This is a genomic window from Pseudomonas sp. A214 (genome assembly GCF_900156295.1).
GTDB classification, from domain to species: Bacteria; Pseudomonadota; Gammaproteobacteria; order Pseudomonadales; family Pseudomonadaceae; genus Aquipseudomonas; species Aquipseudomonas rhizophila.
Map to the genome: position 1 here is coordinate 2,577,737 of NZ_LT707062.1, position 55,917 is coordinate 2,633,653.

Sequence of the window (55,917 nt, forward strand, 5' to 3'; positions counted from 1 at the left end):
CCGACTACCTGATCGGCAAAGACCCACGCAACATCGAAGACATCTGGACCGTACTCTATCGCGGCGGCTTCTACCGCGGCGGGGCGATTCATATGAGCGCCCTGGCCGGTATCGACCAGGCGTTGTGGGACATCAAGGGCAAGGCCCTGGGCGTGTCAGTCAGCGATTTGCTTGGCGGGCAGGTACGCGACAAGATCCGCGTGTATTCGTGGATCGGCGGCGACCGCCCGGCGGACACCGCCCGAGCGGCGAAAGAAGCCGTGGCGCGGGGTTTCACGGCGGTGAAGATGAACGGCACCGAAGAACTGCAGTTTCTCGACACCTTTGAAAAGGTCGACCTGGCCCTGGCCAATGTCGCGGCGGTACGGGATGCAGTCGGGCCGAACGTCGGCATTGGCGTGGACTTCCACGGTCGGGTGCACAAGCCGATGGCCAAGGTGCTGATGAAGGAGCTCGATCCGTACAAGCTGATGTTCATCGAAGAACCGGTGCTCAGTGAGAACTACGAAGCCCTGAAGGAATTGGCGCCGCTGACCAGCACCCCGATTGCCCTGGGCGAGCGGTTGTTCTCGCGCTGGGATTTCAAACGGGTGCTCAGCGAAGGCTACGTGGACATCATCCAGCCGGATGCGTCCCACGCCGGTGGCATCACCGAAACCCGCAAGATCGCCAACATGGCCGAGGCCTACGACGTGGCGCTGGCACTGCACTGCCCGCTGGGCCCGATCGCCCTGGCGGCGTGCCTGCAACTGGATGCGGTCTGCTACAACGCGTTCATCCAGGAGCAGAGCCTGGGCATCCATTACAACGAGAGCAACGACCTGCTGGATTACATCAAGGATCCGCGGGTGTTCGACTATGACAAGGGTTTCGTGAAAATCCCTAACGGTCCAGGCCTGGGCATCGAGATCAATGAGGAGTACGTCATCGAACGCGCCGCCATCGGCCACCGCTGGCGCAACCCGATCTGGCGCCATGCCGATGGCAGTTTTGCTGAGTGGTGAGTGGGTTCTGATTTCACCCGATCCCCTTGTGGGAGCGAGCCTGCTCGCGATGGCGATTTGTCCGCTGCACATGAGTCAACTGACACACCGTCATCGCGAGCAGGCTCGCTCCCACATTTGATCTCCCATGCTGGGAGATCCGCTCAACGTCCCCGATTCCTCAATAAACATAAAAAGAGGCACCTCACATGCAAGCGCACACCCTGAGCGCGCAAGCGTCGTTGGTGACGCCCAGCCGCAAGCGTTTTTTCATCATGGTCCTGCTGTTTATCACCGTGGTGATCAACTACCTGGACCGCAGCAACCTTTCGATCGCCGCCCCCGCGCTGACCAGTGAGCTGGGCATCGATCCGATCCACGTCGGGCTGATTTTCTCGGCGTTCGGCTGGACCTACGCCGCCATGCAGATCCCCGGCGGCTGGCTGGTGGATCGGGTGCCCCCGCGTATTCTGTATAGCGTTGCACTATTGCTGTGGTCGGTGGCCACGGTGATGCTCGGTTTTGCCGCCAGCTTCATCGCGTTGTTCGTCCTGCGCATGGCGGTTGGCGCCCTGGAGGCACCGGCCTACCCGATCAATAGCCGCGTGGTGACCACCTGGTTTCCTGAGCGCGAACGGGCCACGGCCATTGGTTTCTACACCTCGGGGCAGTTCGTCGGGCTGGCCTTCCTGACGCCGGTATTGGCGTGGCTGCAACACGCCTTCGGTTGGCACATGGTATTTGTCGCCACGGGCGCGGTGGGCATCATCTGGGCGGTGATCTGGTACGCGGTGTATCGCGAACCGCGGGATTTCAAAGGGGTCAACGCCGCCGAGATCGAACTGATCCGCGAAGGCGGCGGGTTGGTGGATATCCAGGCCGATACAGCCAAGGCCAAGGCCAAGTTCAGTTGGGCGGACCTGGGTATCGTCCTGACCCAGCGCAAGCTGTGGGGCATTTACCTGGGCCAGTTCTGCCTGAATTCCACACTGTGGTTTTTTCTGACCTGGTTCCCGACCTACCTGGTGAAATATCGCGGCATGGACTTCATCAAGTCCGGCCTGTTGGCGTCATTGCCGTTCCTCGCCGCGTTTGTCGGTGTGTTGTGTTCCGGGTTCTTCTCCGACTGGTTGATCCGTCGCGGTTCCACGGTGGGGTTCGCCCGCAAACTGCCGATCATCGGCGGGCTGCTGATCTCTACGGCGATCATCGGCGCCAACTTCGTTGAGTCGACACCGCTGGTGATCGCTTTCCTGGCCCTGGCGTTTTTCGGCAATGGCCTGGCGTCGATCACCTGGTCGCTGGTCTCGACCCTGGCGCCCGCGCGGTTGCTTGGCTTGACGGGCGGGGTGTTCAATTTCATCGGTAACCTGGCGGCCATCGCCACGCCCATCGTCATCGGTTTCCTCGCCAGCGGCGATTCGTTTGCCCCAGCCATCACCTATATCGCCGTGCTGGCGTTGATTGGCGCGCTGTCCTACATCCTGCTGGTAGGGAAGGTCGAGCGCATCGAGTTGTAGTCCGACGGGGCGGGCGACCATAATGCCGCCCGTTCCCCGCTCACTGTTGAAGGCCGGATATGCAGCAAGACGATCCAAAAATCACCAAGGACGCGGCGCCCACAGGCACCCAGACACTGCTGCGTGGTCTGGGTGTGGTCCAGGCGGTCGCCAGCGGCGCCCGTGACCTGAAGGAAATCGCCCGGTTGATCGGCACCACTCGCAGCACCACCCATCGTTTGGCCAGTTGCCTGGTGGATGAGCGCTACCTGCGGGTGGTGCCGCAAGTGGGTTATCTGTTGGGGCCGAAGCTGATCGAGCTGGGTTTTCAGGCCCGGGAAGAGTTGCCGCTGGTGAGCCTGGCGGGGCCGTACCTGGACGAGTTGTCGGCGCTCACCGGTGACACTGTTCACCTGGCGATTCGCGAGGGCGACGAGGTGTTGTACCTGCTGAAAAATCCAGGGCGCAATGGCCCGGAAATGCGTTCGCGCGTGGGCCATCGCATGCCGCTGGCGCGTACCGGGATCGGTAAGGCGCTGATGCTCGATGATTCTCAGGAACAATGGAAAAGGCTGTATGAAATCAGCTTGCCGGCGGGAGGGAAGAATCAGTTCTGGCCCCAGCATCAGGAGCAATCCTGGGAGCAGTTCCAGCAGCGGATGGTGGAGTATGTAGCGGGTGGTTATGCCTTCGATCTGGAAGACAACGAGCCGTCGATTCGTTGCGTGGCGGCGCCGATCCGAGACGCCGGCAAGCGCATCGTCGCCGGTATCAGCATCGCCAGCACCGTACCGTATATGCCGCTGGAAAAAATGGCCGAGCTGATTCCCCTGGTCAAAGGGGTCACAGCCCGGCTGTCGGCGGAACTAGGCGCGAAGGTCTGACGAACGTCAGGCTTTGAGCGTCGCCATGTCGATGACGAAGCGGTACTTCACGTCGCCTGCGATCATGCGGCTGTAGGCCTCGTTGATCTGGCGGATGTCGAGCATTTCAATGTCGCAGCTGATGTTGTGTTCGGCGCAGAAATCCAGCACTTCCTGGGTTTCTGCGATACCGCCGATCAGCGAGCCGGCCAGGACCCGACGGCCCATGATCAGTTTGGCCGCGTGTACCGGCGGATCGATCGGCTCGACCAGACCCACCAGGATATGCACGCCGTCGAAACGCAAGGTGTCGAGGTAGGGATTGAGGTCGTGCTGCACCGGAATGGTGTCCAGCAGGAAGTTGAAATGTCCGGCGGCAGCGGCCATCTGTTCTGCGTCGGTAGACACGATCACGTGGTCGGCGCCCTGGCGTCGGGCTTCCTCAGCCTTGCTCGCCGAGCGGGTGAACAGCGTCACTTCCGCGCCCATGGCCTTGGCGAACTTGATGCCCATGTGGCCGAGGCCGCCCATGCCCAGCACGCCGACCTTGTCACCGGCTTTCACGCCATAGTGCTTGAGGGGCGAGTAAGTGGTGATGCCGGCACAGAGAATCGGTGCGGCGCCGGCCGGGTCGAGGGTTTCCGGGATGCGCAGCACAAAGTGTTCGCTGACCACGATGCTGTTGGAGTACCCGCCCATGGTGTGGCCGCCGCTGATACGGTCCGGGCTGGCGTAGGTCTGCGTCATGCCTTGGTAGCAGTATTGTTCCAGGTCCGCGCGACAGGCTTCGCACTCGCGGCAGGAGTCGACCATGCAGCCAACGCCCACCAGATCGCCAATCTTATAGCGGGTGACATTCGCACCGACGGCGGTGACTTTTCCGACGATCTCATGGCCGGGCATCAACGGATAAACGGCAATGCCCCATTCATTGCGGGCCTGGTGGATGTCGGAATGGCATACGCCACAGTAGAGAATGTCGATCGCCACATCGTCGGCTCGCGGGCTGCGGCGTTCGAACTTCATTGGGGCGAGGGGAGTGGTGGCCGATTGGGCGGCATATCCGATAGCAGTGTACATAATGGACCTCGCTAAGCAGTGAACGGTGAGGTGGACCATTGTGGGAGTCATGTCGCTTCGCGGCGATGGCGATTCCTACGCGTGTCGTGCCTATTCCTCCGACATTGACTATGGTTTGATCCTACGAAACATTAGACCTGCGATGATGCTTTCATCCCTTTTTTCGTGAAGTTTTTCCCATGTTGTTGACCCGTCATCTTGATGCCAATGCCCCTTTGGTCTCGCTGATTGAACCCCTGGCGACCCGCGACGGATTCGTGCCCACGCAGTTGCCGGGCGTACAGGTGCTCAGGGCCAGCCAGGACGTTGCCCGTGGTCCACAGCTCTACGAGCCGAGTCTGGTGATCATTGTCCAGGGCAGCAAACTGGCGTTCCTGGGGCCACGCACGCTGGAGTACGGTGCGGGGCATTATTTGATCCAGGCGCTGCCGGTGCCGTTCGAATGCGAAACCTACGCCATGCCCAATGCTCCGTTGCTGGGGGTTTCCGTGGCAATCGATCGGGCGATACTGGGGGAGCTGGTGCTGGCCATGGGACTGGTGCCGGGGCGCAGCCTTGCGCCGCAGACCCCGGAGTCGATGACGTGTGCGGTGCTCGATGACGCCATGCGTGGATGTGTCGAGCGCTTGTTGCACTGCCTGCACGATCCGTTGGAATGCCAGGTCATGGGTCAGGCGCGGTTGCGGGAGTTGCTGTTTGTTGCCTTGCGCGGGCCCCAGGCCGACGTGCTGCGCGCGCTGGTGGAGCAGCAGGGCCAGTTTGCCCGGATTGCCGCTGCCCTGAGCCATCTGCACGCGCATTTCACCGAGCCGTTGAACGTCGAGACGCTGGCCAGCTGCGCGAACATGAGTGCTTCGACCTTCCATGAACATTTCAAACGCAGCACGCTGTTGTCGCCGGTGCAGTACCTCAAACGACTGCGTCTGCTCAAGGCTCAGCGGTTGCTGCTGATCGAGGGCATGGGCGTGGCCCAGGTTGCGCACCAGGTGGGGTATCAGAGTTCGTCGCAGTTCAGCCGGGAGTACAAGCGTTACTTCGAGCGCAGTCCCGGGGAAGAGCGCGTCGCTTGATCACTCAGGATTCCTTGTGGGAGCGAGCCTGCTCGCGATAGCGCCTTGTCATTCAAGATGAATGTCGACTGACGCGCCGCTATCGCGAGCAGGCTCGCTCCCACATGGGTTCGGTGTGGTTGACAGAATCGCAGGCAACAAAAAGGCCCCCATGTCGGGAGCCTTGATGTTCAGCGAATCGGCTTACATATTCGGGTAAGTCGGCCCGCCGGCGCCTTCCGGCGAAACCCAGGTGATGTTCTGTGCAGGGTCCTTGATGTCGCAGGTCTTGCAGTGAACGCAGTTCTGGGCGTTGATCTGGAAGCGCTTCTCGCCGTCTTCCTGGGTCACCACTTCGTACACCCCGGCCGGGCAATAGCGTTGGGCCGGTTCGTCATACAGCGGCAGGTTCTTGCTGATCGGGATGCTCGGATCGGTCAGCTTCAGGTGGCAGGGCTGTTCTTCTTCATGGTTGGTACCGGAGATGAACACCGAGCTGAGTTTGTCGAAGCTGATCTTGCCGTCCGGTTTCGGGTAGTCGATCTTCTTGCAGTCAGCCGCCAGTTTCAGGCAGGCGTAGTCCGGTTTGGTGTCATGCAGGGTGAACGGCATCTTGCCGGCGAAGATGTTCTGGTCGAGCCAGTTGAAGCCGCCGCCGATGATAGCGCCGTACTTGTGAATCGCTGGGCCGAAGTTACGACTGGCGAACAGCTCTTCGTACAGCCAGCTGTTCTTGAAACTGTCGACGTAGGCGGTCAGTTCATCGCCGCCTTCGGATTCGGCGAACAGGCGATCGGCCACCGCTTCGGCGGCGAGCATGCCGGACTTCATGGCGGTGTGGCTGCCTTTGATCTTGGCGAAGTTCAGGGTGCCGAGGTCGCAACCGATCAGCGCGCCGCCCTTGAAGACCATTTTCGGCAGCGAATTCAGGCCGCCCTTGCAGATGGCACGCGCACCGTAGCTGACGCGCTTGCCGCCTTCCAGGTACTGCTTGAGCACCGGGTGATGCTTGAGGCGCTGGAACTCGTCGAATGGCGACAGGAAAGTGTTGCTGTAGGACAGATCGACGATCAGGCCGACGACCACCTGGTTGTTTTCCAGGTGATAAAGGAAAGAGCCCCCGGTATTTTCGGTGCCCATGATGTCCAGCGGCCAGCCGGCGGTGTGCACCACCAGGCCCGGTTGATGCTTGGCCGGGTCGATTTCCCAGATTTCCTTCAGGCCGATGCCGTAGTGCTGGGCGTCGGCGTCGCTGTCCAGGTTGAAGCGCTTGATCAGTTGCTTGCCGATATGACCACGGCAGCCTTCGGCGAACAGCGTGTATTTGCCACGCAGTTCCATGCCAGGGGTGTAGAGGCCTTCTTTCGGCTTGCCTTCACGGTCGACACCGAGGTCGCCGGTAATGATCCCGCGTACGACGCCGTTCTCGTCGAACAGCGCTTCCTGGGCGGCGAAGCCCGGGTAGATTTCCACGCCCAGGTTCTCGGCCTGCTGGGCCAGCCAGCGGCACAGGTTGCCCAGGGAAATAATATAGTTGCCTTCGTTGTGCATGGTCTTGGGCACAAAGAAGTCAGGGATTTTGCTCGCGGTCTCGGCGTTTCTCAGGACAAAAATGTCATCGCGCACGACGGGCGTGTTCAACGGTGCGCCGAGTTCTTTCCAGTCCGGGAACAATTCGTTCAGGGCGCGGGGTTCGAATACCGCACCGGAGAGAATGTGCGCACCGACTTCGGAGCCTTTTTCGACCACGCAGACGCTGATTTCCTTACCGGCTTCGGCGGCCTTCTGTTTCAGTCGGCAAGCGGCAGACAGGCCAGCGGGGCCGGCACCGACGATGACCACGTCGAATTCCATGTATTCGCGTTCCACAGGCTATCTCCTACTCAAGGCTCAACAGTTTTTTCTAATTGGAGGTTTGGCGTTGCATCCACGATCTGCTTCGCGAAATCGACGAAAGCGGCAATGAATGACCCGCGGTTCTCTCTTAAGCGGCGCATTATATCTACACCACTCTCAGGGTCCAATACAAACGTTTGTTTGAAATAGCCGCAGGCCAGATAAATCACTGACGTACGGCTTATGACTGACCATTTTGCCGTATTGACCGGAATGGGCGTTCCGGTCAATATACGGGCGGTTTTGCGCTCGCCGTAGGCTGACTGTTGGTTCCAAGAGCACCTCTAAAGACAGGGCGAAGGCAGCACAAAGTGACGTATTGCGTGGTTCGGACGCGCAGTTTACACGCCGCGATAATGAATGACTCGTCGGTCATCACTGACGAACGGTCTTCACTCCCGTGAGCAAGGTCATGTGTGGTTCATGCCGGCGTTTTTAGAGGTGCCCTTGCGCCCATGAGCATCAACCGCCAGGTTCGCCTAGGCGACTTTCTTTTCACCGGAGAGTAACGAGGAATCCATGAAGGTTCTTGTAGCTGTCAAACGAGTGGTCGACTATAACGTCAAGGTTCGCGTCAAGGCGGACAACTCCGGCGTCGACCTCGCCAACGTCAAGATGTCGATGAACCCTTTCTGCGAAATCGCCGTAGAAGAAGCCGTACGCCTGAAAGAAAAAGGCGTGGCGACTGAGATCGTCGTCGTCTCCATCGGCCCGACCACTGCCCAGGAGCAACTGCGTACCGCGCTGGCGCTGGGTGCTGATCGCGCCATCCTCGTCGAATCCGCCGAAGACCTGACTTCCCTGGCCGTGGCCAAGCTGCTCAAGGCCGTTGTCGACAAGGAACAGCCACAGCTGGTGATCCTCGGCAAGCAGGCCATCGACAGCGACAACAACCAGACCGGCCAGATGCTCGCGGCATTGAGCGGCTACGGTCAGGGCACGTTCGCGTCCAAAGTTGAAGTGTCCGGCGACAGCGTTGCCGTGACTCGCGAAATCGACGGCGGCGCGCAGACTGTTTCCCTGAAACTGCCGGCCATCGTCACCACCGACCTGCGTTTGAACGAGCCGCGTTATGCGTCCCTGCCAAACATCATGAAAGCCAAGAAGAAGCCGCTTGAAGTGCTGACTCCGGACGCTTTGGGCGTTTCCACCGCCTCCACCAACAAGACCCTGAAAGTCGAAGCGCCGGCTGCACGCAGCGCGGGTATCAAGGTCAAGTCGGTGGCTGAACTGGTCGAGAAACTGAAAAACGAAGCGAAGGTAATCTGACATGACTATCTTGGTAATCGCCGAACACGATAACAAGGCGTTGGCTCCGGCCACGCTGAACACCGTTGCTGCCGCTGCGAAAATCGGTGGTGATGTCCACGTTCTGGTGGCCGGTCAAGGCGTTGGCGCCGTGGCTGAAGCCGCTGCGAAAATCGCGGGTGTGGCAAAAGTGTTGTCGGCCGACAACGCTGTCTATGCGCACCAGTTGCCGGAAAACGTTGCACCGCTGGTGGCCGAGCTGGGCAAGGGCTACAGCCACATCCTGGCTGCCGCCACGTCCAACGGCAAAAACATCCTGCCGCGCGTTGCCGCTGCGCTGGACGTCGACCAGATCTCCGAGATCATCTCGGTGGAAAGTGCCGACACCTTCAAGCGCCCGATCTATGCCGGTAACGCCATTGCTACCGTGCAGTCCAATGCTGCGGTCAAGGTCATCACCGTACGTGCTACCGGTTTCGACCCGGTTGCTGCCGAAGGTGGCTCCGCTGCTGTTGAAGCGGTGGCTGCTGCTCACGACGCCGGTATCTCCAGCTTCGTCAACGAAGAACTGGCCAAGTCCGATCGTCCGGAACTGACCGCTGCCAAGATCGTCGTTTCCGGCGGGCGTGGCATGCAGAACGGTGACAACTTCAAGCACCTGTACGCCCTGGCCGACAAGCTGGGCGCCGCCGTCGGTGCTTCCCGCGCCGCGGTCGACGCAGGTTTTGTACCTAACGACATGCAGGTCGGCCAGACCGGCAAGATCGTTGCGCCACAGCTGTACATCGCCGTCGGTATCTCCGGCGCGATCCAGCATCTGGCCGGCATGAAAGACTCCAAGGTGATCGTCGCGATCAACAAGGACGAAGAAGCGCCGATCTTCCAGGTGGCTGACTATGGCCTGGTAGCGGACTTGTTCGAAGCCATCCCTGAGCTGGAGAAGCTGGTCTAATCCGGCGTCTTCACTTATAAAGAGCCCGGCCCTTTGGCCGGGTTTTTTATTATCTGCACGTTGTTGTCACTGCAAGGGGAGCATATCGCCATGGATCTTCGCCGTTTGGCTGGCGTGTCGTTGCTGTGGGCGCTGGCCGTCGTGCCAGGTCTGTCTGTCGCCGCCGGCAAGTGTGAACGTCTGATCGCCACCGGTAGCCCGGATGCGCCGCCCTACCTGTGGCAAGACCCCCAGGATCCCAAACACCTGATCGGCGCCAGCGCCGACCTGCTGGCGCAAGTGGCGACGGAGCTGGGGATCAAGATCGAATTGCTCTATGCCGGCAAGCGTGCTCAGGCCCTGGACGAAGTGCGCAGCGGACGCATGGACCTGCTCGTCGACGCCGCGCTGACCATCAGCGAGCTTGAAACCCTGGACTATGTTCATCCGCCCTTGCTGAATAACGATTACCTGGTGTGGACCCGCAAGGATTCGACATTGGTGATCGCTCAGCCCGAGGACCTTCATGGTCATCCCGGGGCATTGTCGCAAAAGGCGCGAATGACCCAGGCATTTGGCGTATTTGCCGAGCAGCAATTGTCCCTGACCCGTACCCCCAACCTGACTGAAGCCTTTCAGAAACTGCTGCTGGGGGAGGTGGAGTATGTCCTGGCAGGGCGTTACTCGGGCCTGGCGATGGCCCAGACATTGGGCATGGCCAATGACCTGCAGGCCGCGCCGCAACCAGTGGATACCCCGGGGCTGTTCCTCGCGGTTTCCCATAACTCCGCCTGCAATGACCCATGGTTGCGCGGACAGCTGGCGCAAAAGATGACAGAATTGGCCGCGTCCGGCCTGACGGAGGCTGTGTTGCAGCGCAATATCGAGCGTTGGAAAACACAGTTGCAGCCACCTGTTGGTGCCCCAAAACAGTAGGGAACATTAGTGACTATTCGACCTCTTTTCGCTGCCCTGGCCGTACTGGCTCTGGCGGGTTGCGCAGCCGATCCGGCGCCGAATGAACAGATTCGCCTGACTGAACAGGCGCTGGAGCAAGCCCGCGCCGTGGGCGCCACCTCCGAAGAAGTGCCCGAGTTGAAACTCGCCGAAGAAAAGTTCGCCCGCGCCCAGTCCAACATGGCCGACGAGTCGTTCAAGAAGGCCCGCATGCGCGCTGAGCAAGCCGAACTGGATGCACGCCTGGCCGAAGCGAAGGTGCTGACCCTCAAGGGCGAGGAACACCTGAACGTGCTTAACACCCGCATCGAGCGCTTGCGCAAACAGTTGAGAGATGATGCCCAATGAAGCAGTCCCAAGTATTTGGCGGCCTGATTCTCGCGGGCCTGGCCAGCTTGTACGGTTGCGCGGGTCAGCGCAGCGAAGTGGCGCTGGAAAAGGCAGGTGCCGACTTCCAGAAGGTCAAGGAAGACTCCAACGTATTGCGAGCCGCGCCCAAGGACGTCATCCGCGCCGGCGAATCCCTGGCCCGGGCCGATCGCTTGTCCAGCTACTGGGGCAGCAGCGAAGATGTGCTGCATTACGCCTACCTGAGCCAGCGCTACAGTGAGATTGCCCGTGAGCACAGCAATCAGGTGCTCAATGAAGAGCGCGCGGCGAAGCTCGAGCTGGAGCGCCAGCGCCTGCAATTGGCCCTGCGCGAGTCCAAGTTGCTGAGTGTCCAGCAACAGGGCAAGTGGCTGGAAGAGCAGATCATGGCAATGGCCACCACCCAGACCGATCGCGGCCTGGTGATGACGCTCGGTGACGTGCTGTTCGACACCGGCCAGGCGCAGTTGAAGAACTCGGCAAACCGGGTGGTGCTCAAGATCGTGCAATTCTTGCAGCTCAACCCCAAGCGTGTGGTGCGTATCGAAGGTTACACCGACAGCACCGGCGGCAAGCAGGAAAACCTCAAGCTGTCCCGTAACCGGGCCCAGGCGGTGGCGGACGTGCTGGTGGACCTGGGGATCGACGAAAAGCGCATTCAGGTCGAAGGCTACGGTGATGAGTTCCCGGTCGACGTCAACGCTTCCGAGCGTGGTCGGGCACAGAACCGTCGGGTTGAAATTGTGTTCTCCGACGAGAAAGGCCAGCTCGGCGCCGCCCGCTAAGGGCTGCGTTGCTGGAAAACCCGGCCCCTTCAGAGGCGCCGGGTTTTTTTGGGCCTGCGACTCAGTGATTCATGAGTACAGTTGGGGGCTGTCACTGCCCTCTAGGGTCGGGTAATCTGGCAACTGTCCCAGTACACTTCTAAACTGTTCCGGTACTATCTCTCACAAAAATAAAATGCCCGTGAAATCGAGTGCTGCGTCATGACCAACCTCTTGCTCTATCAACGTATTGCCCAACAACTGGCTGAAGACATCCGGCGCGGTGTGTATCAGCCCGGCGAACGTGTGCCTTCGGTGCGCAAGATGAGCTCGCAGCTCAACGTCAGCCATGCGACGGTGCTGCAGGCCTACGCCAACCTTGAAGATCAGGGGCTGATCCGTGCGCGGCCGCAGTCCGGTTACTACGTGCATCAAACCCCGGCCCTGACGGCGCCGACGCCGGACATCGCGCGGGTCGAGCGTCCGGGGCTGGTCACGCGCAGCAGCATCATCCAGCAGGTGTTGGTTGAGTCGCGCCGCGAAGGGGTATTTCCCCTGGGCGCGGCGGTGCCGAGCGTCGACTACCTGCCTGTACGAGCGCTGCACCAGCAACTGGCCAAGGTCACGCGCTTCCACAGCCCGCGGGCGTTCAGCTACATGTTCAGCCCGGGCTTCGAACCCTTGCGCCGCCAAGTGGCGATTCGCATGCGCGATGCCGGGGTCGTGGTGGATCCCTCCGAGGTGGTGATCACTCACGGTTGCGTGGATGCGCTGCAAATGTCCTTGCGGGTGCTGACCCGGCCAGGAGACCTGATCGCCGCCGAGTCGCCGACCTACTACGGCTTGCTGCAACTGGCGGATCTGCTGGGCCTCAAGGTCATCGAGATCCCCAGCGACCCGGTCACCGGCATGAGCCTGGAAGCCCTGCAACTGGCGGCCAATCAGTGGTCGATCAAGGCGCTGGTGCTGACCACGCGCTTGAGCAATCCCCTCGGTGGGACGATGCCCGAGGAGCGGCAAAAGCAACTGTTGCGCCTGGCCTCGGATTTCGACATCCAGATCGTTGAAGACGATATTTATGGCGAGTTGATGTTCGAGCAGGGACGCACCAAGGCGCTCAAGGCCTATGACCGGTTGGACCGAGTCATTTACTGTTCGAGTTTTTCCAAGACGTTGTCACCGGGCGTGCGCATTGGTTGGATGATTGCCGGTAAATTCCAGCAGGAAATCCAACGGCTCCAGACCTTCAGCACGCATTCGGCATGCAGCGTCACGCAGATGGGCATCGCGGCGTACCTGGAAAATGGCGGCTATGATCGGCACTTGCGTTATATCCGCCAGGAGTACCGCAAAAACCTCAGTGCCTTTCAGTTGGCAGTGCAGCAATACTTTCCCGAAGGTACGCAAATGAGCCGGCCTAATGGAGGCTTCATTCTGTGGGTCAGTCTGCCGGGGCGGGTCAACACCCAGGAGTTGCATGTACGGGCGTTGCAGCAAGGTATCAGCATTGCACCAGGGCTGATTTTCAGTAACACCGAACAGTTCAACCATTGCATCCGCCTCAATTGCGGTACGCCTTGGAACCGCGAAGCTGAACGGGCCTTGATGACGCTAGGCCTGCTGGCCACCCAACTGTGCCAGGAGACCGCCAGCGGTTTTTGATAGAAACTGGCGGCTCCTGCCTGATGTGCTTGTCAGCGGCTGAGTAACAGGCGAGCATGGGGATCTCTGCCGTAAGTGCCGTAGTGTCTATGAAAGCCATTGCTCCTGCCGCCTGGGTTTTGATCGGCCTGTTGACTGCCTTCCATTCGGAAGGTGTCGTGGCTGCGTCGGCGCAGGAGAAACCGGCCGCCAGTGCGACTAAAAGCGCCTCGAAGAAAAAACCGGCAGTTGTTAAAAAAGCGCCGGCTAAAAAAGCTGCGGTAGCGAAGAAAAAACGGGCCCCTGTCGCCTCCAAGAGTCAATCTGCCCGCGAGGTCGCCAAAACCCGGTTACCGCCGGCCAAGCTGGATTTGAGCCTGCCTCAAGACATGGTCGAGGATCTGCAGCCTCCGGGTGCGGTGCCGTTACCCAAGCATGAGCCTTTGCTGCCCTCCATGTTTGGGGAAAAGCCGGGCCCGTTCCAACTCAATGGCCGTTTGTTGAGCAATGAAATGCAGCTGCCGTTGCGCAATCAAGAGCGCAATGAAGTCGAAGGCGCGGCGCTGGATTTCGAATTCAAGCAGTAATCCTTCCTCTCGTCGCTGACTGTAGGGTCATCCTGGCGTACAAGAAAAAACACACGGACGGTAATTTAAAACGAGTGTTTTAGCCGTTACTCTGTGTTCTGTTACCAATCATTACTTGTCGTGAGGATGTTGTCGTCATGAAATGCCGCGAAGGCTGTGGCGCCTGCTGCATCGCCCCTTCCATCAGTTCGCCGATTCCTGGCATGCCCGACGGCAAGCCGGCGGGCGAACGTTGTGTGCAGCTGTCAGTCGATAACCTGTGCCAGATATTCGGCCAGCCGGAGCGACCGAGGGTGTGCTCGGCGTTCGAGGCCGACATCGAGGTCTGCGGCAACAGCTCTGAAGACGCCATCCGGCTGATCGGTTGGTGGGAGCAAATCACGGCAGCGTAATGGGCCAGTTCGGAACTTCGATAACAAGGAAAAAACTATGGGTTCGCTGCATCGTATGGCTGTGTTGTGTGGTTTGACCGTGCTGCTGGCAACGGCTACCGCCCAGGCAGAAGACTGGAAAGTCGCCAAGGAAGAGGATGGCATCAAGGTTTCCCTCAGTGAAGTGGCCGGTTCCAAGTACAAGGCCTACCAAGGCGTGACCGTCATGAAAACCACCATGGCCAAGCTGCAAGCGCTTCAGGAAGACGTTTCGGCTGCCTGTGCCTGGATTCACGAATGCAAGAGCCAGGAGCTGCTCAAGCATGAAGGGGACCAGAGCTGGACCTACACCCAGTTCAACACGCCCTGGCCGGTTACCCCGCGGGACTCGGTGTTGCAAGTGACCACCGTCAAAGGTGCCGATGGCAGCCTGACCCGCAACCTCAAGGGCGTGCCAACCTACCGGCCTGAAAAAAAGGGTTTTGTGCGGGTCACTCAAGTTGAAGGCTTCTGGAAATTCACGCCAAAGGACGCCGGTCAGGTCGAAGTGATCTATCAGGTCCACACCGAACCAGGTGGCGATGTTCCTTCCTGGCTGGCCAACAAGTTCGTGGTGGATGCGCCGTTCAATACGTTGAAAGCCTTGAAAGCACGTGCCGAGAAATAATCGCCGACGCTGCATGAAAAACCGCCCGTGAGGCGGTTTTTTTTATGGCAGCCGTCCAACGACTGAGCGGAACGATTGTTCAGCCCTGAATGTCGAGATAGAGGTAAGCCAGGCCCTGAATTGATCGAGGAGACACCGATGCAAAAGTGGGAAATCACTTTCGTTGATGATCACGGCGAAGCCATCGCCGAGCGGTTCGACTATGAACAGGAGCCCACAATGGAGCAGGCTGCGCAGTTGATTCGCCAAAAGCTGCTCCCCGTACCCGCCAAGCTTGATCTCAATGACCTGGAGGGCCGCACCGCAGACCCTACGGTCAAGAATCTCAAATCCCAGCACAGTATCGAAATCATCAGCATTACACCGATTTCATGAAGTCACTGCCTGGCCCCGCTTGGCAGTGACCACTACTTGCAGCTACTCTGCAATTGAGATCAGCGAAAGGATCGCTTAGGTCCGGTCTTGTCAGCTACATGCTTGTGTCCCGACGGTAATTTGATGCCGTATCGCTGCAACCCAAGGGTTGCCAGCACGGGAAGACGGAAAGTCTATCCATCGGTTTGAGGAGGACGTTTCATGAGCACAGCCTATCAAGAAGACATCAGCACCAGCGTGCTTCGCCGCATGAAAGAAGGCGGTTTCGATTTCTCACAATTCCATCCCATCGAGTTCTACGCCATTTTCCCGGATGAGGAGCGGGCGCGCAGGGCGGCAGGTCAATTTCGGGGTGAGTCATTGAATGCACAGATCAGCGCACGGGATGACGGCGCCTGGTCATTGGAGTTGAGCCGGGTGATGTACGCCACCTACGATGACATTGGAGACTTCGAACAAAACTTCGAGGCGGTGGTGGAGCCTTTGGGTGGCATCATCGAGGGTTGGGGTGTCAAACAGGAAATACGGCGCCTGCACGCCTGACCGTTCATTCACGCAACCCGAGCAACGGCTGACCCATGTGTCGGCCGTTTTCATAGGTGTGCTCCCACCAGATTACTTCAGGCACAAAACCGACTTCATGGGGCCAACGGCTGTTTACGCCCCGCCATGTGCTTGAGATACCCCACCAGCAGATCCAGCTCCGCATCCGGCAGCACCGTGGCCGAGAACCCCGGCATCTTCCCTTGGGGCCAGCGACGCAGGCTTTGTGGGTCGCGGATATAGCGCTTGAGGAAATCCCCGGAAAAGTACTCGGTAGGATTGAAGGGGATGTTCAGGTCCGGGCCAAACTGCGCGTCGCCTGCGCCGTTGAGCCGATGGCAAGCCAGGCAGTTTTTCTGGAACAGTTCAAAGCCCTTATAGACCGGGTCAGCCTGAGTCACCGTGGGCGCTGGCAGCAGGGCAGGGAAGCGCTCGGCTACCGCTGACAGGCGCTTGATCGTCGCCACCGCGTAAGGCCATTGTTCGGGGCTGATGTGGCCTGCCTGGGGGTTGGTCCAGACCAGATAGAAGGGCCCGGCGCTGCCCTTGCCTTCACCCAGTGGAGGCCAGGGGTGGGCCGGGTCTTCGATCGCCAGCCAGGCTCGCGCGCCGTTTGTGTTGAGTAACGGTGCCGCGGGCAATTCGGCGGCAAATCCGTCCAGCGCCACGGCCTGGAGATGGTCGTCGGGCTCGACGCCAGTCAACAGCGCTGTCAGCGGCACGGCGCGATAATTCATCGGCTTTTTGTAGGAAACGTCTTCAGCGATCTGGATCGTTCGGGCTTCAGGATGCTGGAGCAGTTCTTCGGTCTGCCAGGTGCGGGCAGTCGTGCCCAGCTCCAGCACCAGCTGCGCGGCAAACAAGGGCGTGCTGAGCAGCAGCGCGCCGAACACAATGAGAACTTTCACGAGGGTCGTCTTCCATGTCGAGGGAGTGCCGCAAAGGTTGGCACAGCCACCGCGACTCGAACAACGAACTCGTCACATTTTTTGATGATACAAGCGCTACCGCTTGCCGATGGTACAGGCACCCGCGCGCCGGATTCAGCCGATCACCTTGGTGATATTCGGCACAATCAACAGCAGCGTCGTGGCGAAGAGAATGAGTCCGGCTTGGCGAACTTTCGAATGTTTGAACATGGCTGACCCGCCTTTTTTGTTATTTCCTGAGGCCAGCCTGCATATCTCCTGACGGCTGGCGTTGCACTTCCTGTCTGACAAGCGCCTCGGCAAAACCCGACGACTATCTTGTACAAGGATTACATTAGGGGCCGCAGCCGCCTTGGCTTAGATCCAATTCGTATTAGTTTGCTGCCGTCCGCTCTTAAAGTGATATGAGGCCTAGTGCCACCTTCGTGAAGGCCCTTTTGCTAGACACTTTGCTCACCTGAATCGGTTAACCCGATAGCATGCTACCGTTCGTCTGAGCGTGGCCGTCAACGTGGTTGAGCACTGCGGTCATTGAATCTCGGGCCGCTGGGCTTATGGTTGGAGCCATTGCATTGTCCCAGTGGTTTGAGGATGTCATGACCGAAGCTTTGATTTTTGACGCATTACGCACCCCCCGTGGCAAGGGCAAGGCCGATGGCGCTTTGCACAGCGTCAAGCCGGTGAACCTGGTGGGCGGCCTGCTCGCCGCCCTGCAGCAGCGCATGGGCCTGGACACCAGTCAGGTTGACGATATCGTGCTCGGTTGCGTGACGCCGATAGGTGATCAGGGCGCCGACATCGCCAAGACCGCCGCGCTGATCGCCGATTGGGATGTCAGCGTGGCAGGCGTGCAGCTCAACCGGTTCTGCGCCTCGGGCCTGGAAGCGGTAAACCTGGCGGCGATGAAAGTGCGCTCCGGGTTCGAGGATCTGGTGGTGGCCGGAGGTGTCGAATCCATGTCTCGCGTGCCCATGGGCAGCGACGGCGGCGCTTGGGCGCTGGATCCTCAATCCAATCTGCAGGGCCACTTCACACCTCAGGGCATCGGTGCTGACCTGATCGCAACCCTGGAGGGCTTCAGCCGCGAGGACGTCGATGCTTTCGCGCTGCACTCCCAGCAAAAGGCGGCCCGGGCCCGGGCCGACGGTTCGTTCAACAAATCCCTGGTGGCGGTGCGGGACCAGAATGGCATCGTGCTGCTGGATCACGACGAATTCATCCGTGCGGACTCGACTCTGGAGGGCCTGGGCAAGCTCAAGCCGAGTTTCGAAGCCATGGGCCAGATGGGCTTCGACGCTACGGCGCTGCGGGTCTACAGCCATGTGGAACGGATCAATCATGTCCACACGCCGGGCAACAGTTCCGGCATCGTCGATGGGGCGGCGCTGATGCTGATCGGTTCCGAAGCCAAGGGGCAGGCGCTGGGGCTGCAACCGCGGGCGCGGATCGTCGCCACGGCTGTCACCAGCACCGATCCGACCATCATGCTCACCGGCCCGGCGCCGGCTACCCGCAAGGCTCTGGTCAAGGCTGGGCTGCGGGTGGAGGACATCGACCTGTTCGAAGTCAACGAAGCGTTCGCCTCAGTGGTGCTCAAGTTCATCAAGGACATGGCCATCGACCCCGCCAAGGTCAACGTCAACGGCGGCTCCATCGCCATGGGGCATCCCTTGGGGGCTACAGGCTGCGCAATTCTCGGCACCTTGCTCGATGAGTTAGAGGCGCGTCACCTGCGCTATGGCCTGGCGACGCTGTGTGTCGGCGGCGGCATGGGCATTGCCACCGTTATCGAACGTCTCTGAGCCCCGACTTCAAGGAATACTTTTCATGAGCGATGCCATCCGTTACGAAACCGGCCAGGACCGGATCGTCGTCCTGACCCTGGACATGCCAGGCCAGAGCGCCAACACCATAAATGCGACGTACCGCGAGGCCATGGCTGCCTGCGTCGCTCGGTTGACCGCCGAAAAAGACTCGATTGCCGGGGTGATCATTACCTCGGCCAAGAAGACCTTCTTCGCTGGCGGCGACCTCAACGAACTGGTCAAGGTCGGTAAACCCCAAGCCAAGGCATTCTATGAAATGGTGCTCGGGCTCAAGGCGCAACTGCGTGCCCTGGAAACCCTGGGAAAACCGGTGGTGGCGGCCATCAATGGCGCGGCCCTGGGCGGCGGCTGGGAAATCTGCCTGGCTTGCCATCATCGTGTGGCGCTGGATCACCCGTCGGTGCAGATTGGCTTGCCGGAAGTCACCCTGGGCCTGTTGCCAGGTGGCGGCGGGGTGGTGCGGATGGTGCGGTTGCTTGGCTTGGAGAAAGCCTTGCCGTATTTGCTCGAGGGCAAGAAGGTGCGCCCGCAACAGGCACTGCAGGCCGGTCTGATCGATGAGCTGGCGGTGGATCGCGAGGACCTGCTGAGCAAGTCCAGGGCCTGGATTCTCGCCAACCCCAGCGTGGTCCAACCTTGGGATGCGAAAGGCTATCAGATCCCGGGTGGCACGCCGTCTCACCCGAAAGTCGCGCAAATGCTGGCGATAGCACCTTCCATCCTGCGCAACAAAACCCAGGGTTGCCTGCCCGCGCCGGAGAAAATTCTCTGCGCGGCAGTGGAAGGTGCCCAGGTGGATTTCGACACCGCCCACGTGATCGAAACCCGCTACTTCACTGAGCTGACCACTGGCCAGGTGGCCAAGAACCTGATCGGCACTTTCTGGTTCCAGCTCAACGAAATCAAGGCCGGCGGTTCGCGCCCGCAGGGCTTTGCACCTTATCTGACCCAACAAGTCGGAGTACTCGGTGCCGGCATGATGGGGGCAGGTATCGCCTACGTCAGCGCCATGGCCGGGATTGCGGTGGTGCTCAAGGACGTCAGCCTTGCCGCCGCCGAGAAAGGCAAGGCCCGCACGGCGGCGCTGCTGGATAAGAAGATCGCCCGCGGGCAGCTTACCGTCGAGCAGCGCGAAGCCACGCTGGCGCGGATTCAAACCACTGACAGCGACGCGGACCTTGCCGGTTGCGATCTGGTCATTGAGGCGGTGTTTGAGGATCGCGCCCTGAAAGCCAGCGTCACAGCCGCTGCCCAAGCGGTTGTTGGGGCGGACGCGGTGCTCGCCTCCAACACCTCGACCCTGCCCATCACCGGCCTGGCGACGGCTGTACCGGATCAGACGAAGTTCGTCGGCCTGCATTTCTTCAGCCCGGTGGAGAAAATGCCTCTGGTGGAAATCATCAGGGGCGCCCGCACCAGCGACGAGACCCTGGCACGAGCTTTCGATTTCGTTCTGCAAATCAACAAGACGCCGATCGTGGTCAACGACAGTCGTGGTTTCTTCACCTCCCGGGTATTCGGCACCTTTACCAACGAAGGCATCGCCATGCTGGGTGAGGGCGTGAGCGCGCCAATGATCGAGACTGAGGCGCGCAAGGCCGGGATGCCGGTGGGGCCTCTGGCGATCTCTGACGAAGTTTCCCTCAGCCTGATGAGCCATATCCGCGCGCAAACCGCCAAAGACCTGCAAGCGGAAGGGAAAACACCGATCGAGCACCCGGCGTTCGCCGTGATTGACCTGCTGCTCAACGAATACAAGCGGCCAGGCAAAGCCGCCGGGGCCGGTTTCTACGAGTATCCGGCCGACGGGCAGAAACACCTGTGGCCGGAGCTCAAGCATCGTTTCGAGAAAGCCGACGGGCAGATCTCGCCACAGGACATCCGCGATCGCCTGCTGTTCATCCAGGCTCTGGAAACCGTGCGCTGCGTAGAGGAGGGCGTGCTCACCTCCACGGCGGACGCCAACGTCGGCTCGATTTTCGGTATCGGTTTCGCCGCCTGGACCGGCGGTGCGTTGCAGTTCATCAACCAGTACGGCCTGCGGGATTTTGTCGCCCGCGCTCAATATCTGGCCGAGCAGTATGGCGAGCGATTTTCACCACCGGCCTTGTTGCTGGAGAAAGCCGCCAGGCAAGAACTGTTCTGACTGACAGGGGAAGGGGCTTGCCTTGGGACGGTATTTCAAGGCACGCTCAGGGGGTGTGCAATATTCCCATCATCGTGTCAGGTATTTTTTATGTCGCTGCGCATCTGCATTTTGGAAACCGATACCCTGCGTCCGGAACTGATCGACCAATATCAGGGTTACGGGCAAATGTTCCAGCGCCTGTTTTCACAACAGCCCGTCGCGGCTGAGTTCATTGTGTACAACGTGATGCAGGGGCAATACCCCAACGATGATGAGTCTTTCGACGCTTACCTGGTAACCGGCAGCAAAGCCGACTCCTTCGGCACCGACCCCTGGATTCAAACCCTCAAGACCTTCTTGCTGGATCGCTACCAGCGAGGCGACAAGTTGCTGGGCGTGTGCTTCGGTCATCAACTGCTGGCGCTGTTGCTGGGCGGCAAGGCCGAGCGCGCCACTCAAGGCTGGGGCGTGGGCACCCACCGCTACAAGCTCGCGGCCAAGGCGCCATGGATGAGCCCGGTGATGGAAGAGCTGACCCTGCTGATCAGTCACCAGGACCAGGTCACCGAGCTGCCGGAAAACGCCACGGTGATCGCGTCCAGCGATTTTTGCCCGTTCGCCGCCTACCACATCAACGATCAGGTGCTGTGCTTCCAGGGCCACCCGGAATTCATCCACGATTATTCCCGGGCGCTGCTGGAGATCCGCCAGCAACACCTTGGCGAGCAGATCTACCGCCAAGGCATGGCCAGTCTTGAACAGGCGCATCACGGCACCACGGTGGCTGAATGGATGATGCGTTTCGTCGCGCACAAGCCTGAAACCGCAGCGGCCCAAGACTAAAACACCATCGCCCCCACACTTGATAGACAGGTAATCAAGTGTGGGAGCGAGCCTGCTCGCGATGAATGTCACGCCAGCCTCAACTGCCTACAAGCGCGCTTACAACCACCCCGAGCGCTTGAAGCTCCCCCACAACGCGGTACAGCCCACCGCGATAAACCCCAGCACCAGAAAGTACCCGTAGTGCCAGGTCAACTCCGGCATGTTCTCGAAGTTCATCCCATAGATTCCGGCTACCGCCGTGGGGAACGCCAGGATCGCCGCCCACGCCGCGAACTTGCGCTGCACCACGCTCTGGCGCGACGCTTCGAGCAGCACGCCGACTTCAATGGTCTGGCTGGCGATGTCCGCCAGAGTCGCCAGGTCTTCCATCTGCCGCGTGACGTGAATCTGCACATCGCGGAAGTACGGGCTCATGTTTTTGTCGATGAAGGGAAAGTCCAGTCTTTGCAGTTCTTCGCTGATTTCCACCATCGGTGCTGCATAACGGCGCAGGCGTAATACGTCACGGCGCAAGCTGTGCAAGTTCTGAATATCCCGCTCGTTCAGGGAGCTGCACAGTACGTTGCGCTCCAGTTCATCGATCTCGGCGTGAATGGCTTCACCCACCGGCTGGTAATTTTCAATGACGAAATCCAGGATGGCATAGAGAACGAAATCTTCCCCGTGCTCCAGCAGAATAGGCCGCGCCTCACAGCGTTGTCGCACGTGGGCGTAGGACGCCGAGTGGCCATTGCGGGCGGTGATGATGTAGCCGTTGCCGGCGAAGATATGAGTCTCGATGAACTGTAGCTTGCCGTCCTTGCGCACCGGCGAATACGTGACGATAAACAGTGCATCGCCAAAGGTCTCCAACTTGGGGCGACTGTGCTTCTCCATCGCGTCTTCAATCGCCAATTCATGCAGGTTGAATTGACGTTGCAGGTTGGTCAGTTCCTGGGCACTGGGCTCTTCCAGGCCGATCCATACAAAGTGGCCCGGTTTGGCTGCCCAGGCGCTGCCTTCGTCGAGGGTGATGTTGGTGACTTTCTTACCGGCGCTGTAAACCGCAGCAGCAACGACTCTACCCATGATGGTGGTTCACTTCTTCTTGGAAAATGGCAGTGGCAGGCAATCTGTAGCTTAGTGTGCCCTGCTGCTTGAGAGTCAGCAAAATCCACCGAGTTCGCCGGTAGAGTCAAATGCCCTACAGGTGGAATCAGAATCGTGCGGGTTTTTGTGGTGAGGGGATAAACCCCCTCGCCACAGGGTTATGTGCCCGGCTGGCTATTGTTTAACAGGCTCGTTAAACAGCCTGCACCTGCCGGTCCATTACCGCGATGCACTCGCGCATTTGCTCACGGCACTGGGCGATGAGCTGGGGCATGTCATCCAGGCTCAACCCCGCCGTGGGAATGGCCGGTAGCGAGCGTATGAGGATGTCGCCGCCTCGCCAGCGATTGAGGCGCATGTGCTTGATGTAGCTGCTGACGCACACCGGAACAATCGGTACCCCGGCGGCGATCGCCATCTGGAACGCGCCTTTCTTGAAGGGCAGCAGATCCTCGCCAAGATTGCGCGTGCCTTCCGGGAATACCCAGATCGATGTGTCCTCATGCTGCAACGTGTGAGTGGTGGTCAACATCGACTGGCGCGCCTTGATCGCGTTACCCCGGTCAATCAGCACATTGCCCGCCAGCCAGAACAATTGCCCGAACAACGGCACCCACTTCAGGCTCTTCTTACCGATGCACACGGTGCGGTAGGGCACCACGTTACCGAACACGAACAGGTCATAGTTGGACTGGTGGTTGGCAATGATCACGCAGCTCTGGGACTTGTTTACCAGCGTGTCGACCTCGGCTTTCACCCGCAGACGCAAAATGCACATGGCGGGCCACGCATACAACCTGGCGCATAAACGGCTGTTGTCTGGATTGAACGGCCGACACAACCCCAGGATCACCCCGAGCACACCCGCCAGCACAAAATGCACACCCATCAACAACATACGCAATAAAAACAGCATCTACAGGCCCCGTCGGGACAAAAGGTGGCGCAGTGTACGGATGTGCACTGTTTTCGGCAATTGCCGCTATAGAGGTAGGAGATGGGCGATGTTTGAGCGCATGTTTCCGATTAGCGTGTCAGAAGCAGGCTAGAGCGGTTGTCGGTTTTTAAACGGAGCATGTAAGAAAAAGCCCGACACAGCGGTCGGGCTTTTCGTTTTGCGCTGAGGCAAGTTAACCCATGTGCTCCTGATCCAGCAGGATTGCACTGTCCAGCGTCTCCAGCAGGGCCTTGCGCACTTTCAGCTTGGTGTTCTTGTGGGCGGTCATGTTGATTTTCTTCAACTGACGCGCGGCCTCCAGCGCCGCACCCTGCAGCTCATCGGTCGACACCACCTTGTCGAGGAAGCCGGCGTCCACCGCGCTCTGCGGGTTGAACATCTCGCCATTGATCACCGAGCGATGAAACGCGGATTTGCGCAGGCGATCGCGGGCCAGCTCGATACCGGCGTGGTGCATGGTCATGCCGATCTGCACTTCGTTCAGGCCAATGCTGAACGGTCCATCGACACCGATGCGATAATCCGCCGACAGCAGCAGGAACGCTCCCTTGGCCACCGCATGCCCTGGGCACGCGACAACGACGGGGAAGGGGTGCGACAACAGGCGACGGGCCAGGGTCGAGCCGGCCGTGACCAGACTCACCGCTTCCTTGGGACCGGCGGTCATCACCTTCAAATCATAACCACCGGACAGAATCCCCGGTTGCCCGGTAATGATCACCACCGCCCGATCCGTCACAGCCTGATCCAGCGCAGTGTTGAACGCGGCAATCACATCCGGCGAGATGGCATTGACCTTGCCGTTGTTCAAGGTCAGGGTCGCGATACCGTCTTCGAGATGGTAGGCAATCAGGTCGCTCATGGCGCTATTCCTTGTAAGAGAAGTGACGCAGACGTTACCCACCGCCGCAGGCCAGGTAAAGCGCTGTGACTGACTCACCGGTCAGCCCCCAGCCCCGACAAACCGCCTGACCGCCCCATCGCCCGCGCCTTGCTCCATGGAACACTGCACACACAAACCCGAAGATTGGCCGGTTTGCCATGCCCGGACGCGTTTGAAATGCCCGACCACCTTAACCGCATGAAAATTCTGAAAAAAACCTTTGCCATCGGAAAAGCTTTCGACTACATTAGCGCGCCTCGACAGACTGAACAGTTTGCCGAGACACGGTGAAGTGTCCGAGTGGCTTAAGGAGCACGCCTGGAAAGTGTGTATACAGGAAACTGTATCGAGAGTTCGAATCTCTCCTTCACCGCCACATTCTGCAAACACAAACCCCTGATTTTCCTAGAGAAAGTCGGGGGTTTGTGGTTTTTGGTGTCTGGAAAAGGGTGATATGGGAACGATATGGGACCGGCGGGCGACTCCCCGCGTGCTGGCGGCAACCCCGCATAGGAGCCAGGCTCAGGTGCCCACGCCGTTCCACCAAACAGCATCGGGCAATCTCACAGCAGTATCGAGCAAAAGCTTCCGAGCCCATGCCGTTAAGGTTCCTCTTGAAGAGGTTCCTATCAACGTATTGTTGTGAGAGAAAGATCATGACCCCATGGATGAGTTTGGCTGTGCGCCTTCAGGCTGTCGCGCTGTGTTTGGTGCTTTCAACGAACACGGTTTCAGCGTCGCAAGCCGCTGACCAAAACATCAATACCGACCTGGTGCGCCAAGCATTTACCAACTGGCAACAAGGCCAAGGCACGGTTTTCGATCTGCTGGCGCCCGACGCAACGTGGACCGTATCTGGATCAAGTCCGGTTTCTGGTGTGTATAACAGCAAGACGGATTTAATCGAACGAGCCGTACGACCGATCACCGCTCGGCTGGCAACGCCCATTTCCCCTACCGTGCAAAGCATTGTGGCTGAGGGCGATGTCGTGGTGGTTCTCTGGAAGGGAGAGGCCATGGCCCTTGACCGCAAGCCCTACAACAACACTTACCTGTGGCACATGACACTCAAGGATGGCCAGATCACAGAGGTAACAGCCTTTCTGGACACCTACGTGTTGAATGACCTTATGCGTCGGGTTGATCCTGTTCGGTAATAGCCCGCAAAAAGACGGCTCGTTGAATAAACGAGCCGTTTTTTTATGCCGGTGTTATCAAGGCAAGGGGCTGGCTATCAAAGATGATCCGCATCAATCACAGCCTTGGCAAACGCTTGCGGATCTTCCTGCGGCAAGTTGTGGCCGATGCCGCCGCTGATCAACCGGAACTCGTACTTGCCGGTGAAGCGCTTGGCGTAATCCTCGGGAGCTGGGTGCGGCGCGCCGTTGGCATCGCCTTCAAGGGTGATGGTCGGCACGCTGATGGAGGGCGCCGTCGCCAGTTTCTGTTCCAGCGCGTCGTATCGGGTCTCGCCCTGGACCAAACCGAGACGCCAACGGTAGTTGAATACGGTGATCTCGACGTGGTCGGGGTTTTCCAGCGCCTTGGCGCTGCGGTCGAAGGTGGCGTCATCGAATGCCCATTTGGGCGACGCCAGTTGCCAGATCAACTTGGCGAAGTCGTGGGTATTTTTCTCGTACCCGGCGCGGCCACGGTCGGTGGCGAAATAAAACTGATACCACCATTGCAACTCGGCCTTGGGTGGCAGCGGGTTCTGACCGGCGGCCTGGTTGCCGATCAGATAGCCGCTGACCGCGACCAGCGCCTTGACGCGCTCCGGCCACAGGGCCGCGACGATGTCCGCCGAACGTGCGCCCCAATCGTAGCCACCGAGCACGGCTTGCTTGATTTTCAGTGCATCCATGAAGTCGATCACGTCACTGGCCAACGCGGCTGGTTGACCGTTGCGAAGCGTTTTTTCGGACAGGAAATGCGTATCGCCGTAGCCCCGGGCATAGGGCATCAGCACGCGGTATCCCTTTGCTGCGAGCAAGGGCGCGACTTCGTCATAGCTATGAATGTCGTACGGCCAGCCGTGCAGCAGAATCACCACCGGCCCATCGGCGGGGCCGGTTTCGGCGTACGCCACGTTCAGCAGACCGGCCTTGATATGCTTCAGCGCACCGAACGGGGAGGGCGTTGTATGCGTGATGCCGGACTTGTTCGCGGTTGGCTGCGCGGCGCTGGTGGATTGCCCGTGGGCTACCCCGAGCGCGCCGAACAGACTGAGAGCGAGGATGGATGAGCCGAGCAGGCGGCGATGGGTTTTACCGGTTTTGCTGTGCTGCAGTGCCGTTTTCATGGTGATGCCTCCATTGCGAGCCATGGGTCAGGGGCTCTGGTTGATGCCCTTGAAACCTTGGGTGCATTTGAACGGGGCAACGTATCCGGGCTGTGTCGAATGGGAGGTAAAAGTGCAAGGTTATGTAGCGATGTATCCTCGGGATACACGAGGATACATCGCAGCAAGATTGCCGGCGGCTAACGATTTTGGCCGGCTGCAGGATCGTTCTGTCGCAGATAATAATTGTCGAACTCACCGCTTTCGATGAGTTGGAAACCGTGACGAATGTAGAAGCGATTCGACGCGCTTTCTTTGAGAGCGCCCACTCGTAATGGCAGCGCAGCGGCATCCGCCTCTTTGAATATTTGGCTGAGAACAGCAGAGCCTATTCCTGATCCCTGCGCGTCAGGGTGCACGTACAAGTGGTCAAGCAAGAGTTCATTGTCGTGACGTTTGATGACTACGAACCCCACCCTCTGTCCTGTTACCACGATGTGGCGTGTGCAGTCTGGTTTAAAACCGCCTAGAAATCGCTCGCGTGCGCGCACGGGATCAAATCGCCCGACACGCTCAAGACTTTCGCGCATGGCTTCGATTCTGACGGCTACCAGATCGTCCAGGTCGCTGTTTTGAGCGGGGACCAAGGTGACAAGCGAATGGGGTGTGAGGGGCATTATTTCGTGCTCTATCATTTTGCCGAAAGACGTTGATCAGTGTGAGATTGTTGCCTGCCGAGTGCGGCATCCTGGGCGCGCGAGGGGCCGGATAAAAACCGGGATCAGGCATATCCCGGTGGAAGCCGGGTCGCCACATGGTTCCAGCATCTGGCGATCTCCACGGCAATACTGCCGCTGGGTTTTCGGACCTCGAGTTGATCATTTATCGTGAGCTGCTCCAGCAGCCACTCATCCGTCCATCCCGCCCATTCGCCTGCGACGGACCTGAGGTTGGCTTCCAGGACCGGGAACACTTCATTCCATAGGATGCTGTGGATTACCTTAGGTGAATAGCCGGTTTCAAGGATCACGCGAGCGATGTAGTCGTAGGTTAATTCGTCGATCTCGGTGTCGAGAAACAGTGATGAAAGGGCTTGCCAGATTTTCAGGCGATTGGGGTCAGCGGTTTTCATGCTTTGACTCTTTTTGTTGATGGCAAGGCTGGGCGTGTTCGTTTGAGTAATCGGCAATAGCATCCGTGGTTCAGCCTTCGGCCTGGACGTCTTGAAACTATCTTTCTGTCGTGGTTTCTGTCCATTGTCATGCGTCTATGATCACTGATCACCCGGAGCGAGAACTTGAAATGGATGCCTACATTCGCCTCGCAACAGTCGAGGACGCGCAAGCAATAAGCAACGTTGTGATCAGCGCTCTGCGTCAGTCCAATACGAAAGATTATCCGGCCGATGTAATCGTCCGGGTAGAGCAGAACTTTTCTCCACTGGCGATTGAGCGATTGATGGTGCGGCGTCGGATGTATGTGGCATCTGTCGATCAGCGTGTCGTCGCGACTGCCAGCCTCGATGGAGATGTGATCAGAAGTGTTTTTGTAGCGCCGCGGTATCAAAGAGCAGGCCTTGGCAGACGGCTAATGTCGGTCATTTGTTCAGCCGCTCTCGACATGGGTCTGGTCACTTTGCATGTGCCATCCTCCATCACGGCAGAGAGCTTTTACACAGAGCTGGGATTTCAGAAGGTACGTGACGAATTTGACGGTGCTGAACGCACGATCATCATGCGTAAATCCATGATGGAAACCACCCCCACGATTCAGACCCGCCGTCTTATCCTCACGCCTTTACAACTGGCCGATGCACCAGCTATCCAACAGCTGTTTCCTCATTGGGAAGTGGTGCGTTATCTCGACAGTCGCGTGCCATGGCCCTATCCGGAAGACGGCGCGCTGACGTACGTTCGCGACCATGCGCTTCCCGCCATTGCGGCCGGGCGCGAGTGGCATTGGATGATCCGCACTTGCGAAGATCCGGCGCATTGCATCGGTAGCATCAGCCTGTACGATCAACCGGGCAACAACCGAGGCTTTTGGCTGGCGCCTCAATGGCAGGGAAAGGGCTACATGCGCGAGGCCTGTGAGGTTATCAACGCCTATTGGTTTGAAACCCTGGGGCGTCCCGTCATGCAAGTTCCCAAGGCGGTGGGCAATCATGCTTCGCGTAAAGTTTCGGAACACGAAGGCATGCGCATGATTGCAACACGGCAGGGCGATTTTGTCTGTGGGCCCTTGCTAAAGGAAGTTTGGGAAATGACGCGGGAAGCATGGCTCGAGAAAAAAGCGGCTTTGGGGCCATTGAGCAGGGAGCAATGAGTCTGGTCGCTTTTGACGACCATTAATTACAGTCGCCGGACCTGAATATGCCTACAGGGTAAAGGAGTGAAAAAAATGGATATTCCACAGGATTTCAAACCGTTATTTCGGAGCAGTCCTTTTCTTGATCTACTGGGCCCTTTCTACTATCGGGAAAACGCCGAAGGATTCACCGTTGGGATTCGGGTCGAGGAGAAACACACCAATGCGCGTGGACTCGCTCACGGAGGGTTGTTCATGGCGCTGGCTGACATTGCTTTGGGCTACAGCGCTGCCTTCTCGAAAGATCCGCCCCTCAAGCTCGTGACGACCACAATGACCACTGATTTCGCAGGCTCCGCTAAGGTCGGTGATTGGTTGGAGGCGGCTGTCGATATTCAAAAGTCCGGTAGCCGACTGGTTTTCGCCAATACCTATATAAGCGCTGGAGAGGAGCGCGTGGTACGAGCCAGTGCGTCTTTTCTTGTGGTTGGTTGAAAGCATCTGGAGACGCACTACAAACGTCGAGCTTTGCATCCAAGCCCCGCTGCGATGATGCACAGCGTGCTTAGTTTCACCGTCAGCAGTATCAAGGAAGAACACATGGAACCGACACTTAATCGAATCATGCTGTACGTACGGGACGTCCTGGCAACCTGCTCTTTTTATGAGCAACATTTCGGCTTTGTCAGTGAAAAGCATGCCGATGATCGCGTCACGGAATTGAGGCCTGCAAACGGTGGCGCGATTCTGATGGTTCATGCGGCAGGGAAGAGCGTTAAAACGGGACAAGTCACAGTCAAGCTGGTTTTTGATACCCGGGATGTTGAGGGCTTCAAGGAGAAGTGCATGGCCCAAGGCTTGAAGTTTGGCGCCACCCACAAGGCCGACGGCTATTCATTCGCCAATGCCAAAGACCCTGATGGCAACACCATCTCTATTTCCAGTAGAGCGTTTGCATGCCGCTGAACTTTCACAAAATGCACGCCAATGGCGATGATTTTGTTGTCGTGGACGCGCGAAACTCAGCAAATCTCCACCTGATAGCGAAAAGTGTCGGCTGCGCCGCGCGACAGTCGGTATTCCAGGGGTTGACGGTCGTAGCCCAGGGCCACCCGTTCGACTACCACCACTGGGCTGCCGGCGCTGACTCCCAGCGTGGCGGCCAGTGGCTCATCGGCCGAGGTGACGGTGAGGGTTTCCCGGGCTGATGCGACGCGCATGCCGCAGCGTTCTTCGTAGAAGGGGTAGAGCAGGGTGCCGAAGTCGTTCAGGTCGGTGTCGAGCAGGGCGCCGAATTGAGCGGCCGGTAGCCAGATCTGCTCGTGGAACAGCGGCCGGCCGTTGATGAGGCGCAGGCGCTCCAGGCGGATGGTGGCGTCGTGCTCGGTCAGATTCAGCGCCTGGCGCACGTGGGCGTCCGGGGTCTCCTGGGTGCGACTCAGGATGCGGCTTTGCGGCACTTGCGATTGACCGCTGGCATCGACCTGTCGAAAGAAACGAAACAGTGAACCGTCGAAGTTGGGTCGGCGCACGAACGTGCCACGGCCCTGGACGCGCAGCAGTAACCCTTCCCCGACCAGCGTTTCCACCGCTTTGCGTACCGTGCCTACCGCAACGCCGTAGTGGCGGGTCAGTTCTGCCTCGGTGGGAATGGCTTCACCGGGCAGCCATTCGCCTGCGGCGATTTTCGCCAGCATCTCTTCACGCAGTCGTTGATAGAGCGGCAGTCGCTCGTCATGTCCAAGGTGTGTAAGGGCCATACCGTCAATCCAAATCCAAGCAATGCGCCACTTTACCTCACTGGGCGCGTTGACAGGGATGGTTGTTTATAGATATGGTCATCCAGTCATGTATATGAATTTCAGGTCTGTAATCACCTTACATGCCTGGCGGGCTCCCACAAAAAATCAACAAAGGCAGCTTCCTGATGTCCCTGTCGTTCGAAGGTATAGATACTCACGCCCACATATTCCGACATGACTTGCCCATGGCGAGTGATCGTCGCTACAGCCCTGATTACGACGCCTTGGCCGAGCACTATCTGGGGCATCTGGATCGCTGCAGCCTTGCCCAGGGCGTGCTCATCCAGCCGAGCTTCCTGGGAACCGACAACCGTTTCATGGTCGAGGCCCTGCAACGTTATCCGCAACGTTTGCGAGGCATCGCGGTGGTCGAACCGGACATCGAGGATGCACAGCTCCAAGCTTTGGCCAAGGCTGGCGTGGTAGGCATTCGCTTGAATCTGATCGGCAAGGCGCCGCAGGACTACATCGATGCACGCTGGCAGACGTTTTACCAGCGACTGGCCCGACTTGGCTGGCAGGTTGAAATCCAGTGCGGCTTCGACGCCTTGGTCCTGGTTGTACCGTTCGTTCTGGCGAGCGGCGTCACGGTGGTCGTGGATCACTTCGGTCTTCCGTCCAACGGTATCGACCCGAGTAACCTCGCCCATCAGGGCTTCCTGGCCTTGCTCGGCGAGGACCGGCTGTGGGTCAAGTTGTCTGCCGCCTATCGCAGTCAGTCAGACCTGCCCCGCGCGGCTTGCGTGTTGGCGCAATTGCGCCAGGCATGTGGCGGTATCGATCGTTTTGTCTGGGGCAGCGATTGGCCCCATACCCAGTTCGAGTCGCGCACCGGCTATGACGCGCAATTGGCCTTTGTGCATGCCTTGTTTCCCGACCCGGTGGAGCGCCGGCAGGTGTTGGTGGATAACCCCACAACCCTGTTCGGCTTTGCTGCGTCGACGCGTTGAACTCCCCATAACAAAATAATACGGAACACACATCATGATGAGCCTGTACGTCGTCGCCGCGATCGTTCTTGCTGTCGCGCTGGGATACACCACCAAAATCAACATCGGCCTGTTCGCCATCGCCTTTGCCTATCTACTGGGCTGTTTCGGCATGGGCTTGAGTCCTTCCGAAATCATCGCCATGTGGCCGCTGAAGATTTTCTTCATCATCTTCTCGGTCTGCCTGTTCTACAGCTTCGCCATCGTCAACGGCACGCTGGAGAAACTGGCCGAACACTTGCTCTATCTCTGTCGTAACGTGCCGCACCTGTTGCCTTATGCGGTGTTCCTGACCGCTTGCCTGATTGCTGGGCTCGGCGCGGGTTACTACACGGTGCTGGCTTTCATGGCCCCGCTGACGCTGCTGCTGTGCCAGCGCACGGGCATGAGCCTGATACTCGGTGGCATGGCGGTGAACTACGGGGCCCTGGGCGGTGCCAATTTTGTGTCCAGCCAGAGCGGTATCATTTTCCGAGGTCTGATGACCGGCCTGGGTGTTCCCGAAAGTGAAGCTTTCATCAATGGCCTGGCCATCTTTGCCAGCACCATGGTCATTCCGCTGGTGGTCATCACCGCGTTCGTATTCTTCGCCGGCCACGGCCGTGCGCTGAAGAGCGCGGCGGTCGCGATCGAGACGCCGAGCCCGCTCAACCGTGAGCAGAAAATCACCTTGTGGCTGACCTTGCTGATGATGCTGATCGTGTTGGCCGGTCCCATCGCGCACATCCTGTTCCCAGGCAATGCGACGGTGACGTTCGTCAACTCGAAGGTGGACATCGGCCTGATCGCCAGCGTGTTCTCGGTGATTGCGCTGATGCTCAAGCTGGGCGACGAGCGCAAAGCCATCGCCTCGCTGCCCTGGGGCACGCTGATCATGATTTGTGGCGTGGGCATGCTGATCTCGGTGGCGATCAAGGCCGGCGCTATCGACGCTTTGGCATCGTGGATTGGCGGCAATATCCCACCGGTGCTGGTAGCCCTGGTGTTCGGTGTCGTCGCTGCGCTGATGTCGATTTTTGCCAGCACCTTGGGAGTGGTTACACCCGCGCTGTTCCCCATGGTGCCGCCGCTGGCCGCCGCCATGTCGATCGACCCCATGGTGCTGTTCATCAGCATCGTGGTTGGCGCCCAAGCCACCTCTATCTCGCCGTTCTCCTCCGGCGGCAGCCTGATCCTGAGCTCCTGCGCCGATGAGCAGAGCCGAACCCGGCTGTTTCCCCAATTGCTGCTGCGTGCCGCGCCCATCGGCTTCGTCGCGGCGATGCTGTTTAACCTTGCGCTGACTTTTATCTGAAGAGTTCGCTTTGGTAGGTCTGGGAAGTTGATCGTTCTCACGCTCTGCGTGGGAATGCATCCCGTGACGCTCTGCGTCATCTTCCAGAAGCGGAACGCGGAGCGTCCCTGGCGACATTCCCACGCAGGAGCGTGGGAACGATCGAGGTGCAATTCACTCAAGACCTGCCTGAACCACTGTGGCGAGGGAGCTTGCTCCCGCTGGGCTGCGCAGCAGCCCCACTTTCACCGCCATTGCTGATGCGACTGGCGCTTAAGATCGAAGACTCAGCTCTCAGGGGTTATGACTGACTCTGGAGCGGGTTCAGCAGCCAGTTTTAACCGGTCAGCCTTACTGATGTATTTGGATTTCTTCGGCGGGGCCAGTTTGGCACTCGCCTTTTTTGCGTGAGCTTTTAGTAACTGATTTATTTTTTTACGACGATTCATACTTTTCTACTCGGTTTGCAAAGTCTTGGATGATGGTGAAAGTCTGGTGTGAAGCCAGGCATTGATTTTGCGCTTCCCAGCCGGCCCCGCTACCCAGAAACCTACCCCCAACCCTCAAGCCGCATGGTCGCGCGTACCAGGCGTTGCTCTTCCTGTTCGATCTCCTTGAGGTTGTCGCGGATGCTGTGGATGTGTTCGCGCGCAGCGCGCTGAGCTTGTTCTGGCAGGCGCTCGATGACGGCGTGATAGAGCCGGGTGTGCTGGCGGTCGATCTGGCGTTTTTGCATCGGGCGATGGTAGAGGTTGTTGACCGAGGCGAACACCGTACTGAGCATCAAATCGGTCAACGACTGCAGGGTGTGCAGCAACACCGGGTTGTGCGAGGCCTCGCAGATCGCCAGGTGGAAGGCGTGGTCGAGGCGGGCATGTTCGCGCGGCTCGGCAGGTACGGGTTGGCTGTGGGCGGCGAGCATTTCTTCGTAGCGCCGGGTGAGCAGGACAAAGTCTGCATCGGTGCCGCGCAAGGCGGCCAGGCGTGCTGATTCGGCTTCCAGCAGTGCGCGCACTTCCAGAAGATCAAACAGGGTGCGCGGCTGCGAATTGAACAGGTGCATCAGTGGGCTGGCATCGCGGTTCCCGTTCAGCGTGGCCACCCGTGAGTCACGGCCTTGGGCGGTCTCGATAATGCCGCGCCCGCGTAGCACTTTCAGCCCTTCACGCAGGGCCGAGCGGGATATTCCCAGTTTTTCGCACAGGCGGCGCTCCGAGGGCAGTGCCTGGCCCACCTTGAGCACGCCATCGACGATCAATCGTTCGATCCGCTCGGCGACCACATCACTGACCTGGCGGCGAACGGCGGAAGTTTCTTCGAGCATGTCAGGGGCCTCGGCTAACTGGTAGTACCAGTTTTAAATGGTCATTCACGCTGCGCCCAATATAGCCACTAACCCCTTTATAAGTAAGGCCCTTGGCAAATACGGGTTAGAGGCGGGCTTGAATAAACTGGTCATACCAGTTCATCCGGTGATAGACGACCACCCTGCAAGGCTCTACATATAGCGCATAACAAGCAGCCCGGCTCGCTACCGGCGCGGCACAAAAGAACAATAAAGCGAGAAAGCCTGCCATGAGTATTTTGTACGACGAGCGCGTTGATGGGGCGCTGCCTGAAGTGGACAAGTCAGCGCTGCTGGCGGAACTGCGCCAGCAGCTTCCTGACCTGGAAGTGCTGCACACCCAGGAAGACCTCAAACCCTACGAGTGCGACGGCCTCTCTGCCTACACCACCACGCCGATGCTGGTGGTATTGCCGGAGCGCATCGAACAAGTCGAACGCCTGCTCAAACTCTGTTATCAACGCCGTGTGCCCGTGGTGGCACGCGGGGCAGGGACGGGCTTGTCCGGTGGTGCACTGCCATTGGTCCAGGGGATTTTGCTGGTGATGGCGCGCTTCAAGCACATCCTTGAAGTCAATCCAGAAGGGCGCTTCGCTCGCGTTCAGCCGGGCGTTCGCAACCTGGCCATCTCCCAGGCGGCCGCCCCTTACGACCTGTATTACGCACCGGACCCATCCTCGCAGATCGCCTGTTCGATTGGCGGTAACGTCGCCGAGAACGCCGGAGGCGTGCACTGCCTCAAATATGGCCTGACCGTGCACAACCTGCTCAAGGTGGAAATCCTCACAGTTGAAGGCGAGCGCATGACCTTGGGCAGCGAGGCCCTGGATTCGCCCGGCTTCGACCTGCTCGCCTTGTTCACCGGCTCCGAAGGCATGCTGGGGATCATCACTGAAGTCACGGTCAAGCTGCTGCCCAAGCCGCAGGTGGCCAAGGTGTTGCTGGCCAGCTTTGATTCGGTGGAGAAAGCCGGGCGCGCGGTGGGTGAAATCATTGCGGCCGGCATCATCCCCGGCGGCCTGGAGATGATGGACAACCTGGCCATTCGCGCCGCCGAGGACTTTATACACGCCGGTTATCCGGTGGACGCCGAGGCCATCCTGCTGTGCGAACTGGACGGTGTGGAGGCCGACGTGCACGACGACTGCGAGCGTGTCCGCGCGGTGCTGGGCGAGGCCGGCGCCACCGAAGTGCGCATGGCCCGCGATGAGGTTGAACGGGTCAAGTTTTGGGCCGGGCGCAAGAACGCCTTCCCGGCCGTCGGGCGTATCTCGCCGGACTATTACTGCATGGACGGCACCATTCCACGTCGCGAACTGCCCGGGGTGCTCAAGGGCATCAGTGAGCTGTCCGAGGCGTTCGGCCTGCGTGTGGCCAACGTGTTCCATGCCGGTGACGGCAATATGCACCCCTTGATTCTGTTTGATGCCAACCAACCCGGCGAGCTGGAGCGGGCCGAGTCCCTGGGCGGCAAGATTCTCGAACTCTGCGTCAAGGTGGGCGGCAGCATCACCGGCGAACACGGGGTGGGGCGCGAGAAGATCAATCAGATGTGCGTTCAGTTCAACAGTGACGAACTGACCCTGTTTCACGCGGTGAAGGCAGCATTCGACCCGCGTGGCCTGCTCAACCCCGGCAAGAACATTCCGACCCTGCACCGCTGCGCCGAATTCGGCGCCATGCACGTGCACCACGGCCAACTGCCCTTTCCTGAACTGGAGCGCTTCTGATGGTGATGCAGCACGACTGCGACGCCAGCGAGGCGTTGCTGGAACAAGTCAATCACGCCCTCAACAGTACTACGGCGTTGCGCATTCAGGGAGGTAACAGCAAGGCGTTTCTCGGTCGCAAGGTCGAAGGCGAAGTGCTCGATACCCGTGCCCACCGCGGCATCGTCAGCTACGACCCGACCGAGTTGGTGATCACCGCCCGCGCCGGCACGCCGCTGGTTGAGCTGGAGGCGGCGCTGGACGCGGCCGGGCAGATGCTCACCTGCGAGCCTGCGCAATTTGGTGGCGCCGCGACCCTCGGCGGGATGGTTGCGGCAGGTCTTTCGGGCCCGCGCCGGCCTTGGTCCGGCGCGGTTCGTGACCTGGTCCTGGGCACCCGCTTGATCACCGGAACGGGCAAGCACCTGCGCTTTGGCGGCGAGGTGATGAAGAACGTCGCCGGCTACGACCTGTCGCGGCTGCTGGCCGGGAGCTTTGGCTGCCTGGGAGTGATTACCGAGGTGTCGCTCAAAGTGCTGCCCAAGCCGCGCCAGTGCCTGAGTCTGCGGCTGGAGATGGACGCCGCGCTGGCCTTGCGCAAACTGGCCGAGTGGGGTCAGCAACCCATTTCGCTGAGCGCCGCCAGCCATGATGGTCAGGCTTTGCACCTGCGCCTGGAAGGTGGTGAAGGCTCGGTCGCAGCGGCCCGTGAGCGTCTCGGCGGTGAGCTGCTTGAGAGCTCGTACTGGGTTGACCTGCGCGAGCAGCGCCTGGATTTCTTCGCAGACCCGCGCCCGCTCTGGCGATTGTCGGTGCCGACCAACACCGGCGTGTTGGCGCTGCCCGGTGAGCAACTGATCGACTGGGGAGGCGCCCAACGCTGGCTCAAGTCCGATGCCGATGTCGCGCTGATCCGCCAGATCGCCGCCCAAGCCGGTGGCCACGCCACCTGTTTCACCGCCGGCCACTGCGACATTCCATTCCATCCGCTGGCCACCCCGTTGCTGCGCTACCACCGACAGCTCAAAACCCAGCTTGACCCCCAGGGCATTTTCAACCCTGGCCGTATGTATCGCGAGGTGTAGTTTGCAGACCCATCTGAGTGAACAGTCCAAGCACCTGCCGCGCGCCGAGGAAGCCGAACGCGTCCTGCGCAGCTGTGTGCATTGCGGCTTTTGCAACGCCACCTGCCCGACCTACCAGCTTATCGGTGATGAGCTGGACGGCCCGCGCGGGCGCATTTACCTGATCAAGCAAGTGCTGGAAGGCAACGAAGTCACGGCCAAGACCCAACTGCACCTGGATCGCTGTCTGAGCTGTCGCAACTGTGAGACCACCTGCCCGTCGGGCGTGCAGTACCACAATCTGCTGGATATCGGCCGCGCGGTAGTCGATGCCGCCGTTCCGCGCCCGCTGGCTCAGCGCGTATTGCGTCAAAGCCTGCGTGCCGTGGTGCCCCATGCGCGGCTGTTCAAAGGGCTGATTGAGGTTGGCCAGGTTTTCCGTCCGCTGTTGCCGGCCAGCCTCAAGGCCAAATTGCCGCGCACCGCCAGTGCCGCCAAACCCCGCCCCGAGCCACGCCATGCACGCCGTGTGCTGATGCTTGAGGGCTGTGTGCAGCCTGGCCTGGCACCTAACACCAATGCCGCCACGGCGCGGGTGCTCGATCGCCTCGGCATCAGCGTCACGCCGATCAATGAAGCCGGTTGCTGCGGCGCAGTGGACTACCACCTCGACGCCCAAGAGCAAGGCTTGCAGCGTGCGCGGCGCAACATCGATGCCTGGTGGCCCGCCATCGAGAAGGGCGCCGAGGCCATTGTGCAGACCGCCAGCGGCTGCGGCGCCTTCGTCAAGGATTACGGCCATCTGTTGGCGCAGGATCCGGCCTACGCCGAGAAAGCCAGGCGCGTCAGTACGCTGGCCAAAGACCTGGTTGAAGTGCTCAGCGTCGAACCTCTGGAGCAACTGGGTGTGCATGCCGACAAGCGCGTGGCTTTCCACTGCCCCTGCACTCTGCAGCATGCGCAGAAGCTGGGGGGCGCCGTGGAAAGCGTGCTCGCTCGCCTCGGGTTCGGTTTGACGGCTGTGCCCGACAGTCACCTGTGTTGCGGCTCCGCCGGGACCTATTCGTTAACCCAGCCGCAGCTGTCCAGGCAGTTGCGCGACAACAAACTCAATGCCCTGGAAAGCGGTAAGCCGCAGGCGATTGTCACCGCCAACATCGGCTGCCAGACCCACCTCGACGGCGCCGGTCGCACCCCTGTGCGGCATTGGATCGAACTGGTCGAAGAAGCCCTGAATTAACCGGAGAACAGCATGCTTAGCAAAGCCGTATTGAGCCAGACCGAAGTCAGCAAAATCCTCGCCGCTGCCCGCAGTGAAGCGGAGAAAAACCACTGGGCCGTGAGCATCAGCGTGGTCGACGACGGCGGGCATCCGCTGGCCCTGGAGCGCCTGGATGGCTGCTCACCGATCGCCGCCTACATCGCCGCCGAGAAGGCCCGCAGCGCCGCCATCGGGCGTCGTGAAACCAAAGGTTATGAAGACATGGTCAATGGCGGGCGTAGCGCGTTCCTGTCCGCGCCGCTGCTGACTTCGCTGGAAGGTGGTGTGCCGGTGATTGTCGACGGCCAGGTGATTGGCGCGGTGGGCGTTTCCGGGGTCAAGGCCGATCAGGACGCCCAAGTGGCCAAAGCCGGTATCGCCGCATTGGGCTGATTACAAGGGCTAGGCGCCTGTTCAGTGAGCCGCGCTGACATCTGACGCCGGCCACCTACTGTTTTTTGGAGAGTGAAAATGACTGATCGCGTGAACTGCCAGCGCCTGCAAGTGGCCGTCAACCTGCAACGTTTCGTCGACGAGCAAGTGCTGCCCGGCACCGGGATTGAACGCGAGGCGTTCTGGGCCGGCTTCGACGCCCTGGTGCATGACCTGGCGCCGCACAATCGTGCGCTGCTGGCCGAGCGCGATGCGCTGCAGGCGAAGCTGGACAGCTGGCACCGCGCGCACCCAGGCCCGATCAGCGACATGTCGGCCTATCGCGATTTTCTCGAGTCCATCGGCTACCTGTTGCCGCAGCCAGACACGGTGCGGGTCAGCACCGCCAACGTTGACAGCGAGATCACCCACCAGGCCGGTCCACAGCTGGTGGTGCCGATGATGAATGCCCGCTACGCGTTGAACGCCGCCAATGCGCGCTGGGGCTCTTTGTACGATGCGTTGTACGGCACCGATGCCATCGCTGAAGACGGTGGTGCTCAAAAGGGCCCGGGTTACAACCAGGTGCGTGGTGACAAAGTCATCGCCTTCGCCCGTGCGTTTCTCGATCAGGCCGCGCCTTTACGCATGGGCTCGCATGCCGACTCGGTCAATTACCGGGTCAGTGAGGGGCAACTGCAGGTGACCCTGGCTGACGGCACCCAGACCGGTTTGGCCCAGGCCGACAAGTTCGTCGGTTATCAGGGCCAGGCCAGCGCGCCGACAGCGGTGCTGCTGAAAAACAACGGCCTGCACGTGGAAATCCAGATCGATGCCGGGAGCCCGATCGGCGCCAGCGATGGCGCAGGGGTCAAGGATCTGCTGGTGGAGTCCGCGCTGTCGACCATTCTCGACTGCGAAGACTCCGTCGCAGCGGTCGATGCGGCCGATAAAGTGCTGATCTACCGCAACTGGCTCGGCCTGATGAAAGGCGACCTCAGCGAAGCGCTGGAAAAGGGCGGCAAGTCTATCGTGCGCCGTCTCAACCCGGACCGCGAGTACACCGCTGCCGCTGGTGGTGCGTTGAAGCTGCACGGCCGTTCGTTGCTGTTTGTGCGCAACGTCGGGCACCTGATGAGCAACCCGGCGATCCTCGACGGCGAAGGCCACGAGATCCCCGAAGGCATCCTCGACGGGGTGATGACCAGCTTGATCGCCCTGCATGACCTCCAGCGCCACGGTAACTCGCGTACCGGCAGTATCTATATCGTCAAGCCGAAGATGCATGGCCCGGCTGAAGTGGCCTTTGCCGATCAGTTGTTCACGCGCATCGAAGACCTGCTGCACTTGCCCCGGCACACCCTGAAGATGGGGATCATGGACGAAGAGCGCCGCACCAGTATCAACCTCAAGGCGTGTATCGCCAGCGCGGCGGCGCGGGTGGCCTTCATCAACACCGGCTTCCTCGATCGCACCGGTGATGAGATGCACACCGCCATGGAGGCCGGTGCGATGCTGCGCAAGGGCGACATGAAGAGCAGCGCCTGGATCCAGGCCTACGAGCGCAACAACGTGCTGGTTGGCTTGAGCTGCGGTCTGCGTGGTCGGGCGCAGATTGGCAAGGGGATGTGGGCCATGCCGGACCTGATGGCCGCCATGCTCGAGCAGAAGATCGCCCATCCCCAGGCCGGCGCCAACACGGCCTGGGTCCCGTCGCCGACCGCTGCCACCTTGCATGCCTTGCACTACCACCAAGTGGATGTGCAGGCGGTGCAGCGCGAGCTGGAAGCCATCGACCTCAACAGTCAGCGCGACGACCTGCTCAATGGCCTGCTCAGCGTGCCGGTGGTGGCCGAGCCTGACTGGAGCGCCAGCCAGATCCAGCAAGAGCTGGACAACAACTGCCAGGGCATCCTCGGTTATGTGGTGCGCTGGGTCGAGCAGGGCGTGGGTTGTTCCAAAGTGCCAGATATCCACAACGTCGGCCTGATGGAAGACCGCGCCACACTGCGTATTTCCAGCCAACACATTGCTAACTGGCTGCACCACAACGTCGTTAGCCAGACTCAGGTGCGCGCAAGCCTTGAGCGCATGGCCAAGGTGGTCGATCAGCAGAACGCCGGTGATCCGCTGTATCGCCCCATGGCCGATGACTATGCCGCCTCGATGGCGTTCCAGGCCGCCTGCGACCTGGTGTTCAAGGGCCGCGAGCAACCCAGCGGCTACACCGAACCGCTGCTGCACGCCTGGCGTCTGCGGTTCAAGCAACAGGCCTGAGGGAGACACGCTCTGCAATCGTCGAGGGGCTGCGGTGTGCGTCGTGACCGCAACCCCGAAAGCCCCTGCTTTAGCGGGGGCGCAATACAACAGGCCCCGACAGCCCATGGCTGCCGGGGCCCTTGAGCATGAGCGCGGCGACGGGTGATCCCCTGTCGACGCGGTTCGCGGAGCACCTGTGCTCTGGATGCGTGGCGCCGGATACCCCCGGCAAACTGTGGTTCACAACAATAAAAAGGAACCAAAACCATGAGTCAAACACTGCTGTCCATCCTGGCCTTCGTGCCGCTGGTACTGGCGGGCGTGTTACTGATCGGCTTTCGCTGGCCAGCCAAATACGCCATGCCCGTGGTCTTCGTACTGACGGCGCTGATCGGCCTCGGGGCCTGGGACATGACGTTGAATCGGGTCCTGGCGTCCTCGCTGCAGGGCCTCGTCCTGACGGCGGCGATTCTGTGGATTGTTTTCGGTGCCATTCTGTTGCTCAACACCCTCAAGCATTCCGGCGGCATCAGCTCCATTCGCCGTGGCTTTGCCAATATCAGCCCGGACCGTCGGGTCCAGGCGCTGATCGTGGCCTGGCTGTTCGGCTGCTTCATCGAGGGCGCTTCGGGCTTTGGCACACCTGCGGCGGTAGTCGCGCCGTTGATGGTCGCGCTGGGCTTCCCGGCCATGGCCGCGGTGGTACTCGGCATGCTGGTGCAGTCCACGCCGGTGTCTTTTGGTGCCGTCGGCACGCCCATGGTGGTCGGGGTCACAGGCGGACTTGACCAGACCGGTCTTGGCGCGCAACTGGCTGCTGTGGGCAGCAACTGGGACGTGTTCTTCCATTTGATCGTCTCGCGGGTGGCGATCATCCATGCCCTTTGCGGGATTCTCATGCCGCTGATCATGATCAGCATCATGACCCGCTTCTTCGGCAAGAACCAATCCTGGCGCGAAGGCCTGGTCATGGCGCCGTTTGCGATCTTCACGGGCCTCGCCTTCGTCATCCCTTACGCCGCCGCTGGGGTGTTCCTCGGTCCGGAATTCCCTTCGATGATTGGTGCCCTGGTGGGCCTGAGCATCGTGATCCCGGCTGCCAAAGCGCGCTTCCTATTGCCCAAGACCACCTGGGATTTTGCCCCGGCCAGCGAGTGGCCAGCGGAGTGGATGGGCAGGATCGAGATGAAGCTCGACGACATGGCCGGCAAAAAAGCGATTTCCGTCCCCATGGCCTGGGCACCCTATGTGCTGCTGGCCGTGTTGTTGGTGCTGTCGCGCAACATTCCACCGCTCAAGGCCTGGCTGCTGTCCCTGAGCTTCGGGGCCAAAGACATTCTGGGGGAGACGGGCGTGTCCGCCAGCCTGGAACTGCTCTACCTGCCAGGTGGTTTGCTCTGCGTGGTTGCGCTGATGACATTCTTCTTGCACCGCATGCGCGCCAGCGAATTGGTGGCGGCCGTGAGTGAATCGAGCAAAACCTTGCTGGGCGCCGGTTTCGTGTTGATCTTCACCATCCCGATGGTGCGTATCCTGATCAACTCAGGGGTGAACGGATCGGACCTGGTGTCGATGCCGGTGGCAATGGCGCGTCTCGTCGCAGACAGTGTCGGCAGCGTGTACCCGTTCTTCGCCCCGGCGGTGGGCGCACTGGGCGCATTCATCGCCGGCTCCAACACCGTGTCCAACCTGATGCTGGCGCAGTTCCAGTTCAACACCGCGCAACTGTTGGGCATCTCCGGCGCGCTGATGGTGGCGTTGCAATCGGTAGGCGCGGCGGCCGGCAACATGATCGCCATCCACAACGTGGTGGCGGCGTCGGCGACAGTCGGCCTGCTGGGTCGCGAAGGCATCACCCTGCGCAAGACCATGCTGCCGACGCTGTACTACATCGTCCTGGCCGGTATCATCGGCATGATCGGCTTCTATCTGCTGGGTATCAGCGATCCGCTGACGAAGTCCTGAAACCTGCAGGCTGCCCGCCGATGGGGCGGGCAGCTTCGGTCAGGCGAGTCCACCGGAGCTAAACCAGCGCATCTGTTGACAGGTTGTAAATGAAAGCCCCTGATTCGTGATGAATCAGGGGCTTTGGAGTGTCTGGCGTTTTATAGAAGGGTACCCGCTGGCGCCGCATCCAACCGCCTTGCAATCACATCCATCACGTCGCAACCGTCACGCAGCGGAATGCAGTAAAGCTGTGCCAAACCCCATCGCCATTTTGGGCGACGCTCAGACTATAGGCGCCACCACAAAAAATACGCAAGGGATTGATAGCGCGGAGGTTTCCCAATGACATGTGGGATATTTCCGTAGCTCAATCAGCCAATTCCGCCATTCCACCCCCATTTACAGCCCTACACGTCCCACAATCCAATCGCGCATTCCCCTCCGGCGCGGGATAATACGGCCCGGCTTGGGGTCACAACCGCTTCCCCCTGATTGTATTGGCGGCTGAGAAGGATCGATCGCAATGACAGACTGGCTGCAAAGCTATGGAGAGATGGCTGAACGGGTTCGCGGCCACGATTGGGACGCCAGCCCGCTCGGGCCGCCGAAACAGTGGCCCGATGTGCTGAAGACCACCGTAGCGTTGAGCCTCGCCTCGCATTTCCCCCAGGCCATCGTGTGGGGGCCGGAACTGATCACGTTGTACAACGATGCCTTCGTGCCCATCCTCGGCAATAAACCCCAAGCGCTGGGTCGGCGGTTCGATGAGGTGTGGAAGGAAGTCTGGAGCGACATCGGCCCGATTGTGCGGGCGGCCTTCGAGGGGCAGGCGACTTATATCGAGAATTTTCCCCTGATCATCGAGCGTGGCGGCGGCCTGGAACAGGCGTATTTCACGTTCTGCTACAGCCCCATCCGTGATCAGTTCGGCAAGGTCGTGGGCATGCTGGACACCGTCACCGAGACCACTTCCACGGTGTTCATGACCCAGCGCCTGGCGGTGCTGGATGCCATTGGCAATGCCGTGGCGAATGCCACCGACCCACAGGCCATCATGGCCACCACCACGCGGATTCTGGCGGCGCACCTGAACCTATCCAATTGCGCCTATGCGGATATGGATGAGGACGAGGATGGCTTCACCATTCGCGGTGATTGGGCTCGGGCGGGGTCACCCAGTATTGTCGGGCATTACCGGCTGGCGGATTTTGGTCGGCTGGCGGTTGCCAACCTGCGGGCCGGCAAACCCCTGGTGGTCAACGATAACCTCAAGGAGCTGGCGCCCGAGGAAGCGGCGACGTTCCAGGCGATCGGTATCGCCGCGACCATTTGCGTGCCGCTGATCAAGAACGGACGTTTGACCGCATTGATGGCCATCCACGACAAAACGCCGCGGGTCTGGTCCAGCAACGATCTGGCGCTGCTGATGGAAGTGACCGAACGATCCTGGGCTCACATCGAGCGGACCCGCGCGGACGCCGCCGTGCGCGAGGGGCTAGCGGCCCTGGCGGAACTGAACGCGACGCTGGAGGAGCGGGTCGAGGAACGCACCACGCGCCTGAAACAGACCGAAGCGGCCCTGCGCCAGTCGCAGAAACTTGAAGCCATCGGCCAGCTCACCGGCGGGGTGGCCCACGACTTCAACAACCTGCTGACGATCATTCGTTCCTCCGTCGACTTTCTGCGCATGCCTAACCTCTCCGATGAGCGGCGCAACCGCTACATGACGGCGGTTTCCGAGACGGTGGAGCGTGCCGCCAAGCTGACCAGCCAGTTGCTCGCCTTCGCCCGGCGTCAGCCGTTGAAACCGCAAGTCATCGATGTGGGCAAGCAGGTGCAAAGCCTCGGCGACATGCTGCAGACCGTCACGGGGGCGCGGATTCAGGTCAAGGTCGAGCTGAGCGACCGGCCTTGTTACATCCGCGCTGACTTGAGCCAGTTTGAAACGGCGCTGATCAACATGGCCCTCAATGCCAGGGATGCCATGGATGGGCAAGGCACGTTGTCGCTGCGGCTCATTGGCGGTGCTGGCATGCCGCCGATCCGAGGTCACGCGGGAGCCGGGCAGTCTTTTGCCGCCATTGCCCTGGCGGACACCGGCACCGGCATTGCGGCAGAAGTCCTGGAGCATATTTTCGAGCCGTTCTTTACCACTAAGGAAGTGGGCAAGGGCACCGGGCTGGGGTTGTCCCAGGTGTTCGGTTTTGCCAAACAGTCTGGCGGCAACGTGGATGTTTCGACCGTGGTCGGGGAGGGGACGGTGTTTACCTTGTACCTGCCGGAAGTCGAGCCTGAAGAGATTGATGAGCCCAACCGGGAGGAAACCACGCCCCTGCTGCTGGAAAAGGGCAAGCGTCGGGTGTTGATCGTGGAGGACAACCTGGAGGTCGGGCGTTTTGCCAATCAGATCCTGCAGGATCTGGGCTACGAAACGGCCTGGGCGACCAACGCCGAGGAGGCTCTGGATATGGTTGGCCCGGATGCGATGGCGTTCGACGCGGTATTTTCCGACGTCGTCATGCCCGGCATCAGCGGCATTGCCCTGGCCAAGGCACTGCGCCGGCGCCGCCCGGATCTGCCGGTGGTCCTGACGTCGGGTTATAGCGAGGAGCTGGCCCACCGTGGCCATGAAGATTTCGAGTTTCTATCCAAGCCCTATTCGGCCGATCAGGTTTCCCGGATCTTGAGCCGCGATGGCGGGGCGGATTGAATAAAGCGGTCCGTGGGCAAGTCACGCAGCTCCATTCGTCGGCCAGACGCTTGCCTGAATAATCAGTCCTTTGATGACCGACTAGTCTGAAAGTCGTGAAGGCCTATATTTTTCAGGCAACGGGTTGTTGCCGGTGTGGGCCTCGACGAAAAGGGGAAAGGCGATGGGAGCACCGTACAGCGAGGATAACGGAGCCGCATATCCGATCAATGAAGGTTTGCAGTGTGGGCAATCGGCCTATAGGGCGGACTTTGGCGACGAGCCGATCAAATCCATCAGGACCAAGGTGTCCAAAGTGCCGCGAGGGGAAAAGGCCAAGTTCCTGCCCAGGGTCCCGGTCAGGAAGTAACGTTGCAACTCTACAATTCAGTCCTGTCATCGTGGCGAGGGAGCAAGCTCCCCGCCACGACACCATTCCAGCCTCTGGCATAAATATTCTTCATCTTTTTTTTCACGACGGTTTCTTTCACGTTTCTTTCACAAGCGGGCGCGTAATCTTGGCTCATCCGTTAGAAAGCAGTAACCGCAGTACCTGCCCGTTTCCCCAGCGGGCTTTTTTTTGCCTGTCATAAAACTACCCCTCCGTTTGTTGTCCAAGTGACATGGCCCGACGCTATCTGGCGTAGACTGACGCCCGCGCGTACCGGCCATCTTTCCCCGATGCGGCATTCTTGAGGTTTCTATCATGCGTTTGACTTTATCCACCTTGGTGCTTGGGCTTGTGGTTGCTCAAGGCGCGATGGCTGCCGGTGACGGTACTGCTGCGGTTGGCGGTGGTCTGGGCGGTGCGTTGGGTAACGTAGTCGGCCAACAGATGGGCGGCAGCACAGGCGCGGCCATTGGCGCCGGTGTCGGTGGTGCAGCCGGCAGTGCGGTGGGGGCGCGTAAGGGCAGCCGTACGGAAGCGGCCATTGGCGGTGGTTTGGGGTCGGCCGGCGGTTCGATTGTCGGTAACAGCCTGGGCGGCTCGACGGGCTCCACCATTGGCGCAGGTATTGGTGGCGCGGCGGGTGGTGCATTGGGTAGCAACCTGTCCAATGACAACGATGGTCATTCGGGTGGTAAGAAGCACAAGCACAAACATAAGAACAAACATCGCTAAGCGCATGTTTGGATGAGAAAGACCCGGCCTGTGAGCCGGGTTTTTTGTTCGCCATGGGTTTGCGGTTTATCTGCTCACAGGGTTGTCTGGCCACAGGGCTGTCCGGCGTTTTCTTTACCGGGTTATTTACCCGGAACGTTTCCCCTCTGCGCACCTCGAATTCATACATCCATCAGCAATTGCGAGGTGCGTCATGACGCCGGAAACCGAAGGTACGGAAGAAAAAGGCCCGTCGGGCGTTCCTTTCGTCAATGATCCGGGCAATGAAGACCCCGGCTCGCTGATGGACGACGCCCAGGTGCCCTTGATCGAGGGTGAAGAGGTGGAAGACGCTGAGATCGAGGACGAGTCCTACGATTGAAGTCGCTCAAGCTGACCGCCCGTGTTCTCAAAACTGCATGACGTGTTGTCCCGTCATCAGGAGGTTGCCATGACTGCCGATTCGCCTGTCCCTGACGACGATGAAACCCCGGAATACCCGCTGCCCTCGCCAACCGACTCGCTGAGCCGGGACCAGCGCCCGCCTGACGACGACGCCGGGGTAGAGCAGGTGCCGAGTGAGGATGAGGATATCGAGGCGAGCCCGGACGATCCGGACATTGCCGGTAACGACGCCTCCGGCGAACCGAGCTGATTGCCGGTTCCGCCCGTCGATTTATCGGCACCATCGGCCAGTCACGATTGCCACACATCAGGTAGGTAACCTTAAAAAGGGAGACTCACCATGATGAAATCAAATGTGACCGCGCTGACCCTGGCCGGGATTCTGTCGGTCAATTCCATGGCGGTTTTCGCCCAGTCTTCGGGCGGCAATCCCCCCGTAGATAAGGGCGGGATGCCACCTTCCACCGAGATGGAAGCCGGCACGCCATCGGGCACGGGAGGCGCTTTGCCGCCGGGTTCCGTGGAGGGCGGTAATGGCAGCGACGCCAGTGGCAGCAGCACCAGTCCCGGTACGGGCAGCGGCTCAATGAGCGGCGGCAGTTCCATGGGGGGCGATGCCTCCAGCAGTGGAACCGGGGCCGGAACCAGCGACAGCGGTGGTAGCTCCGATGACGGCGGTTCGAGTGGTTCCAGCCAATAACGCATTGATCATCATCTGAACCTGATCCTTGTTGCGGCGAGGGGGCAAGTGCCCTCGCTGCAACAGTCGCCCACACAGATTTCCCGTTGCCTGTGCCAAGCCACTCTCGTTATTCTGCTGAATCCTTTAAGGTGAACACGTTGCTCTGGCCAAACCTGAGCCATTTCTGGAACCTTGTGATAACGGATCAGATGCGATGAAAGCACCGCTGCAAGAGCTTGGCCCGATCAAAGCTGTGATATTCGACATGGATGGGCTGTTGCTGGACACCGAGGGCATTTACACCGAGGTGACCTCCATCATCGCCGAGCGTTACGGGCGCACGTTTGATTGGAGCGTCAAGCAGAACATCATCGGACGTGGGGCCGGGGATCTGGCCCGCTATGTCGTTCAGGCGCTGGAGTTGCCGATCACCCCGGAAGAGTTCCTGGTGATCCGCGAGCCCTTGATGCGCGAACGCTTTCCGCACGCCCTGGCGATGCCCGGTGCTGAAGAGCTGGTGCGGCATTTGAAGGCCCATGACGTTCCGATTGCGGTGGGCACCAGTTCGTCGAGCCAGTCGTTTGCACTGAAAACCACGCTGCACCGGGACTGGTTTGCGTTGTTCGATTTCATCGTCACAGCGGATGACCCGGAGGTCGGCGCGGCGAAGCCGGCACCGGATATCTTCCTCACTGCCGCCCGACGCCTGGGCGTTGCACCCCGCGATTGCCTGGTATTCGAAGACTCACCGTTCGGGGTGACTGCGGCGAAAGCGGCGGGAATGACTGCCATTGCCATTCCGGATTCGGCCATGGCCGACGAAAAATACGCCCATGCCGACGCGATCATTCGTTCCCTGAAGATCTTCCAGCCAGGCCTGTGCGGTTTGCCAGAGCTGGAGTGGGCCTGACGACACATCGCGGCACAACAGAACGCCGTTCATGGTATTACCCATGAACGGCGTTTTTTATGGCCTGGATCAGGCGCCGAACCCCCCATCGATGGTCAGGCTGGCACCGGTGATGTAAGCCGCTTCCGGGCCTGCCAGGTAGGCGACGAAACTGGCGATTTCTTCGACGGTGCCGTAACGGCCGACCGCCATCAACGCCATCAGACTGGAGGCGAAGTCGCCGTCGGCCGGGTTCATGTCGGTGTCCACCGGGCCGGGCTGCACGTTGTTGACGGTAATGCCACGCGGGCCGAGGTCGCGGGCCAGGCCTTTGGTCAGACCCACCAGCGCGGACTTGCTCATGGCATAGGCAGCACCGCCGGCGAAGGGCATGCGGTCGGCGTTGGTGCTGCCGATGTTGATGACCCGTCCGCCTTCGCTCATGTGCCGAACCGCTGCCTGGGTGGCGATGAATACGCTGCGCACGTTGATGGCCAGGGTCTGGTCGAAATCTTCGAGCTTGAATTCTTCCAGCGGCGCCATCGCCAGCACACCGGCGTTGTTGACCAGGATGTCCAGCCGGCCAAAGGTCTCGACGGTAGCATTGACGGCGTTGCGGATGGCCTCTGCGTCGGCGCTGTCGGCCTTGATCGCCAGGGCCTTGCCGCCGGCTGCGATGATACTGTTTTGCAGTTCTTCGGACTTGGCCGCGGAGCTGACGTAGGTGAAGGCCACTGCGGCGCCTTCGGCTGCCAGCCGCTTGACGATGGCGGCGCCAATACCGCGGGAACCGCCCTGGATCAAGGCGACTTTACCGCTCAGTGTTTGAGTGCTCATGATGTTCTCCAAATCTGCCGGGGCGAGATGCCGCGGTTGATGGCGCGAGTATCGGGATTCGGTGTTGGGCTGTGTAGAGGCTTATAGATACAGTCTGTGTAAACCAAAAGTTTAGAGTGGTCCTTATGGAAACCTTCAGCAGTATCGAATGCTTTGTGCGCAGCGCCGAAGTCGGCAGTTTTGCCGAGGCTGCGCGTCGCTTGAGCGTGACCCCTGCGGCGGTAGGTAAAAGCGTGGCCAAGCTCGAAGCGCGGCTGGGGGTACGCCTGTTCCAGCGCAGCACCCGCCGCCTGACGCTGACCGAAGCCGGTCAGCTATTTCTCAGGGAAGTGGGCACCAGTTTCAATACGATCCAGAACGCCGTCGCCAACCTGGCCAGCGCCGGCGGGCAACCGGCTGGCACATTGAAAGTGAGCATGGGCACGGCGTTCGGTCGACTGTATGTGGTGCCGTTGCTGGGGGAGTTTTTGCAACGCTATCCGGCGATCAATCCGGACTGGCATTTCGATAACCGCCAGGTGGACCTGATCGGCCAGGGATTCGATGCGGCCATTGGTGGTGGCTTCGAACTGCCCCAGGGTGTGGTGGCGCGCAAACTGACCGTGGCTCATCGCGTGTTGGTTGCCTCGAAGGACTATGTGCAAAGCCATCTCCCGCTGATTGAACCGGAAGATCTGGCGCACCATCAGGGCATCCTGATCCGTTCACCCCAGACCGGACGTATCCGTTCATGGCAACTGACCAGCCGCACACGACAGCACAGCCCGCTCATGCTCAAAGCACGCATGACCATGAGCGACTCTGAAGCTGACTGTGCAGCCGCCGCCCAAGGGCTGGGCATCGGACTGGTGAGCATGCCGGTGGCCGTTCCTTATCTGCAATCGGGGGTACTGCAACGGGTGCTGCCGGACTGGTACGTCGATGATGGCAACATTTCCATCTACTACGCCGAGCACAAACTGCTGCCAGGCAAGACCCGTGCGTTTGTGGATTTCATCATCGAACAGTTTGCCGCGCAGGGCTTGGGGGAGCGGTTCAGTGCGGTTTGAGCTTGGCTCTGAACCGCGTGGGCCCCATCGCGAGCAGGCTCGCTCCCACAGGGATTTTTGGTGGACACAAAAGGTGCGGTCGCCACAAAACCAATGTGGGAGCGAGCCTGCTCGCGATGGGGGCGATGTGATTCAGAGCTGTGAATTCACCGCCCAAACCGCCCCGGCCAGCCAATAATGGTCTTGGGCCGAGGCGTGGCATAGGTGCGCACTTTCGAGGTGGACAAGCCCAACCGCACCAGGGCTTCGGCAATGGTCACCGCCGCCGTCACGCCATCGACCACCGGCACCCCGGTGCGCTGGCGGATCTGCTCATCGAGCCCGGCCATGCCACCGCAACCCAGGCAGATTACTTCGGCTTTGTCCTGACTGACTGCCAGTTCTGCCTGCTGCACGATGGCTTCCACCGCCCGTTGCGGGTCTTGCTCAAGCTCCAGCACTGCCAGGCCACTGGCACGTACCGAGGCGCAGCGATCGAACAGGCCGGAGAGCTTTAGGCGGTCCTCGATCAGTGGCACGGTGCGGTCCAGGGTGGTGACCACCGAATAGGCGTGGCCCAGGAACATCGCGGTGCTGGCGCCCGCGTCGGTGATGTCCACCACCGGTACATTGAGCAGTTCCTGCAAGCCTTCGCGCCCATGTTCGCCGTAACCGGCCTGGATCACCGCATCAAACGGCTGATCGTAGGCCATCACCCGATCCATCACCGCGATGGCGGCCAGGTAGCTTTCGAAATTGCCTTCGATGGAGTCGGCGCCGAAGTACGGCGTGAGCCCGACGATCTCGGTGCCCGGCGCGGCCACGGCCTGGGCTTGTTGGGCGATGGCCCGGGTGATGGATTCGGTGGTGTTGACGTTGACCACAAGAATTCGCATGAGCTGTCCTCTTCCATAAGCGCAAACAGGCGGCCCGGTCTGGCGGGCCGTTTTTACAATCAACGGCAGATGTTATCCATAGGAATGGACAAATGGCAGGTTCTTGCGGTCCGCATGGTTTTTATAGGCGCTGTGGTTTTTTTCAGGCCTTGGATTTGCTGATGATATTGCCGGCGTGCAGCCCGCATTCTTTCTGCGTGGCTTCTTCCCACCACCAGCGACCTTCGCGTTCGTGCTGGTTCGGCAGCACCGGGCGGGTGCAGGGTTCGCAGCCGATGCTGATGAAGCCGCGTTCATGCAGGCTGTTGTAGGGCAGTTCCAGCATGCGGATGTAGCCCCAGACTTCTTCGCTGGTCATCTGCGACAGCGGGTTGAATTTGTAAAGGGTGCGTTCTGGAGTGGAAAACGCCGTGTCGATTTCCAGTGCGGCCACCTGGCTGCGGGTGCCGGGGCTCTGATCGCGACGCTGGCCGGTGGCCCACGCGCGGACATCGGACAGCTTGCGCCGCAGCGGTTCGATCTTGCGAATGCCGCAGCACTCACCATGACCGTCCTTGTAGAAGCTGAACAGGCCTTTTTCCTTCACGAAAGGCTCGAGTTTCGCCGGGTCCGGCGAGATCAGTTCGATATCGATCTTGTAGTGTTCGCGCACCTGTTCGATGAACCGATAGGTTTCCGGGTGCAGGCGACCGGTGTCGAGGCTGAACACCTTGACGTTCTTATTCAGCTTCCAGGCCATGTCCACCAGCACCACGTCTTCGGCGCCGCTGAAAGATATCCACAGGTCATCGCCGAATTCGGCGAAGGCCAGTTTGAGGATGTCCTGTGGGGACTTGTTGGCATAGGTCGTGGCGAGTTCCACGACGTCAAACGATGGGCTCATCAGGGCGGCTTCCTACAGGTCGGTGGCGCTGGGCGCTCTATATGGGGCTGATGGTAACAAAAGCTGTCGGGGCTGGCGCGCTCCTGTGCGTTGCGTAGGCATCGGCGAATGGCTAGAGTCGGCAGTCCTTTTGTTCGCTCAACCGATAAACATCAAAAAAATGGGAGTGTCTTGTGGAAATTGCCTGTCTCGACCTGGAAGGTGTGCTGGTCCCGGAAATCTGGATCGCCTTCGCTGAAAAAACCGGTATTGAATCCCTCAGGGCGACCACGCGGGACATTCCCGACTACGATGTGTTGATGAAGCAACGGTTGCGCATCCTTGATGAGCATGGCCTCAAGCTCTCCGATATTCAGGAAGTCATCGCCACCCTCAAGCCGCTGGACGGCGCCATCGAGTTCGTCGACTGGCTGCGCGAGCGTTTCCAGGTGGTGATTCTTTCCGACACCTTTTACGAATTCTCCCAACCCCTGATGCGCCAGCTGGGTTTCCCGACGTTGCTCTGCCATCGTTTGATTACCGATGACAGCGGACGGGTAACCGGATACCAGCTGCGTCAGAAAGATCCCAAGCGCCAGTCGGTATTGGCCTTCAAGAGCCTGTACTACCGGGTGATTGCGGCGGGGGATTCCTACAATGACACCACGATGCTGGGTGAAGCCGATGCCGGGATTCTGTTCCATGCGCCGGATAATGTGATTCAAGAGTTCCCGCAGTTCCCGGCAGTGCACAGTTTTGCTGAGTTGAAGCAGGAATTCATCAAGGCCTCGAATCGAAATCTAAGCTTGTAAACCCAATCCCCCTGTGGGAGCGAGCTTGCTCGCGATAGCGTTGGGTCAGCAGCATTTGAGCCAACTGGCACACCGCTATCGCGAGCAAGCTCGCTCCCACAGGGTTCTGCGCCTGGTCAGGGGCTTGTTTGCGATGCTTTAAAGGTTCTGCAAAGTTTCGAGCAACACCCGAACCTTGGTAATCGACTCCTGATACTCCGCCTGCCAATCCGAATCCGCGACAATCCCGCCGCCGCCCCAGCAACATACCTGTCCATCCTTGACCAGCAAGCTGCGGATGGCGATGGAACTGTCCATCTCTCCGCGTACGTCCAGGTACAGCAACGAGCCGCAATACAGCCCGCGCCGGGTCGGTTCGAGTTCGTCGATGATCTGCATGGCGCGGATTTTCGGTGCGCCGGTGATCGAGCCGCCGGGGAAGCTGCCTGCGATCAAGTCCAGGGCGTCCTTGGCGTCGGCCAGCTCGCCGGTCACGCTGCTGACCAGATGGTGGACGTTGGGGTAGCTTTCCAGGCTGAACAACTCCGGCACGCGCACCGAGCCGATGCGGCAGGTACGGCCCAGGTCGTTGCGCAGCAGATCGACAATCATCAGGTTTTCCGCCCGGTCCTTGGGGCTGGCCAGCAACTCGGCGGCGTGTGCGGCGTCTTCGTCAGGGGTTGCGCCGCGTGGACGGGTGCCCTTGATCGGACGGGTCTCCACATGACCTTCGCTGACCTTGACGAAACGCTCGGGTGACAGACTCAGCACCGCGCCGCCGTCGGGCAAGCTCTGGAAGCCGGAAAACGGCGTCGGGCAAGCCGCCCGCAGCGCCTGATAGGCGGCCCAGGCATCGCCTTGGCACGGGGCGCGGAAGCGCTGGGCAAAGTTGACCTGGTAGCAGTCGCCGGCCTGGATATACGCCTGGATCCGCTCGAAGGCCAGTCGATAGGCATCGCTATTGAGGTCGGGCGCCATGGGCGCTTCGAGGCTGAAGGCGGTCACAGGCGCTGAGGTCGGCTGGTTGAAGAGCGCAATCAGGCGTTGGCGTTCGCTGTCGGCGCAGTGAGGGTGAAACACCAACTGGCTGGTCCCGGCCTGATGGTCGGTGACCAGCGCCCAGTCGTACACACCGAACCGCGCGTCGGGCAGGTGCAGATCGTCTTTGGCGTGGGACGGCAGGGTTTCGAGATGTCGGCCGAAGTCGTAGCTCAGGTAGCCGATCAGGCCGCCAGCGAAAGGCAATTGCACCGAGGCCGGCAGTACAGCACTCCCCAGTTGCGTCAGATGAATACGCAAGCGTTGCAGGAAATCGGCACCGCTCTCGTCTGACAGCACCGCCAACTGCTCCAGCGGCCAGGCACTGAGCAAATCATAACGCCCGCGTTCGGCACTCGGCCGGCCGCTGTCGAGCAACACACTGCCCGGGGCATGGCGGATCACCGCGAAATACTCGGCGGGGTTGGCGCGGTAAGGCAGCGGGTGTACAGAGCAGGTTGACATGGGCGGGGTGGGTCAGCCGTTCAGGCGGGGTGGCGATTGTAATCCCTCTGTAGGATTTGCTCCTAGAGGGATGTCGGAGATGAGTAAGTATGGGGCCATCGAAACATTTGGCTGTGAACACCTTGTGGCGAGGGGATAAATCCCCTCGCCACAAGGAGGGCTTCAACCCTCAACCGGCGGAATATGCCCAAACAACTCCTGGGCAAACGCCACGCGCTCCTCGACGGTTTCCACCACGCCACGGGCCTTGAGTTCTTCCAGGCGGGCTTCCACCGCGTGGGTGCGCAGAGTCAGGCCGCAGTCGTTGGCGATCTGGATGTTCAGACCCGGTCGGGCGTTGAGTTCCAGGATCAACGGACCTTTTTCCTGGTCCAGCACCATGTCCACGCCGATGTAGCCCAGCCCGCACAGTTCGTAGCAACCGGCGGCCAGTTTCATGAAACCGTCCCAGTAGGGCAGCTGCACGCCGTCCACCGCGTTGGTGGTGTCAGGGTGTTTGGTGATGATGTTGTTCAGCCAGGTACCGCGCAGGGTCAGGCCGGTGGCAAGGTCGACACCCACGCCGATGGCGCCCTGGTGCAGGTTGGCCTTGCCGCCGGACTGGCGGGTCGGCAAGCGCAGCATGGCCATCACCGGATAGCCCATCAGTACGATGATGCGAATGTCCGGCACGCCTTCATAGCTGATGCTCTTGAAGATCTGGTCCGGGGTCACGCGATATTCGATCAGTGCCCGGTCCCGGTGCCCACCCAAGGAGTAGAGACCGGTAAGGATGCTGGACACATGGTGTTCGATTTCTTCATGGCTGATGATCTTGCCGGACACCGTGCGATAGCGGCCCTCGAAGCGGTCGGCAATGACGATGATGCCGTCGCCACCCGCGCCCTGGGCCGGCTTGATCACGAAGTCGGTGCGCCCGCCGATGATCTCGTCGAGCTTGTCGATTTCCTTCTCGGTGGAGATCACCCCATACAGCTCCGGCACATGGATGCCGGCAGCGATGGCCCGTTCCTTGGTGATGATCTTGTCATCGACGATCGGGTACAGGCTGCGCTTGTTGTATTTGAGCACATAGTCGGCGTTACGCCGATTGATGCCCATGATGCCGCGGGCCTCCAGGGCCTTCCAGGTCTTCCACAGGC

General features: G+C 60.1%; 55 protein-coding genes, 1 tRNA gene and 1 pseudogene (2 of these 57 only partly in view). 40 read left to right on the forward strand and 17 right to left on the reverse strand.

The features are described 5' to 3' along the window. From dgoD to BW979_RS11710, 3 genes are all read left to right on the forward strand, one after another. A protein-coding gene (dgoD, locus tag BW979_RS11700; RefSeq protein WP_047228221.1) for a galactonate dehydratase crosses the window boundary here: on the forward strand, positions 1–1,004 show its 3' portion. 145 nt of this gene lie to the left of the window's left edge; only the last 1,004 of its 1,149 coding nucleotides appear in the window; its start codon lies beyond the left edge, outside the window; the stop codon is at positions 1,002–1,004. Between the two features lie 188 nt (positions 1,005–1,192). Then, the gene (locus BW979_RS11705; RefSeq protein WP_047228222.1) at positions 1,193–2,503 is read left to right on the forward strand and encodes an MFS transporter; all 1,311 of its coding nucleotides are present in this window, start codon (positions 1,193–1,195) and stop codon (positions 2,501–2,503) included. A 59-nt stretch (positions 2,504–2,562) separates the two neighbouring features. Then, the gene (locus tag BW979_RS11710) at positions 2,563–3,366 is read left to right on the forward strand and encodes an IclR family transcriptional regulator (RefSeq protein ID WP_013693986.1); all 804 of its coding nucleotides are present in this window, start codon (positions 2,563–2,565) and stop codon (positions 3,364–3,366) included. A gap of 6 nt (positions 3,367–3,372) precedes the next feature. Here BW979_RS11710 and BW979_RS11715 read toward each other — a convergent pair whose 3' ends face one another. After that, positions 3,373–4,425: an NAD(P)-dependent alcohol dehydrogenase gene (locus BW979_RS11715; RefSeq protein ID WP_076383841.1), complete on the reverse strand. Its 1,053-nt coding sequence runs from the start codon at positions 4,423–4,425 to the stop codon at positions 3,373–3,375. Positions 4,426–4,604: 179 nt separating this feature from the next. On the opposite strand from BW979_RS11715, the gene BW979_RS11720 reads away from it, so the two are divergent. Then, complete coding sequence (locus BW979_RS11720) at positions 4,605–5,495, forward strand: AraC family transcriptional regulator (RefSeq protein WP_047228224.1); 891 nt, start codon at positions 4,605–4,607, stop codon at positions 5,493–5,495. A 183-nt stretch (positions 5,496–5,678) separates the two neighbouring features. Here BW979_RS11720 and BW979_RS11725 read toward each other — a convergent pair whose 3' ends face one another. Then, positions 5,679–7,343: an electron transfer flavoprotein-ubiquinone oxidoreductase gene (locus BW979_RS11725; protein WP_076383842.1), complete on the reverse strand. Its 1,665-nt coding sequence runs from the start codon at positions 7,341–7,343 to the stop codon at positions 5,679–5,681. 546 nt (positions 7,344–7,889) lie between these two features. Here BW979_RS11725 and BW979_RS11730 point away from each other — a divergent pair. The 11 genes from BW979_RS11730 to BW979_RS11780 all read left to right on the forward strand — a co-directional run bounded on the left by BW979_RS11730 (position 7,890) and on the right by BW979_RS11780 (position 15,823). Next, positions 7,890–8,639 carry an electron transfer flavoprotein subunit beta/FixA family protein gene (locus BW979_RS11730; RefSeq protein WP_007908338.1) on the forward strand — a complete coding sequence of 250 codons (750 nt, stop codon included), beginning with the start codon at positions 7,890–7,892 and terminating at the stop codon, positions 8,637–8,639. Between the two features lies 1 nt (position 8,640). Beyond that, the gene (locus BW979_RS11735) at positions 8,641–9,570 is read left to right on the forward strand and encodes an electron transfer flavoprotein subunit alpha/FixB family protein (RefSeq protein WP_076383843.1); all 930 of its coding nucleotides are present in this window, start codon (positions 8,641–8,643) and stop codon (positions 9,568–9,570) included. A gap of 90 nt (positions 9,571–9,660) precedes the next feature. Further along, positions 9,661–10,485 (forward strand): substrate-binding periplasmic protein, encoded by an 825-nt coding sequence (locus BW979_RS11740; protein WP_076386580.1) that lies wholly within the window; start codon positions 9,661–9,663, stop codon positions 10,483–10,485. Between the two features lie 9 nt (positions 10,486–10,494). Continuing rightward, complete coding sequence (locus BW979_RS11745; RefSeq protein ID WP_047228227.1) at positions 10,495–10,854, forward strand: DUF4398 domain-containing protein; 360 nt, start codon at positions 10,495–10,497, stop codon at positions 10,852–10,854. Continuing rightward, positions 10,851–11,660 carry an OmpA family protein gene (locus BW979_RS11750; protein ID WP_076383844.1) on the forward strand — a complete coding sequence of 270 codons (810 nt, stop codon included), beginning with the start codon at positions 10,851–10,853 and terminating at the stop codon, positions 11,658–11,660. Before BW979_RS11745 ends, BW979_RS11750 begins: the two co-directional genes overlap by 4 nt. A gap of 201 nt (positions 11,661–11,861) precedes the next feature. After that, on the forward strand, positions 11,862–13,301 hold the full coding sequence (locus BW979_RS11755) for an aminotransferase-like domain-containing protein (RefSeq protein ID WP_047228229.1): 1,440 nt from the start codon (positions 11,862–11,864) through the stop codon (positions 13,299–13,301). 89 nt (positions 13,302–13,390) lie between these two features. Beyond that, positions 13,391–13,867: a translation initiation factor 2 gene (locus BW979_RS11760; RefSeq protein WP_076383845.1), complete on the forward strand. Its 477-nt coding sequence runs from the start codon at positions 13,391–13,393 to the stop codon at positions 13,865–13,867. A gap of 137 nt (positions 13,868–14,004) precedes the next feature. After that, on the forward strand, positions 14,005–14,259 hold the full coding sequence (locus BW979_RS11765; protein ID WP_047228231.1) for a YkgJ family cysteine cluster protein: 255 nt from the start codon (positions 14,005–14,007) through the stop codon (positions 14,257–14,259). A 37-nt stretch (positions 14,260–14,296) separates the two neighbouring features. Further along, positions 14,297–14,905 (forward strand): START domain-containing protein, encoded by a 609-nt coding sequence (locus BW979_RS11770; protein WP_047228232.1) that lies wholly within the window; start codon positions 14,297–14,299, stop codon positions 14,903–14,905. Positions 14,906–15,043: 138 nt separating this feature from the next. Next, positions 15,044–15,280 carry a hypothetical protein gene (locus tag BW979_RS11775; RefSeq protein WP_047228233.1) on the forward strand — a complete coding sequence of 79 codons (237 nt, stop codon included), beginning with the start codon at positions 15,044–15,046 and terminating at the stop codon, positions 15,278–15,280. A gap of 201 nt (positions 15,281–15,481) precedes the next feature. Then, a complete protein-coding gene (locus tag BW979_RS11780) occupies positions 15,482–15,823 on the forward strand; it encodes a ribonuclease E inhibitor RraB (RefSeq protein ID WP_047228234.1) in 342 nt (113 codons plus the stop codon). 95 nt (positions 15,824–15,918) lie between these two features. Here the strand turns inward: BW979_RS11780 and BW979_RS11785 are convergent, their stop codons facing one another. Further along, positions 15,919–16,731, reverse strand: a complete 813-nt coding sequence (locus BW979_RS11785; protein WP_076383846.1) for a c-type cytochrome — start codon at positions 16,729–16,731, stop codon at positions 15,919–15,921. A gap of 617 nt (positions 16,732–17,348) precedes the next feature. On the opposite strand from BW979_RS11785, the gene BW979_RS11790 reads away from it, so the two are divergent. The 3 genes from BW979_RS11790 (at position 17,349) to BW979_RS11800 (ending at position 21,549) form a co-directional block, all read left to right on the forward strand. Continuing rightward, positions 17,349–18,554, forward strand: coding sequence for an acetyl-CoA C-acetyltransferase (locus tag BW979_RS11790; protein ID WP_076383847.1), 1,206 nt, complete (start codon positions 17,349–17,351; stop codon positions 18,552–18,554). A gap of 25 nt (positions 18,555–18,579) precedes the next feature. Then, entirely contained in the window at positions 18,580–20,724 is a 2,145-nt protein-coding gene (locus BW979_RS11795; protein WP_076383848.1) for a 3-hydroxyacyl-CoA dehydrogenase NAD-binding domain-containing protein, read from the forward strand. Positions 20,725–20,814: 90 nt separating this feature from the next. Next, positions 20,815–21,549 (forward strand): amidotransferase, encoded by a 735-nt coding sequence (locus BW979_RS11800; protein ID WP_047228238.1) that lies wholly within the window; start codon positions 20,815–20,817, stop codon positions 21,547–21,549. A gap of 99 nt (positions 21,550–21,648) precedes the next feature. Here BW979_RS11800 and BW979_RS11805 read toward each other — a convergent pair whose 3' ends face one another. The 3 genes from BW979_RS11805 to BW979_RS11815 form a co-directional block, all read right to left on the reverse strand. Next, positions 21,649–22,620: a magnesium and cobalt transport protein CorA gene (locus BW979_RS11805; RefSeq protein WP_047228239.1), complete on the reverse strand. Its 972-nt coding sequence runs from the start codon at positions 22,618–22,620 to the stop codon at positions 21,649–21,651. Between the two features lie 214 nt (positions 22,621–22,834). Further along, the gene (locus BW979_RS11810) at positions 22,835–23,557 is read right to left on the reverse strand and encodes a lysophospholipid acyltransferase family protein (RefSeq protein WP_076383849.1); all 723 of its coding nucleotides are present in this window, start codon (positions 23,555–23,557) and stop codon (positions 22,835–22,837) included. Positions 23,558–23,771: 214 nt separating this feature from the next. After that, entirely contained in the window at positions 23,772–24,461 is a 690-nt protein-coding gene (locus tag BW979_RS11815) for a crotonase/enoyl-CoA hydratase family protein (protein ID WP_047228241.1), read from the reverse strand. Between the two features lie 307 nt (positions 24,462–24,768). Here BW979_RS11815 and BW979_RS11820 point away from each other — a divergent pair. Continuing rightward, positions 24,769–24,858, forward strand: a tRNA-Ser gene (locus BW979_RS11820). 280 nt (positions 24,859–25,138) lie between these two features. Further along, positions 25,139–25,639 (forward strand): nuclear transport factor 2 family protein, encoded by a 501-nt coding sequence (locus BW979_RS11825; RefSeq protein WP_230682628.1) that lies wholly within the window; start codon positions 25,139–25,141, stop codon positions 25,637–25,639. Between the two features lie 77 nt (positions 25,640–25,716). On the opposite strand, the gene BW979_RS11830 is transcribed toward BW979_RS11825, so the two are convergent. The 3 genes from BW979_RS11830 to BW979_RS11840 form a co-directional block, all read right to left on the reverse strand. Then, on the reverse strand, positions 25,717–26,784 hold the full coding sequence (locus BW979_RS11830; RefSeq protein ID WP_076383850.1) for an alpha/beta fold hydrolase: 1,068 nt from the start codon (positions 26,782–26,784) through the stop codon (positions 25,717–25,719). Between the two features lie 179 nt (positions 26,785–26,963). After that, a complete protein-coding gene (locus tag BW979_RS11835) occupies positions 26,964–27,440 on the reverse strand; it encodes a GNAT family N-acetyltransferase (RefSeq protein ID WP_076383851.1) in 477 nt (158 codons plus the stop codon). Positions 27,441–27,544: 104 nt separating this feature from the next. After that, complete coding sequence (locus BW979_RS11840; protein ID WP_047228245.1) at positions 27,545–27,895, reverse strand: DUF7079 family protein; 351 nt, start codon at positions 27,893–27,895, stop codon at positions 27,545–27,547. A gap of 170 nt (positions 27,896–28,065) precedes the next feature. Here BW979_RS11840 and BW979_RS28005 point away from each other — a divergent pair. From BW979_RS28005 to BW979_RS11860, 4 genes and pseudogenes are all read left to right on the forward strand, one after another. Then, positions 28,066–28,464 (forward strand): annotated as a pseudogene (locus BW979_RS28005) (GNAT family N-acetyltransferase); the annotation flags it as partial. A gap of 48 nt (positions 28,465–28,512) precedes the next feature. After that, the gene (locus tag BW979_RS27790) at positions 28,513–29,088 is read left to right on the forward strand and encodes a GNAT family N-acetyltransferase (RefSeq protein WP_076386582.1); all 576 of its coding nucleotides are present in this window, start codon (positions 28,513–28,515) and stop codon (positions 29,086–29,088) included. A gap of 75 nt (positions 29,089–29,163) precedes the next feature. Then, positions 29,164–29,565, forward strand: a complete 402-nt coding sequence (locus BW979_RS11855; RefSeq protein WP_047228246.1) for a PaaI family thioesterase — start codon at positions 29,164–29,166, stop codon at positions 29,563–29,565. 105 nt (positions 29,566–29,670) lie between these two features. Beyond that, positions 29,671–30,036 (forward strand): VOC family protein, encoded by a 366-nt coding sequence (locus BW979_RS11860; protein ID WP_047228247.1) that lies wholly within the window; start codon positions 29,671–29,673, stop codon positions 30,034–30,036. 56 nt (positions 30,037–30,092) lie between these two features. Here the strand turns inward: BW979_RS11860 and BW979_RS11865 are convergent, their stop codons facing one another. Further along, positions 30,093–30,830, reverse strand: a complete 738-nt coding sequence (locus BW979_RS11865; protein ID WP_076383852.1) for a GntR family transcriptional regulator — start codon at positions 30,828–30,830, stop codon at positions 30,093–30,095. A 167-nt stretch (positions 30,831–30,997) separates the two neighbouring features. Between BW979_RS11865 and BW979_RS11870 the strand changes: the two genes are divergently transcribed. Both BW979_RS11870 and BW979_RS11875 read left to right on the forward strand, forming a co-directional pair. Continuing rightward, complete coding sequence (locus tag BW979_RS11870) at positions 30,998–31,822, forward strand: amidohydrolase family protein (RefSeq protein WP_076386584.1); 825 nt, start codon at positions 30,998–31,000, stop codon at positions 31,820–31,822. A 34-nt stretch (positions 31,823–31,856) separates the two neighbouring features. Beyond that, positions 31,857–33,155: an SLC13 family permease gene (locus BW979_RS11875; RefSeq protein WP_076383853.1), complete on the forward strand. Its 1,299-nt coding sequence runs from the start codon at positions 31,857–31,859 to the stop codon at positions 33,153–33,155. A 266-nt stretch (positions 33,156–33,421) separates the two neighbouring features. Here the strand turns inward: BW979_RS11875 and BW979_RS11880 are convergent, their stop codons facing one another. Both BW979_RS11880 and glcC read right to left on the reverse strand, forming a co-directional pair. Next, positions 33,422–33,583 carry a DUF2986 domain-containing protein gene (locus tag BW979_RS11880; RefSeq protein ID WP_076383854.1) on the reverse strand — a complete coding sequence of 54 codons (162 nt, stop codon included), beginning with the start codon at positions 33,581–33,583 and terminating at the stop codon, positions 33,422–33,424. Positions 33,584–33,684: 101 nt separating this feature from the next. After that, a complete protein-coding gene (glcC, locus tag BW979_RS11885) occupies positions 33,685–34,458 on the reverse strand; it encodes a transcriptional regulator GlcC (protein WP_047228250.1) in 774 nt (257 codons plus the stop codon). A 251-nt stretch (positions 34,459–34,709) separates the two neighbouring features. Here glcC and glcD point away from each other — a divergent pair, with 251 nt between their 5' ends. The 12 genes from glcD to BW979_RS11945 all read left to right on the forward strand — a co-directional run bounded on the left by glcD (position 34,710) and on the right by BW979_RS11945 (position 48,879). After that, positions 34,710–36,209 (forward strand): glycolate oxidase subunit GlcD, encoded by a 1,500-nt coding sequence (gene glcD, locus BW979_RS11890; protein WP_047228251.1) that lies wholly within the window; start codon positions 34,710–34,712, stop codon positions 36,207–36,209. Between the two features lie 5 nt (positions 36,210–36,214). After that, positions 36,215–37,273 (forward strand): glycolate oxidase subunit GlcE, encoded by a 1,059-nt coding sequence (glcE, locus tag BW979_RS11895; RefSeq protein ID WP_076386586.1) that lies wholly within the window; start codon positions 36,215–36,217, stop codon positions 37,271–37,273. Position 37,274: 1 nt separating this feature from the next. Next, positions 37,275–38,492, forward strand: coding sequence for a glycolate oxidase subunit GlcF (gene glcF / locus BW979_RS11900; RefSeq protein ID WP_076383855.1), 1,218 nt, complete (start codon positions 37,275–37,277; stop codon positions 38,490–38,492). A gap of 12 nt (positions 38,493–38,504) precedes the next feature. After that, entirely contained in the window at positions 38,505–38,906 is a 402-nt protein-coding gene (locus BW979_RS11905) for a heme-binding protein (protein ID WP_047228253.1), read from the forward strand. 78 nt (positions 38,907–38,984) lie between these two features. Beyond that, positions 38,985–41,162 carry a malate synthase G gene (locus tag BW979_RS11910; protein WP_076383856.1) on the forward strand — a complete coding sequence of 726 codons (2,178 nt, stop codon included), beginning with the start codon at positions 38,985–38,987 and terminating at the stop codon, positions 41,160–41,162. A gap of 249 nt (positions 41,163–41,411) precedes the next feature. Continuing rightward, complete coding sequence (locus BW979_RS11915) at positions 41,412–43,109, forward strand: L-lactate permease (RefSeq protein ID WP_047228255.1); 1,698 nt, start codon at positions 41,412–41,414, stop codon at positions 43,107–43,109. 505 nt (positions 43,110–43,614) lie between these two features. After that, positions 43,615–45,801, forward strand: a complete 2,187-nt coding sequence (locus tag BW979_RS11920; RefSeq protein ID WP_076383857.1) for a response regulator — start codon at positions 43,615–43,617, stop codon at positions 45,799–45,801. Between the two features lie 685 nt (positions 45,802–46,486). After that, positions 46,487–46,903: a glycine zipper domain-containing protein gene (locus BW979_RS11930; RefSeq protein WP_047228264.1), complete on the forward strand. Its 417-nt coding sequence runs from the start codon at positions 46,487–46,489 to the stop codon at positions 46,901–46,903. 193 nt (positions 46,904–47,096) lie between these two features. Continuing rightward, complete coding sequence (locus BW979_RS27595; RefSeq protein ID WP_171061338.1) at positions 47,097–47,264, forward strand: hypothetical protein; 168 nt, start codon at positions 47,097–47,099, stop codon at positions 47,262–47,264. A gap of 69 nt (positions 47,265–47,333) precedes the next feature. Further along, entirely contained in the window at positions 47,334–47,537 is a 204-nt protein-coding gene (locus BW979_RS11935; protein ID WP_076383858.1) for a hypothetical protein, read from the forward strand. Positions 47,538–47,627: 90 nt separating this feature from the next. Then, positions 47,628–47,987 carry a hypothetical protein gene (locus BW979_RS11940; RefSeq protein ID WP_047228266.1) on the forward strand — a complete coding sequence of 120 codons (360 nt, stop codon included), beginning with the start codon at positions 47,628–47,630 and terminating at the stop codon, positions 47,985–47,987. 196 nt (positions 47,988–48,183) lie between these two features. After that, entirely contained in the window at positions 48,184–48,879 is a 696-nt protein-coding gene (locus BW979_RS11945) for an HAD-IA family hydrolase (protein ID WP_047228267.1), read from the forward strand. Positions 48,880–48,948: 69 nt separating this feature from the next. Here BW979_RS11945 and BW979_RS11950 read toward each other — a convergent pair whose 3' ends face one another. Further along, complete coding sequence (locus BW979_RS11950) at positions 48,949–49,695, reverse strand: 3-oxoacyl-ACP reductase family protein (protein ID WP_047228268.1); 747 nt, start codon at positions 49,693–49,695, stop codon at positions 48,949–48,951. 125 nt (positions 49,696–49,820) lie between these two features. On the opposite strand from BW979_RS11950, the gene BW979_RS11955 reads away from it, so the two are divergent. Next, the gene (locus BW979_RS11955) at positions 49,821–50,744 is read left to right on the forward strand and encodes a LysR family transcriptional regulator (protein ID WP_047228269.1); all 924 of its coding nucleotides are present in this window, start codon (positions 49,821–49,823) and stop codon (positions 50,742–50,744) included. 146 nt (positions 50,745–50,890) lie between these two features. Here the strand turns inward: BW979_RS11955 and BW979_RS11960 are convergent, their stop codons facing one another. Continuing rightward, entirely contained in the window at positions 50,891–51,619 is a 729-nt protein-coding gene (locus tag BW979_RS11960) for an aspartate/glutamate racemase family protein (protein WP_076383859.1), read from the reverse strand. A 142-nt stretch (positions 51,620–51,761) separates the two neighbouring features. Then, complete coding sequence (locus BW979_RS11965) at positions 51,762–52,502, reverse strand: phosphoadenylyl-sulfate reductase (protein ID WP_047228271.1); 741 nt, start codon at positions 52,500–52,502, stop codon at positions 51,762–51,764. Between the two features lie 173 nt (positions 52,503–52,675). On the opposite strand from BW979_RS11965, the gene thrH reads away from it, so the two are divergent. Continuing rightward, on the forward strand, positions 52,676–53,293 hold the full coding sequence (thrH, locus tag BW979_RS11970) for a bifunctional phosphoserine phosphatase/homoserine phosphotransferase ThrH (RefSeq protein ID WP_047228272.1): 618 nt from the start codon (positions 52,676–52,678) through the stop codon (positions 53,291–53,293). 138 nt (positions 53,294–53,431) lie between these two features. On the opposite strand, the gene pabB is transcribed toward thrH, so the two are convergent. Beyond that, positions 53,432–54,775 (reverse strand): aminodeoxychorismate synthase component I, encoded by a 1,344-nt coding sequence (gene pabB, locus BW979_RS11975; protein WP_076383860.1) that lies wholly within the window; start codon positions 54,773–54,775, stop codon positions 53,432–53,434. A gap of 162 nt (positions 54,776–54,937) precedes the next feature. Next, positions 54,938–55,917, reverse strand: the 3' portion of a protein-coding gene (locus BW979_RS11980) for an alpha-L-glutamate ligase-like protein (RefSeq protein ID WP_047228274.1). It continues 7 nt past the right edge of the window; the window shows 980 of its 987 coding nt (coding positions 8–987); its start codon lies beyond the right edge, outside the window; it ends in the stop codon at positions 54,938–54,940.

What these genes read in the sequence shown, in the direction of transcription:
- BW979_RS11730 (WP_007908338.1), top strand. Translation starts at nt 7,890, where the DNA reads ATGAAGGTTCTTGTAGCTGTCAAACGAGTGGTCGACTATAACGTCAAG.
- BW979_RS11875 (WP_076383853.1), top strand. Translation starts at nt 31,857, where the DNA reads ATGATGAGCCTGTACGTCGTCGCCGCGATCGTTCTTGCTGTCGCGCTG.
- BW979_RS11835 (WP_076383851.1), bottom strand. Translation starts at nt 27,440, where the DNA reads ATGCCCCTCACACCCCATTCGCTTGTCACCTTGGTCCCCGCTCAAAAC.
- pabB (WP_076383860.1), bottom strand. Translation starts at nt 54,775, where the DNA reads ATGTCAACCTGCTCTGTACACCCGCTGCCTTACCGCGCCAACCCCGCC.
- BW979_RS11865 (WP_076383852.1), bottom strand. Translation starts at nt 30,830, where the DNA reads ATGGCCCTTACACACCTTGGACATGACGAGCGACTGCCGCTCTATCAA.
- BW979_RS11920 (WP_076383857.1), top strand. Translation starts at nt 43,615, where the DNA reads ATGACAGACTGGCTGCAAAGCTATGGAGAGATGGCTGAACGGGTTCGC.
- BW979_RS11795 (WP_076383848.1), top strand. Translation starts at nt 18,580, where the DNA reads ATGAGCGATGCCATCCGTTACGAAACCGGCCAGGACCGGATCGTCGTC.
- BW979_RS11735 (WP_076383843.1), top strand. Translation starts at nt 8,641, where the DNA reads ATGACTATCTTGGTAATCGCCGAACACGATAACAAGGCGTTGGCTCCG.
- BW979_RS11940 (WP_047228266.1), top strand. Translation starts at nt 47,628, where the DNA reads ATGATGAAATCAAATGTGACCGCGCTGACCCTGGCCGGGATTCTGTCG.
- BW979_RS11825 (WP_230682628.1), top strand. Translation starts at nt 25,139, where the DNA reads ATGACCCCATGGATGAGTTTGGCTGTGCGCCTTCAGGCTGTCGCGCTG.
- glcE (WP_076386586.1), top strand. Translation starts at nt 36,215, where the DNA reads ATGCAGCACGACTGCGACGCCAGCGAGGCGTTGCTGGAACAAGTCAAT.
- BW979_RS11905 (WP_047228253.1), top strand. Translation starts at nt 38,505, where the DNA reads ATGCTTAGCAAAGCCGTATTGAGCCAGACCGAAGTCAGCAAAATCCTC.
- glcD (WP_047228251.1), top strand. Translation starts at nt 34,710, where the DNA reads ATGAGTATTTTGTACGACGAGCGCGTTGATGGGGCGCTGCCTGAAGTG.
- BW979_RS11780 (WP_047228234.1), top strand. Translation starts at nt 15,482, where the DNA reads ATGAGCACAGCCTATCAAGAAGACATCAGCACCAGCGTGCTTCGCCGC.
- BW979_RS11750 (WP_076383844.1), top strand. Translation starts at nt 10,851, where the DNA reads ATGAAGCAGTCCCAAGTATTTGGCGGCCTGATTCTCGCGGGCCTGGCC.
- BW979_RS11950 (WP_047228268.1), bottom strand. Translation starts at nt 49,695, where the DNA reads ATGAGCACTCAAACACTGAGCGGTAAAGTCGCCTTGATCCAGGGCGGT.
- BW979_RS11855 (WP_047228246.1), top strand. Translation starts at nt 29,164, where the DNA reads ATGGATATTCCACAGGATTTCAAACCGTTATTTCGGAGCAGTCCTTTT.
- BW979_RS11740 (WP_076386580.1), top strand. Translation starts at nt 9,661, where the DNA reads ATGGATCTTCGCCGTTTGGCTGGCGTGTCGTTGCTGTGGGCGCTGGCC.
- BW979_RS11805 (WP_047228239.1), bottom strand. Translation starts at nt 22,620, where the DNA reads ATGGGTAGAGTCGTTGCTGCTGCGGTTTACAGCGCCGGTAAGAAAGTC.
- BW979_RS11930 (WP_047228264.1), top strand. Translation starts at nt 46,487, where the DNA reads ATGCGTTTGACTTTATCCACCTTGGTGCTTGGGCTTGTGGTTGCTCAA.
- BW979_RS11830 (WP_076383850.1), bottom strand. Translation starts at nt 26,784, where the DNA reads ATGAAAACGGCACTGCAGCACAGCAAAACCGGTAAAACCCATCGCCGC.
- BW979_RS11965 (WP_047228271.1), bottom strand. Translation starts at nt 52,502, where the DNA reads ATGAGCCCATCGTTTGACGTCGTGGAACTCGCCACGACCTATGCCAAC.
- BW979_RS11755 (WP_047228229.1), top strand. Translation starts at nt 11,862, where the DNA reads ATGACCAACCTCTTGCTCTATCAACGTATTGCCCAACAACTGGCTGAA.
- BW979_RS11870 (WP_076386584.1), top strand. Translation starts at nt 30,998, where the DNA reads ATGTCCCTGTCGTTCGAAGGTATAGATACTCACGCCCACATATTCCGA.
- BW979_RS11790 (WP_076383847.1), top strand. Translation starts at nt 17,349, where the DNA reads ATGACCGAAGCTTTGATTTTTGACGCATTACGCACCCCCCGTGGCAAG.
- BW979_RS11880 (WP_076383854.1), bottom strand. Translation starts at nt 33,583, where the DNA reads ATGAATCGTCGTAAAAAAATAAATCAGTTACTAAAAGCTCACGCAAAA.
- glcC (WP_047228250.1), bottom strand. Translation starts at nt 34,458, where the DNA reads ATGCTCGAAGAAACTTCCGCCGTTCGCCGCCAGGTCAGTGATGTGGTC.
- BW979_RS11765 (WP_047228231.1), top strand. Translation starts at nt 14,005, where the DNA reads ATGAAATGCCGCGAAGGCTGTGGCGCCTGCTGCATCGCCCCTTCCATC.
- BW979_RS11760 (WP_076383845.1), top strand. Translation starts at nt 13,391, where the DNA reads ATGAAAGCCATTGCTCCTGCCGCCTGGGTTTTGATCGGCCTGTTGACT.
- BW979_RS11770 (WP_047228232.1), top strand. Translation starts at nt 14,297, where the DNA reads ATGGGTTCGCTGCATCGTATGGCTGTGTTGTGTGGTTTGACCGTGCTG.
- BW979_RS11705 (WP_047228222.1), top strand. Translation starts at nt 1,193, where the DNA reads ATGCAAGCGCACACCCTGAGCGCGCAAGCGTCGTTGGTGACGCCCAGC.
- BW979_RS11800 (WP_047228238.1), top strand. Translation starts at nt 20,815, where the DNA reads ATGTCGCTGCGCATCTGCATTTTGGAAACCGATACCCTGCGTCCGGAA.
- BW979_RS11710 (WP_013693986.1), top strand. Translation starts at nt 2,563, where the DNA reads ATGCAGCAAGACGATCCAAAAATCACCAAGGACGCGGCGCCCACAGGC.
- BW979_RS11715 (WP_076383841.1), bottom strand. Translation starts at nt 4,425, where the DNA reads ATGTACACTGCTATCGGATATGCCGCCCAATCGGCCACCACTCCCCTC.
- BW979_RS11945 (WP_047228267.1), top strand. Translation starts at nt 48,184, where the DNA reads ATGAAAGCACCGCTGCAAGAGCTTGGCCCGATCAAAGCTGTGATATTC.
- BW979_RS11720 (WP_047228224.1), top strand. Translation starts at nt 4,605, where the DNA reads ATGTTGTTGACCCGTCATCTTGATGCCAATGCCCCTTTGGTCTCGCTG.
- BW979_RS11915 (WP_047228255.1), top strand. Translation starts at nt 41,412, where the DNA reads ATGAGTCAAACACTGCTGTCCATCCTGGCCTTCGTGCCGCTGGTACTG.
- BW979_RS11815 (WP_047228241.1), bottom strand. Translation starts at nt 24,461, where the DNA reads ATGAGCGACCTGATTGCCTACCATCTCGAAGACGGTATCGCGACCCTG.
- BW979_RS11810 (WP_076383849.1), bottom strand. Translation starts at nt 23,557, where the DNA reads ATGCTGTTTTTATTGCGTATGTTGTTGATGGGTGTGCATTTTGTGCTG.
- BW979_RS11935 (WP_076383858.1), top strand. Translation starts at nt 47,334, where the DNA reads ATGACTGCCGATTCGCCTGTCCCTGACGACGATGAAACCCCGGAATAC.
- BW979_RS11775 (WP_047228233.1), top strand. Translation starts at nt 15,044, where the DNA reads ATGCAAAAGTGGGAAATCACTTTCGTTGATGATCACGGCGAAGCCATC.
- BW979_RS11955 (WP_047228269.1), top strand. Translation starts at nt 49,821, where the DNA reads ATGGAAACCTTCAGCAGTATCGAATGCTTTGTGCGCAGCGCCGAAGTC.
- BW979_RS27595 (WP_171061338.1), top strand. Translation starts at nt 47,097, where the DNA reads ATGACGCCGGAAACCGAAGGTACGGAAGAAAAAGGCCCGTCGGGCGTT.
- BW979_RS11910 (WP_076383856.1), top strand. Translation starts at nt 38,985, where the DNA reads ATGACTGATCGCGTGAACTGCCAGCGCCTGCAAGTGGCCGTCAACCTG.
- BW979_RS11960 (WP_076383859.1), bottom strand. Translation starts at nt 51,619, where the DNA reads ATGCGAATTCTTGTGGTCAACGTCAACACCACCGAATCCATCACCCGG.
- BW979_RS11860 (WP_047228247.1), top strand. Translation starts at nt 29,671, where the DNA reads ATGGAACCGACACTTAATCGAATCATGCTGTACGTACGGGACGTCCTG.
- BW979_RS27790 (WP_076386582.1), top strand. Translation starts at nt 28,513, where the DNA reads ATGGAAACCACCCCCACGATTCAGACCCGCCGTCTTATCCTCACGCCT.
- BW979_RS11840 (WP_047228245.1), bottom strand. Translation starts at nt 27,895, where the DNA reads ATGAAAACCGCTGACCCCAATCGCCTGAAAATCTGGCAAGCCCTTTCA.